The organism is Streptomyces sp. NPDC051987 (assembly GCF_040680735.1).
Classification (GTDB): Bacteria; Actinomycetota; Actinomycetes; order Streptomycetales; family Streptomycetaceae; genus Streptomyces.
Genome location: NZ_JBFAXI010000029.1, coordinates 55867 through 101769 on the forward strand (window position 1 = coordinate 55867; position 45903 = coordinate 101769).

Sequence of the window (45903 nt, forward strand, 5' to 3'; positions counted from 1 at the left end):
GCTGGCCCTGCTGTGCGGGGCCGGCTTCGGTGTCCTGCTCCTCGCGGGCATCGCCAACGCCTCCCTGAAGAACTTCCAAGGCACCGGCCAGGCCAACGCCAACGGCAACGTGCAGGGCCTCGCCGCCCTCATCTTCACCAAGTACGTCTACGCCTTCGAGATCACCGGCGCCCTGCTCATCACCGCCGCCGTCGGGGCCATGGTGCTCACCCACCGCGAGCGCACCGAACGCGCCAGGACCCAGCGCGAGCAGTCCGAACAGCGCGTCCGCGAAGGCAAGCACGTGCCGCCGCTGCCCGCCCCCGGCGTCTACGCCCGGCACAACGCCGTGGACATCGCCGGCCTGCTCCCCGACGGCACCCCGTCCGAGCTCACCGTCAGCAGGACGCTCCGCGACCGCGGCCAGATGCGCGACGTGTCCGCGGAGGCGCTGGGCGACCTGCGGGCTCTCGAACAGCGCTCCGAGGACCGGCTGGAGCGCACCCCGATCGAACCCGCCGGCTTCAAGCGCAGCGAGGAGGCGTCGAAGTGAATCCCGTCTACTACCTCTACCTCGCCGCCCTGTTGTTCACCATCGGCGCCACCGGTGTGCTGATCAGACGGAACGCGATCGTCGTCTTCATGTGCATCGAGCTGATGCTGAATGCCTGCAACCTCGCGTTCGTCGTCTTCTCCCGGATGCACGGCAATCTCGACGGCCAGATCATCGCCTTCTTCACGATGGTCGTCGCCGCCGCGGAGGTCGTGGTCGGGCTCGCGATCATCGTGTCGCTGTTCCGTACCCGCCACTCGGCCTCGGTCGACGACGCCAGCCTGATGAAGCTGTAAGGGGTCGCTGAATCGTGGAGAACCTGATTGCGCTGCTCATCGCGGCGCCCCTGCTCGGAGCGGCCGTCCTCCTGGTCGGCGGCCGCCGCCTGGACGCCGTGGGCCACTGGATCGGCACGCTCCTGTCGACGACGTCCTTCGTGTTCGGCGTCATCCTCTTCGCCGACCTGCTCGGCCGGAACGCCGACGACCGCACCCTGCTGCAGCACCTGTACACCTGGGTGCCCGTGGCCGGCTTCCAGGCGGACGTCACCTTCCGCCTCGACCAGCTGTCGATGACGTTCGTCCTCCTGATCACCGGCGTCGGCTCGCTCATCCACCTGTACTCGGTCGGGTACATGGAGCACGACGAGCGCCGCCGCTTCTTCGGCTACCTCAACCTGTTCCTCGCGGCGATGCTGCTGCTCGTCCTCGCCGACAACTACCTGCTGCTGTACGTCGGCTGGGAGGGCGTCGGCCTCGCCTCCTACCTGCTGATCGGCTTCTGGCAGCACAAGCCCAGCGCGGCGACGGCGGCCAAGAAGGCCTTCCTCGTCAACCGCGTCGGCGACATGGGCCTGTCCATCGCGATCATGCTGATGTTCACCACGTTCGGCACGTTCGCCTTCGGCCCGGTCCTCAGCCACGCCACGGACGCCTCCGAGGGCAGGCTCACCGCGATCGGTCTCATGCTGCTGCTCGCCGCCTGCGGCAAGTCCGCCCAGGTGCCGCTGCAGTCCTGGCTCGGGGACGCCATGGAAGGTCCCACCCCGGTCTCCGCCCTCATCCACGCGGCGACCATGGTGACCGCCGGCGTCTACCTGATCGTCCGCTCCGGAGCCGTCTTCAACGCGGCCCCCGACGCCCAGCTCGTCGTCACCGTCGTCGGCGCCGTCACCCTGCTCTTCGGTGCGATCGTCGGTTGCGCCAAAGACGACATCAAGAAGGCCCTCGCCGGCTCGACCATGTCGCAGATCGGCTACATGGTGCTCGCCGCCGGCCTCGGCCCGATCGGCTACGTCTTCGCGATCATGCACCTGGTGACGCACGGCTTCTTCAAGGCCGGTCTCTTCCTCGGCGCCGGTTCCGTCATGCACGGCATGAACGACGAGGTCGACATGCGCAAGTACGGCGGCCTGCGCACGTACATGCCCGTCACCTTCATCACCTTCGGCCTCGGCTACCTTGCCATCATCGGCTTCCCGTTCCTGTCCGGCTTCTACTCCAAGGACGCCATCATCGAGGCCGCCTTCGCCAAGGGCGGCACCCAGGGCTGGATCCTCGGGAGCGTGGCCCTGCTGGGCGCCGCCCTCACGGCCTTTTACATGACGCGCGTGATGCTGATGACGTTCTTCGGCGAGGAGCGCTGGCGGAACCAGCCCACCCGTTCCCCGCAGGCGCCGAGCGCCGAGCCCGCGGCGGAACGGCACGGCGAGCACGCCGAGCCGCACCCGCACGAGTCGCCCAAGATCATGACGATCCCCATGATCGTGCTGGCCGTCGGCTCGGTCTTCGCCGGCTTCTTCTTCCACTTCGGCGACCGCTTCCTGCACTGGCTGGAGCCGATCACCGGCCACAGCGAGGGCGACTCCCCGATCAGCGCGGGCGTCGTCACCGGCGCCACCATGGTCTGCCTGATCATCGGCGTCGGCATCGCCTACCTGCAGTACGGCCGCCGTCCCGTCCCGGCCGTCGCCCCGCGCGGTTCGCTGCTCACCCGCGCGGCCCGCCGCGACCTCCTCCAGGACGACTTCAACCACGTCGTCCTGGTCCGCGGCGGCGAACACCTCACCCGTTCCCTCGTCTATGTCGACCACACCCTGGTCGACGGCGTCGTCAACGGCACGGCGGCCGGCTTCGGCGGGCTCTCCGGCCGGCTGCGCAGACTGCAGAACGGCTACGCGCGCTCGTACGCGGTCTCGATGTTCGGCGGCGCTGCCCTCCTGGTCGCCGCGACCCTGCTGATGAGGGCGGTCTGATACCGATGTCCTTTCCTCTGCTGACAGCGACGGCGGTCCTCCCGGCCGTCGGGGCGGTCGCCACGGCCGCCGTACCGGCCGCCCGGCGCACCGCCGCCAAGTGGCTCGCGCTGCTGGTCTCGCTCGCCACGCTCGTCCTGGCGATCGTCGTCATGGTCCGCTTCGACCCCGGCGGCGCCCGCTACCAGCTCACCGAGTCCCACGCCTGGATCTCGGACTTCGGCGTCAGGTACGAGCTGGGCGTCGACGGCATCGCGGTCGCTCTGCTGGCCCTGACCGCCCTGCTGATCCCGTTCATCATCCTGGCCGGCTGGCACGACGCCGACCCGCTGGAGACCGGCAGCAAGCGGTGGCGGCCCACCCAGGGCTTCTTCGCCCTGATCCTGGCCGTCGAGGCGATGGTGATCATCTCCTTCGAGGCCACCGACGTCTTCCTGTTCTACATCTTCTTCGAAGCCATGCTCATCCCGATGTACTTCCTCATCGGCGGCTTCGGGGACCGCGCCCACGCGCAGGGCGAGGAAGCGGCGTCGACCCAACGCTCGTACGCCGCCGTGAAGTTCCTGCTCTACAACCTGGTGGGCGGCCTGATCATGCTGGCCGCGGTGATCGGCCTGTACACGGTCGCCGGGAACTTCTCGCTCGCCGAGATCGCGCAGGCCCGCGCGAACGGCTCCCTGCACATGGCCACCAGCACCGAACGCTGGCTGTTCCTCGGCTTCTTCTTCGCCTTCGCGGTCAAGGCGCCGCTGTGGCCGCTGCACACCTGGCTGCCCAACGCCATGCAGGAGTCCACCGCCCCCGTCGCCGTCCTCATCACCGCGGTCGTCGACAAGGTGGGCACGTTCGCGATGCTCCGCTTCTGCCTCCAGCTCTTCCCGGAGGCGTCGAAGTGGGCGACACCCACCATCCTCGTCCTCGCCCTGATCAGCATCATCTACGGCGCGCTGCTCGCCGTCGGGCAGCGTGACATCAAGCGCCTGGTCGCCTACGCGTCCATCTCCCACTTCGGGTTCATCATCCTGGGCATCTTCGCGATGACCAGCCAGGGCCAGTCCGGCGCCACCCTGTACATGGTCAACCACGGCATCTCCACCGCCGCCCTGATGCTGGTCGCCGGCTTCCTGATCTCCCGGCGCGGCTCCCGGCTCATCGCCGACTACGGCGGCGTGCAGAAGGTCGCCCCGGTCCTCGCCGGCACCTTCCTGATCGGCGGCCTGGCCACCCTGTCCCTGCCCGGCCTCGCCCCCTTCGTGAGCGAGTTCCTGGTCCTGGTGGGCACGTTCACGCGCTACCCGGCGATCGGGATCATCGCCACCTTCGGCATCGTGCTCGCCGCGCTCTACACCCTCGTCCTCTACCAGCGGACGATGACGGGCCCGGTGAAACCGGCGGTCTCCACCATGCCCGACCTGAAGGCACGCGAGCTCGTCGTGGTCGCCCCGCTGATCGTCCTGCTGATCTTCCTGGGCGTCTATCCGAAGCCCGTCACCGACATCGTCAACCCGGCGGTCAGGCAGACCATGTCGGACGTACACAAGACCGACCCCAAGCCAGCAGTGGAGGCGGCCAAGTGAGCGCAGCAGCCGTCCACAGCCTGTGGACAACCGCGGCCCAGCCGATCTCGAAGATCGACGCGCCGAAGATCGAATACGGGCAATTGTCGCCCACCCTGATCGTCATCGGCGCGGCGGTCGTCGGCGTGCTGGTCGAGGCGTTCGTCCCGCGCAGGTTCCGCTACTACGCGCAGGTGTTCGTCTCCGCCGTCGCCCTGTGCGCCGCCTTCGCGGCAGTCGTCGCCCTCGCCGCCGACGGTTACGGCACCACCAAGGCACGCGTCGCCGCCATGGGCGCCATCGCCGTCGACGGACCCTCCCTGTTCCTCCAGGGAACGATCCTGCTCGCCGGCCTCGTCGGCCTGTTCACCTTCGCCGAACGCCGCCTCGACCCCGCCGCCCACGGCAACCGGGTCGACTCCTTCGCCGCCCAGGCCGCCTCCGTGCCCGGCAGCGACAGCGAGCAGGCCGCGGTCAAGGCCGGTTTCACCACCACCGAGGTCTTCCCGCTCCTGCTCTTCGCCGTCGCCGGCATGCTCGTCTTCCCCTCGGCCAACGACCTGCTGACGCTCTTCGTGGCCCTGGAGGTCTTCTCCCTCCCGCTCTACCTGATGTGCGCCCTGGCCCGCCGCAAGCGCCTCATGTCCCAGGAAGCCGCCGTCAAGTACTTCCTGCTCGGCGCCTTCGCCTCCGCGTTCACCCTGTTCGGCATCGCCATGCTCTACGGCTACGCCGGATCGGTGTCGTACGGCACCATCGCGCAGGTCGTCGACGGCACCGTCACCAGCGTCGACCCGGCCCTCGCCAACACCATGGGCAACGACGCGCTGCTCCTGATCGGCGCCGCCATGGTCGTCATGGGGCTGCTCTTCAAGGTCGGCGCGGTCCCCTTCCACATGTGGACACCCGACGTCTACCAGGGCGCGCCCACCCCGGTCACCGGCTTCATGGCGGCCGCCACCAAGGTCGCCGCCTTCGGTGCGCTGCTGCGCCTGCTGTACGTGGTGCTGCCCGGCATGCGCTGGGACTGGCGGCCGGTCATGTGGGGCGTCGCCATCATCACCATGCTGGGCGGCGCGATCGTCGCGATCACCCAGACCGACATCAAGCGGCTCCTCGCGTACTCGTCGATCGCGCACGCCGGATTCATCCTCGCAGGTGTCATCGCGACGTCGAAGGACGGCGTGTCGTCGGTCCTCTTCTACCTGGCCGCGTACTCCTTCGTGACCATCGGCGCGTTCGCCGTGGTCACCCTGGTCCGCGACGCGGGCGGCGAGGCGACCCACCTGTCCAAGTGGGCGGGGCTCGGCCGCCGCTCGCCCCTGGTCGCGGCCGTCTTCGCCGTGTTCCTGCTGGCCTTCGCGGGCATCCCGCTGACCTCCGGTTTCGCCGGGAAGTTCGCGGTGTTCAAGGCGGCGGCCGAGGGCGGGGCGGTCCCCCTGGTCGTGATCGGTGTGATCTCGTCGGCGATCGCCGCGTTCTTCTACATCCGCGTGATCGTGCTGATGTTCTTCAGCGAGCCGAGCCCCGAGGGACCGACGGTCGCCGTGCCGTCACCGCTCACCATGGCGGCCATCGGCCTCGGCGTGGCCGTCACCCTGGTGCTCGGTGTCGCCCCGCAGTACTTCCTGAACCTCGCCAGCCAGGCGGGCGTCTTCGTGCGCTGAGACATCCCGCACGGTCCCGGGCCCCGGTTCCCGCACAGGAGGAGCCGGGGCCCACGCGCGCGTGCGGCCCGAGACCACACCGGCTGCCCGGCCCGAGACCACGGGGGCTGTGCCCGGCCGGGACCACGGAAGCCGGGCCTACGGGCACGTCACCGTCGGGTTCCACGGCGCGAACAGACCGCTCGGATTGTCCTTCCAGATCCAGGCCCGCAACGTGTACACCGGCTCCTTCACACCGGGCACCGCCGTCGGCCCCTGGAACGACTGCCCGAACAACGTCGGCGGGGTCCCGGCGCCGCCCGCCCGCACGATCCACTCCACCCCGGCCAGGGCACGCCGGCCGTCGGCATCGGTCTCGTAGAGGAGACCCGCGGGCTCGGCCGGGTCCAGACTGCCGAGGCCGGCGTCCTTGACGTAGTGGTAGCCCGCGCCTCCCTGGCCGCTCCGGTCGCAGGTGGCGGCCCGGGCGTACCCGTCCGTGACGGCGAACGGCTCGTACTGGTAGTCCGCGGTCGCCGTGTACGTCGGGGTCAGATCGGTCCACACGAGTGGGTCGGGATCGGGAACCGGAGTCGCGTCGGCGGGCACCGCAGCCAGAGCGAACGGCACGGCCAGCGCCAGAGCGGCGCCGGCTGCGCGGGACCTGAGAGACATCCTGATGCTCCTCGGGGCGGAAGAGGCACGCGAACGCGAGGCCTCCTTGCAGCGCGCGGGCCTCCCCGGTCCCGCCCGTGCAGCATGGCCCGCGCCGCTTCCGGGCCGCCACGCGAAGACCGCCAAAGGGCTGAGGACACCGCCGGACGGGGGACCCCCGCCCACACCCCGGTCCCCGGCGGCCGGCCTGTGGACAACTCAGGCGCTGTCGGTCCGGACCCCTATCGTGGAGGCAGTGGTCGAAGGACGACGTACGGGGGACACGACGATGGGCGGGACAGGCGGAACCGACGAGATGCCAGGGACGACCGCAGCGCCGGGGGCGCCACAGGCGCACGGACCGGCGGACAGCGAGGCACTGGCCACGCTGCACCGGGTCTTCGGGTACGACGCCTTCCGAGGCGAACAGGAAGCGATCATCGAGCATGTGGTGGCCGGTGGCGACGCCGTCGTCCTCATGCCGACCGGCGGTGGGAAATCGCTGTGTTACCAGATCCCCGCCCTGGTCAGACCCGGTACGGGCGTGGTGGTCTCCCCGCTCATCGCCCTCATGCAGGACCAGGTGGACGCCCTGCGCGCCCTCGGCGTCAACGCCGGGTTCATGAACTCCACCCAGGACTTCGACGAGCGGCGCGTGGTCGAGGCACAGTTCCTCGCGGGCGAACTCGACCTGCTCTACCTCGCCCCCGAGCGGCTCCGCCTCGACTCCACCCTCGACCTGCTCGGCCGCGGCAAGATCGCCGTCTTCGCCATCGACGAGGCGCACTGCGTCTCCCAGTGGGGCCACGACTTCCGCCCCGACTACCTCGCCCTCTCCCTCCTCGGCGAGCGCTGGCCCGACGTCCCGCGCATCGCGCTCACCGCCACCGCCACCCACGCCACCCACCAGGAGATCACCCAGCGGCTGCACATGCCGGCCGCCCGGCACTTCGTGGCCAGCTTCGACCGGCCCAACATCCAGTACCGGATCGTCCCCAAGGCCGACCCGAGGAAACAGCTCCTCACCTTCCTCCGCCAGGAACACGAGGGCGACGCGGGCATCGTCTACTGCCTCTCGCGCAAGTCCGTCGAGGCCACCGCCGAGTTCCTCACCCGCAACGGCGTCGACGCCGTCCCCTACCACGCCGGCCTCGACGCGAGCACCCGCGCCGCCCACCAGTCCCGGTTCCTGCGCGAGGACGGCCTGGTCGTCGTCGCCACCATCGCCTTCGGCATGGGCATCGACAAACCCGACGTCCGCTTCGTCGCCCACCTCGACCTGCCCAAATCCGTCGAGGGCTACTACCAGGAGACCGGCCGCGCGGGCCGCGACGGCCTGCCTTCCACCGCGTGGATGGCCTACGGCCTCAACGACGTCATACAGCAGCGCAAGCTCATCCAGTCCGGCGAGGGAGACGAGGCCTTCCGGCGCCGCGCCCAGGCCCACCTCGACTCCATGCTCGCCCTGTGCGAGACCGCCCAGTGCCGCCGCGGGCAACTCCTCAACTACTTCGGCCAGGAGCCCGCCCCGGCGGGCTGCGGCAACTGCGACACCTGCCTCACCCCGCCCGAGACCTGGGACGGCACCGTCGCCGCCCAGAAGGTCCTGTCCACGGTCGTACGGCTCCAGCGCGAACGCGGACAGAAGTTCGGCGCCCTGCAGATCGTCGACATCCTGCTCGGCAAGCGCACCGCAAAGGTCATCCAGTTCGACCACGACCAGCTCTCGGTCTTCGGCATCGGCACCGACCTCGACGAGGGTGAGTGGCGAGGCGTCGTCCGGCAGCTGCTCGCCCAGGGTCTGCTCGCGGTCGAGGGGGAGTACGGCACCCTCGTGCTCACCGAGGCCAGCGGGACGGTGCTGCGGCGCGAGCGGGAGGTCCCGCTGCGCAAGGAGCCGAGGAAACCGGCGGCCGCGCGCGCGTCCGGGTCCTCCGGGTCCTCCGGCAGGAGCAGGGCGAACGCGGTCGTGGCCGAGCTGCCCGAGGAACTCCTCCCCGCCTTCGAGGCGCTGCGCGCCTGGCGTGCCGAGCAGGCCCGCGAACAGGGCGTGCCCGCGTACGTGATCTTCCACGACGCCACCCTGCGGGAGATCGTCGGCCGGTGGCCCGAGTCCGTCGCCGAGCTCGCCACCGTCGGCGGCGTCGGCGAGAAGAAGCTCATGACGTACGGAGAGGGCGTGCTCGGGGTGCTGGCCGCCCTGAAGACGCCGGCCGCCCCGGCCCCCGCGGGGCCTGGGACCCCGGACGAGGAGCACTGGCCCGAGATGGACGCGGAGCCCGAGCCGGAGGACTGGGCGTAGGCGGCACAGGGCCCGCGGCGGCGGTGCGGGAGCCGGTCACAGCCCCCGCACCGCGTACAGTCCCGGTGCGAACGTGATCAGGAGCGGGAGCAGCGGGACCAGGGCGGCCACCGTCGTGGTGAGGGCCCGGTGGCGGCGCAGCAGCCGGGGCGGCGGTTCCAGCAGGCGGTCGACGCGTTCGCCCAGCAGCCGACGGCTCGACGCGCAGGACAGGACCCCGCGGTGCTGGTTCAGCTCGATCAGGGCCAGCGCGGTGGTGAGGTGGCCGCAGCGGCGGGAGGCCGTGTCGTCCGCGGCGAGTTCGACGAGCCGGTGGGTCTGGTCGCAGAAGTGGGAGAAGAGCGGCACGCGCGGGAAGCCCGTGGCCAGGGCGGCGGACAGATGGAGCAGCCAGTCGTGGTGGGCGCGGGCGTGGCCCCGCTCGTGGGTGAGCACGGCGTCGAGCTGGTGGTCGGTCAGGCGGTGCAACGCCCCGGTGGTCACGACCAGTTGCGGCGGATGGCCCGGCATCCACCACGCGTCCGGGTACTCGTCCTCCAGCACCAGCATCGGTCCGCGTGCCGCGGGCAGCCCGGCCGGCAGTTCGGGGGCCCGCTCGCGCAGGTGCGCGCGGGTCTGGTCGCGGCGGCGTCGGGCCTCGACCAGTTCGCGGGCGAGCATCGCCGTCGTCCAGGCTGCCCCGCACGCCAGCAGTACGGTGAGGGTGACCGCCCACAGGGGCGCGACGGAGAGGTCGTACGCGGCGGTGACCGCCGGTGGCGCAGGCGCGAACACCCGGTCCCGCACGGTGTGGAAGACGGCGGCCGCGCCCAGGGTCAGCGCGGCCACGCAGCACATCAGCACCGTGGCGACCAGGCACTGCCACACCCACAGCGCCACCACCGGTTCCCGCTCCGGCCACAGGGACCGCACCAGGGCCCGCGGCACGGGTACAGCGGCCGTCAGGGCGACGGCGGTCAGCAGGAGCAGGCAGACGGTCATGCCGGGGCTCCGTTTCCTGATCGGAGATGTGTGCGGCCCGTGCGGGGGGTGATACGCCGTCGCGTGGCATGGCGCGTGCGCCGGCGCGCTCGGTGGCGCGCCGACGCCTCGCAGGTGCGCGTGCGGGCGCATCGCATGGTGCGTGTCCTGTCAGTATGACGGTGCCGGGTGCCCCGGGTCAGGTGTCGACGACGATCCGGGCGCCCCGCCTCGCGGGCCCGGCGATGCGCGGGAGGGACCCCTCCCGCGGTCCCTCCCGCGAAGCCTCCCGCGCCCCATCCGGCGCCTCCTCACCCGCGGCTCCCGCCGCCCGCGCCCGTGTCAGGTCCGCGCCGTCCGGGCCGCCGTCCTCACCCCGCCACGATCCGCCCCGTGACCTCGCCGAGCCCCACCCGGCTGCCGCCCGGCCCCGGAGCCCATCCGGTCAGCGTCACCACGTCGCCGTCCTCCAGGTACGTCCGTTTGCCGTCCGGGAGTTCGAGCGGATCGCGTCCGTTCCAGGTCAGCTCCAGCAGCGACCCTCGCTGCCCGGGTTCCGCGCCGCTCACCGTGCCGGAGCCGTACAGGTCTCCGGTGCGCAGCGAGGCGCCGTTGACCGTCAGGTGGGCGAGTTGCTGGGCGGCGGTCCAGTACATGGTGGAGAACGGCGGCTCGGACACCGTGTGGCCGTTGATCGCGATCGAGATCCGCAGGTCGTAACCGGCGGGCTCCTCCGCGGTGTCGTCCAGGTAGGGCAGGAGCGGATGGGTGCGCCTCGGCGGGGCGGTCCGTGCCTCCTCCAGCGCGTCCAGCGGCGTGATCCACGCCGCGACCGAGGTGGCGAACGACTTGCCGAGGAACGGGCCCAGCGGGACGTACTCCCAGGCCTGGATGTCCCGCGCCGACCAGTCGTTGAGCAGGCACAGGCCGAACACGTGCTCCCTGAAGTCCCCCAGCGCCACGGGCCTGCCCTGCGCCGACGGCGCCCCGACGACGAAGCCGACCTCGGCCTCGATGTCCAGCCGCGCCGACGGTCCGAACACCGGTGCCGGATCCGAGGGCGCCTTCCGCTGTCCTGACGGTCGTACGACGTCCGTCCCGGACACCACGACCGTGCCCGCCCGCCCGTGGTAGCCGATCGGCAGGTGTTTCCAGTTGGGGGTGAGCGGCTCGGCGGCGTCCGGGCGGAAGATGCGGCCGGCGTTCCGGGCGTGGTTCTCGGAGGCGTAGAAGTCGACGTAGTCCGCGACCTCGAAGGGCAGGTGCAGGGTCACCTCGGACAGCGGGTGGAAGAGGGGGGTGAGCGTCTCGCGGTGCGCGGGCACGGTCACCCAGGCGGTCAGGGCGCGTCGCACGTCGGACCAGGCGGTACGGCCCGCGGCCAGCAGCGCGTTGAGGGTCGGGCGGGCGAGCAGGGAGGCGTACGGGGAGCCGAGCGCGAGGGCCGCGGCCCCGGCGTCGAGGACGTGGTCGCCGAGGCGGACGCCGACCCTCCGTTCCGTGCTCCCGGGGGTCGAGAACACGCCGTACGGAAGGTTGTGCGGGCCGAAGGGGTCACCCTCGGGGACCTCGAAGGGTGGCAAGGGGGGCATGGGGTGACTGCCTCGCTCTCATCCGTGCCGCGCGGAGGCCGGTCATGTGGCGACGTCGCTCTGGCCTCGCGGGGCGTTCCATGTGGTCGCGCCACACGTTACGGGTGAGTTGGTTGTAGGGGCAGTGTCTAAAGAGTTCGCAATGTCCCAATAGCCCTTGTCGGAGGGGGCAATTCCGGCTTAGCGTCCTTTGGGGACACGGACGGGGTGGGTCCGGTCCGAAGGGGGACACGTGGGGGGACCCGTGGCCAGGAACGCCGTCAGCGTGCCGTTCGAGGCGGACCGCGACGTACCGGGCCTGATCGTCAAGTTCGGCGACTATCCGCTGCACCACGGCGGGGTCGGCGCGATTCGCAGTCTGGGCCGCCTGGGCGTTCCCATGTACGCGATAACGGAGGACGCGTACACACCGGCGGCCTCGTCCCGCTATCTCAAGCGGGCGTTCGTGTGGCCGACGACAGGCGCCGAGGAACCGGATCATCTCGTCGAGGGACTGCTGCGCATCGGCCGCCGTATCGGCCGGCCGGCCGTGCTGATCCCCACCGACGAGGAGGCCGCCGTCCTGATCGCCGAGCACCAGGACGCACTCGGTGACCGCTTCCTCTTCCCGCGCGTGGACGCGGAACTGCCGCGCCGCCTGGCGAGCAAGCAGGGCCTGCACGAGCTGTGCGTGGAGCACGGCATCCCGAGCCCGGCGGCCGCCTTCCCGGACTCCTACGACGAGATCGTCGAGTTCGCGGAGAAGGCCCGCTTCCCGATCGTGGCCAAGAACCGCGAGGCGTTCGTCCGGCGAAAGCAGCCCGCCGTCAACGGGACGACGCGGATCGCCACCCGTGAGGGGCTGCTCACCCTGGCCCGTGACTGGGGCACTCATCCGGGTGTCATCCTCCAGGAGTACCTCCCGAGGGAGGAGGCCGAGGACTGGATCGTGCACGGCTACTTCGACGCCGACTCCCATCCGCGCGCCCTGTTCACCGGCGTCAAGGTCCGCTCCTGGCCGCCGCACGCCGGCATGACCGCGAACGCCTGCGTCGTCGACAACCCGGAACTCGCCGACCTCGCCGCGCGTTTCATCAAGCAGATCGGCTTCACCGGCATCATCGACCTCGACCTGCGCTTCGACCGGCGCGACGGGCAGTACAAGCTGCTCGACTTCAACCCGCGCATGGGCGCCCAGTTCCGGCTCTTCGAGAGCGAGTCGGGGGTGGACGTCGTCCGCGCCATGCACCTGGACCTGACCGGCCGCCGGGTTCCGGAGGGGGAACAGCGCGCCGGACACCAGTTCGTCGTGGAGAACATCGACCTGCCCGCCCTCCTCGCCTACCGCCGCAGCGGCTACACGACACCGCACGCACCGAAGCGGCCGAGCGGGACCGAGCTGGCCTGGCTGGCGGGTGACGACCCGATGCCGTTCGCCACGATGCTCGCCCGCTTCGTGCGTCCGGGCGCGAAGCACCTCTATCAGCTGTGGCGCACCAGCCGCCGCGGCTCCGGCACCTCCACGACGTAGCCACCGCGTCACCTGGAAGGGGAACCGTGCGACCACCGCGCCGGCGAGGTGACGCCCGCCACTGACCACGGCCCCATCACCCCGGTGACGGGCGCCAGTTGAGGCCGAAACGCACGGTGAGTCCCAGAGGCGTGCTGTCCGTATTCTCTGATCATGGTCGCACCCTCCCCGTACTCACTGATCGCCACCGACCTGGACGGCACGCTGCTGCGCGGCGACGACACCCTCTCGGAACGGTCTCTCGCCGCACTCGCGCGGGCCGGCCGGGCCGGTGCCCGCCACCTCGTGGTGACCGGCCGCCCCGCGCCGAGAGTGCGTCCGCTCCTCGACGACCTCGGCTGCACGGGACTCGCGGTCTGCGGCCAGGGCGCACAGGTGTACGACGCCGGCGCGGACCGGCTGCTGTGGTCGGTCACCCTGGACCGGGAGCTGGCGGAGACCGCGCTCGGCAAGATCGAGGCCGAGGTCGGTCAGGTGTACGCGGCGGTCGACCAGGACGGCGTCGACGGGCTCACGCTCATCGAGCCGGGCTATCTGATGCCGCACCCCACGCTGCCCGCGCTGCGGGTCTCCCGGCGCGAGGACCTGTGGTGCACGCCCATCAGCAAGGTGCTGCTGCGCCACCACACCCTGTCCGACGACGAACTGGCGGCCACCGCCCGCTCGGTGGTCGGGTCGCTGGCGACGGTCACCATGTCGGGGCCGGGCACCGTCGAACTCCAGCCGTGCGGGGTGACGAAGGCGACCGGGCTCGCGCTGGCCGCGGACCATCTCGGGCTGAGCTCCGGGCACGCCATCGCGTTCGGTGACATGCCCAACGACATTCCGATGTTCGAGTGGGCCGCCCACGGGGTGGCGATGGCCAACGCCCATCCGGAACTGAAAGCGCTGGCCGACGAGATCACCACGTCGAACGAGGACGACGGCATCGCCGTCGTCCTCGAAAGACTCTTCGACTGATCGGTGTGTCGGTCAGTACGCGCCGTGGACGTTGTCGATCGAGCCGTACCGTGCGGCGGCGTAGTTGCAGGCCGCGGTGATGTTCGCGACCGGGTCGTAGATGTCGAACGACGTGCCGGCCACGTGGTAGGTGCTGAACGTCGGGTCGATCACCTGGAGCAGGCCCTTGGAGGGGATGCCGGCGCGGGCGTTGGAGTCCCAGAGGTTGATGGCCCGCGGGTTGCCGGAGGACTCCCGCATCACGTTGCGGTAGATGCCGTTGTAGGTACCCGGGATGTGCTTCTCCGACATGATCGCGAGGGACTCGCGGATCCAGCCGTCGAGGTTGTTCGGGTACCCGGCCAGGGTCTTCGAAGCCGTCGGGGTGGACGAGCCGGCGGCGGCGGAGGCGGCGGTCGCCCCGATGAGGGGGAGGGCGAGGACGGCGGCGCCGGTGCAGGCGACGACGAGCGCGCGGGTGATGCGGTTGCGGCGGGGGCGGTGGTGCTGAACGGCAGCAGGCATGGCGAAGTTCCTCTCCGTCGCCTGCGAGGTGAGCTGTCGGGTTCGGGCCCGGGGAGTGCCCGGCCGCACCGTCCGAAGACGATGCGACTTCACCCCTAGCCGTTCCGGAACGACGTCCGTGATGACGTCGGTCGCCCGGTCCGGCGACTTACCTGGTTCCCCCGCTCCTGCCGTGCGAATGGACTCGTCGATGGGTCACGACGGGCGGCGGCAGGATTCGGCGTCCGCCCGGCGAGCGGGAACGTATGCGAGAGCACATCTCGGGAACAAGTAGTCGATTCGCACAAACACTGATTGACCTCATGATGTGGCGTTTGTGACGCTTGATCCTTTGCGGTCGCCAACCCTCAACTGGCTTACAGGGAAGGGAAGGAAGGGTCGCCTCACCTGCCCTTGGGTGTCCCAGGTCACGTGACCTACTTCACGAAATCGCAATAATCGCAAAACGGACAAGAGGGATTCGTTGAATCCGTCTTTTTCCCGGTTCGATGGGAAAGCTTCCGGCCCGCATTCGCGCGAATCGCCCCTTCTGGGCGACGGGGCGATCGGTCGGGTCCGCCGTGGTCCCCCTCGCTCGATCGGGTGCCTCGGGGAAGGTGATTGACGCGTTCGGGTGTCGGGAGTGATCGTGAACGGCGAGGGGGCGGGTCGCGTCGCCGAGTGCTCGCGTGACGCTCGTCACGTCGAGAGGGGGTGGAGGGGGTGCGACCGGGAAGGTGATGCCGGCCGGGAGAGGGGAGGCCGTTTCCGGGCAGTAGTCAGTCGGGAGGCTCGCCGCCGTACGGGCCGCCCTTGGACGGACCGCCCTCGGGCGGTCTCCGGTCGCGTCCCTCGGTCCGGACCCGGTGTCGGCCGTGCGGGACACGGCCTGCGTCACGGTTCGGGACAACTGCCCGCACTTGCTGTTAAGTCAGTGGATGTCGGGTCGTATCGTCCGATCAAAAACATAACGGTCGTGATCCGATAGCGCCCGGGGTGTAACCGTGGGCGCTATCGGTGATCGAAACCTGACCGGATACGCTGACTTGAGTGATGGCAGCGACCTATCGACAAACCGCGTAATCGCCAGTAGACACCAGCAGACAGGAGACCCCTCGTGACCGTCGTCGGGCCGTTCGGGCTGAGCGTGCGGGACCAGGCTCTGGAAGCCGATGTCCAGGCCGGATTGACGGCTGTCGAGGAAGGCTTGCTAGAAGCCACCAAGAGCGAGGTCCCGTTCATCACGGAGGCCGCACAGCATCTCGTGCGGGCCGGCGGGAAGCGGTTCCGCCCGCTGCTGGTGATGCTCGCCGCGCAGTTCGGCGACCCGTACGCGCCCGGTGTCGTGCCGTCGGCCGTCGTCGTCGAGCTCACCCATCTGGCCACGCTCTACCACGACGACGTCATGGACGAGGCCTCCGTGCGACGCGGCGTCGCCAGCGCCAACACCCGCTGGGGCAATTCGCTCGCCGTGCTCACCGGCGACTTCCTCTTCGCCCGCGCCTCCCAGATCCTCGCCGATCTCGGTCCCGAGGCGGTCCGGGTCCAGGCCCTCGCGTTCGAGCGGCTGGTGACCGGCCAGATCCTGGAGACGGCGGGACCGTCGGACGGCCGTGACCCGGTCGAGCACTACCTGGACGTGCTCGGCGGCAAGACCGGCTCGCTGGTCGCCGTCTCCTGCCGCTTCGGCGCGATGCTGTCCGGCGCCGACGAGACGGTCGTCGACGTCCTCACCCAGTACGGCGAACGGCTCGGTGTCGCCTTCCAGCTCGCCGACGACGTCCTGGACATCGCCTCCGACTCGCAGGAGTCCGGGAAGACCCCCGGGACCGACCTCCGCGAGGGCGTGCCCACGCTTCCGGTGCTGCGGCTGCGGGAACGCGCGGCCCGGTTGGGGCTGCCCGAGGACATCGCCCTGTGCGAACTGCTGGACTCCGACCTCACGGACGACGCACGGCACGCGGAGGCGCTGGCGGCCCTCCGCGCCCATCCCGCGCTGGAGCTGGCCCGCCGCGACGCGGTCCGGTACGCGGAGGAGGCGCGGGCCGCGCTGGCCCCGCTGCCGGAGTGCGACCCGAAGGCCGCGCTGGTGGAGCTGTGCGACGCGGTGGTGCACCGCGCCGGGTAGCTCCGCCGAGCCGGGCGCGGGCCGGTCTGCCACCGCGCGGTGGACCGCACCGACGGCGGTGCCGTCACCGCAGCCGTCCTGACCAGGACGGCCGACGGCACCGGCAACCTCTCCGGGAGGCGCCTTCGTCGCCCGACCCCTACGGGTCGGGGAAGGCGCCTCCACCCTTGTGTCATACCGCAGGTGTACGCGGAGTTGGCTCCATGGTCTGACGCTTACCCGCCCCCGATTTGGTGAGATGGAAACCACGGAAATCACCACCGCTCACCGATTCGGGTGAGAATGGCGGCTCGGGGTGGGACACCTGCGAGGACGGCCGCCGCCGACGACGGAGGTAAGGCACACATGGCACCGTACGAATCCGACGACACCACGGGCGCCGCGCAGGCCGACGACGAGCTGCGCGACGAATTGCGCGCCGAGCGGCGCCGCAAGGCCGCACGGTACGTCGTCCCGGTCGCGGTGGTGGGAGTCGCCGCGGCCACCATCGGCCTGGTTCCGGCGCTCGCCGACTCGGGTGACCCCGACCTGCCGAAGATCACCGCGCAGGAACTCATCGACAAGATCGCCAAGTCGGACGTGCAGCAGCTGTCCGGCACCGTGAAGATCAGCACCGACCTCGGCCTGCCCGACCTCGGCGGGCTGGAGAGCGGCCTGCTCTCGGGGGCGACCCAGGGCAGCGGCAGCGGCGACGGTTCGTCCGCCGACCCGACCGGCAAGCTCACCGAGCTGGCCTCCGGCACGCACACCCTGCGGGTGGCCGCCGACGGTCCCGGGAAGCAGAAGGTCTCGGTGCTGGAGAGCGGCGCCGAGTACAGCCTCATCCACAACGGCACCGACGTGTGGGGCTACGACAGCAAGTCCGACGAGGTCTACCACTCCACCGCCCCCGACTCCGGCAAGGCCGGGCAGCACGAAGCTCCGGCCACCCCCAAGGACTTCGCCGACCAGTTCCTCAAGTCGGTGGACGACACCACCTCGGTGACGGTCGACGGCACCGCCCAGGTCGCCGGCCGCGACGCCTACCGGCTCGTCATCAAGCCCAGGCAGTCCGGCACGACGGTCGGCGCGATCAGCATCGCGGTGGACGCCAAGACCGGCACCCCGCTGAAGTTCACGCTCACCCCGTCGAGCGGCGGCGCGGCCGTGGTCGACGCCGGCTACACCCAGGTCAGCTTCGCCAAGCCGGCCGCGTCCACCTTCGACTTCACCCCGCCCAAGGGGGCCAAGGTCACCGAGGGCGACAAGGCAGGCAGGACCGAGAAGGGCAGCGGGACGCAGCACCGCGGCAAGGGCCCCGCGGCTCCCGGTCACGGCTCCGCCAAGGACCTCGGCAAGTCCGGCTTCGACGTCCTCGGCAAGGGCTGGAACTCCATAGCCGTCCTCGACACCGGCAGCAAGGGCGGTCTGCCCACCGACTCCGCCTCCGGTGGCGGCGACCTGAGCGGCTTCCTCGGCTCGCTCGGCGACCCCGTCTCCGGCACGTTCGGCAAGGGCACCGTCTTCTCCACCCGGCTGATCAACGCCCTGATCACGGACGACGGCAAGGTGTACGTCGGCGCCGTGGACAAGGCGGCGCTGGTGAAGGCGGCGAACGCGGGGTAGTCCGGGCGCGGGCGCGGCTGCGGTCGGTACCCTGTGCCGCACGACGAATCGAGGGAGCCGATGGACCGATCGTCCGCCGCGGAACGGCAGCCGGAGGACCCGGAGCACGCCGGGGCCTCGCGGGCCGCCGGAGCCTCGGGGGCCGCCGGAGCCTCGGGGGCCGCTGCGGCCTCTCAAGCCCCCGTGGACGCCGGGTTCCCGGAGGCCGGCGCCTCGGTGGGAGCGGGTGTCATCGACACCCGGGGCCTCACCAAGCGCTACCGCGGCGGACAGCTCGCCGTCGACGGGCTCGACCTGTCGGTTCCGGCGGGCAGCGTCTTCGGCTTCCTCGGCCCGAACGGCTCCGGCAAGACCACCACCATCCGCATGCTGATGGGCCTGATCGAGCCGACCTCGGGCACCGCCCGCGTCCTCGGCCACCCGATGCCGCGCGCCTCCCGCGTCGTCCTGCCCCAGGTCGGCGCCCTCATCGAGGGCCCGGCGCTGTACGGCTTCCTCTCCGGCCGGGACAACCTGCTGCGGTACGACGCCGCCGACCCGACGGCCGACCCCCGCACCCGGCGCGCACGGGTCGGGGCCGCGCTGGACCGGGTGGGCCTCGCGGCCGCCGCGGCGAAGAAGGCGAAGGCCTACTCCCTCGGCATGAAGCAGCGTCTGGGTCTCGCCGCCGCGCTGCTCCAGCCCCGCAGGCTGCTGGTCCTGGACGAGCCGACCAACGGCCTCGACCCCCAGGGCATGCGGGAGATCCGCACCCTGGTGCGGGAACTGGCGGGGGAGGGCACGACCGTGTTCCTCTCCTCCCACCTCCTCGACGAGATCGAGCAGGTCTGCACCCACGCGGCTGTGATGGCCCAGGGCCGGCTGATCGCCCAGGGCGCGGTGGCCGACCTGGTGGCCGGGGCCCGTGGCCGGCTCGTGGTGCTCACTCCCGACCCCGGGGAGGCGGCCCGAGTGCTCAAGGAACAGGGCGTCGCGGACGTCGCCGCCGCCGAGGACCGGGTGACCGGTGAGCCCCCCGAGCGCGACCTCGCCGAGGTCAACGCGGCGCTCGTCACGGCGGGCGTCCGGGTCCGCGGCTTCACCGTGGAACGGGCCTCGCTGGAGGACGCCTTCGTGGCACTGACCGGGGAGGGCTTCGATGTCGCGGGCTGACCTGGCCGTCGTGGACACGGCAGCCGTACGGCCGAGTCCCCTGTGGAGCCTCGGGCTGCTGCGCAGCGAACTCGGCACCACCCTGCGGCGCTGGCGCACCCTCGCCCTGCTGGGCGTACTGGCGGCGGTGCCGGTCCTCGTCGGTGTGTCGGTCCGGATCGAGACGCGGGGCGGCGGGCAGGTCGGCCGCGGCGGCGAGGGCGGACCGGCCTTCATCGCCCAGGTCACCAACAACGGACTGTTCCTGGTGTTCACGGCACTGGCCGCGACCCTCCCGTTCTTTCTGCCGATGGCCGTCGGGGTGGTGGCCGGGGACGCGATCGCGGGCGAGGCCGACGCGGGCACCCTGCGCTACCTGCTGGTCGCCCCGGCGGGCCGCACCCGCCTGCTGCTCACCAAGTACGCGACGGTGATGGCGTTCTGCCTGATTGCCACCCTGGTGGTGGCCGCCTCCGCACTCGCCGTCGGCGCGCTCCTCTTCCCGCTCGGCGACCTGACGACGATCTCCGGCACCCGGATCTCCTTCGCCGACGGCCTCGGCCGGGCCCTGCTGATCGCCCTGGTGGTCGCCGCGTCCCTGGCCGGTGTCGCCGCCCTCGGCCTGTTCGTGTCCACCCTGACCAACAGCGGCATCGCGGCGATGGCGACGACCGTGGGCCTGCTCATCACCGTCCAGATCCTCGACCAGATCCCCCAGCTGCACGCGTTCCAGCCGTACTTCTTCTCCCACTACTGGCTGTCCTTCGCCGACCTGATACGCGACCCCGTGTACTGGGACGACCTGGTCAAGAACCTGGAGCTGCAGGCCCTGTACACGGCGGTGTTCGGATCGGCGGCCTGGGCACGGTTCACGACCAGGGACATCACCGCCTAGCGGGATCCGTGCGGTCCGGGCCCGCTCGCTCCCCGCCGGGCGCGCCTTCCTGGTGCGAGGCTGTGACGTCGCGGTGACGTGGGAGCCGTGCCGAGCGGCGAGACTGGACCTTACGCACGAGTACGACCGGAGCGCGACCCGATGGTGACGCCGGAGGAAATGAGGGCCGATGTCCCGACTCAGCCGTGAGGAGAAGCGGGAAGTCCAGCAGGAGGGGCGCCTGGCACCGGTCGACGTCCGGGTGGCGGGCGCGGCCGCGTCCGTGGACGGCGTGCCGCTGTTCCCGGCTCCCGGTGAGGAACCCCAGCAGGCGGTCCTCAACCATCTCCAGCGCCTCGCCCGCGTCACCGGCCGCCCGGTCCTCGCCACCGTCCACGACACCCGCATCGGCTACGTGGTCCCCCTTCAGGTGGACGTGGACGGCTCCAGCAGCTTCACCGGCGACCCGGTGAGGCTGGCCGCACCCGCCGCCGAGCCGAGGGAACAGGCCGCGGCTCGGGAACCCGTCCCGGTGGTCCCCGCGCAGGTGGGGCCGCGGCCGCCCGCCGTTCCGCCGGCACCGCCCGCACGACCGGCCGCGACTGTGCCGCTGCCGCCCGCACCGGGCACCGTCCAGCCGCCCACCGGTGTCTTCGGGCCGCCGCCCGTGATGACCTCTGTCCCCGCCCCCGAGACGGCCCCCGTCCCCGCCCCCGAAGAGCCGTCGGCCGAGCGGGACCCGGATCTCGCCCCCCGGTCCACGCCCACCCCCGCCCGCGGCTTCGACGCGGTCGCCGAGGAGGTGCTGGGGGACGAGCCCGTGACGCTGACGGCGGAGGGGGCCGCGCTGCTCTCCGAGCCGGTGGCCCGGATCAACGAGGCGGTCCGCACGGGCCGTATCGAAGCGGCGGCCGAACTCGCGGAGCGCACCGCCGCCGAGGCCGCCGCGGTCCTCGGGGACGGTCACACCGAAGTGCTGCACCTGGGCGAGCTGACCGCGTACATCTCCTACCTGGCGGGCGACCCGGTGCGGGCCTTCCACCTCTCCCTGGACCTGGCCAGGCAGCGCCGGCAGGCCCGGGACGGCGAGGCGGCGTACGGGAACGTGCGCAGCGCGGCCACCGCCTGGCGCGCGGTACGCGACCCCGAGCACGGGCTGCGCCTGGGCCACGAGCTGATCGACCTGTGGACGCGGCTCACCGTCGAGGAGGGCCCGGCGGCCGACGACGTCGAGGAGCTGGAGTCGGCCCGCGCCCGGATGACCCGCCTGACGGAACGCGCCCGCCGCGCCGCCGGGAAGGCCTGAGCGCCGCCGGCACGGTCACTGCACGCAGAACTCGTTGCCCTCCGGATCGGCCATCACGGTCCACGCTCCGGAGGGCTCCGAGACATGCCGCACCACGGTGGCGCCCAGCGCCTCCAGGCGGGCCACCTCGTCCGCCCGCCTCCCCTCGCCGGCGTGCAGGTCGATGTGGAGCCGGTTCTTGCCGGACTTGGCCTCCGGCACCCGCTGGAACAGCAGCCGACGGCCCAGTCCGGTGCCGCGCTCCTCGTCGTACGGATCGTCCGGGTGCCGCACGGCGATCAGGTCACGGAAGGCGGCACGGCCGTGGTACTCCAGGGCGGCGGCGCCGGGCAGCGCGCCCACTTCCAGCAGATGTTCGACGAGCGCGCTGTTGTCCTCGGCCACGTAGTGCAGCGCGGCCGCCCAGAAGTCGGCCTGCCCGTGCGGGTCGCGGGCGTCGACGACGAGCTTCCAGTGCAGGGGTGCGGGCGTCTGCGTCATGGGCCCACTTATAGCCGACGGCCGTGACCATCACACCTGACTTGCGGGAGTCTCCGCCACCGGGGTCACCGGCCGTGGTACAGGCGCCGCGGCGAGCGCCTGGGCGGCCCGGCGGGCGGTGCGCAGGGCGTCCCAGGTGAGCAGGGCGAGGGCGAGCCAGACCAGGGCGAAGCCGGCCCAGCGCTCGGCGGGCATGGCCTCGTGGAAGTAGAGGATGCCGCAGAGGAACTGGAAGACCGGGGCCAGGTACTGGAGCAGGCCGAGCGTGGAGAGCGGGACGCGGATCGCGGCGGCGCCGAAGCAGACCAGCGGGACGGCGGTGACGATGCCGGTGGAGGCCAGCAGGGCCGCGTGCCCGGCGCCGTGGCCGGTGAAGCTGGACTCGCCGTGGCCGGACAGCCACAGCAGATAGCCGAGCGCGGGCAGGAACTGGATCGCGGTCTCCGCCGCGAGTGACTCGATGCCGCCGAGGTTGACCTTCTTCTTGACGAGCCCGTAGGTGGCGAAGGAGAAGGCGAGGACGAGGGAGATCCACGGCGGCTGCCCGTAGCCGACGGTGAGCACGGCGACGGCGGCGAAGCCGACGCCCACCGCCGCCCACTGCGCGGGCCGCAGCCGTTCCTTCAGCAGGAGGACGCCCATGGCGATGGTGACTAGGGGGTTGATGAAGTAGCCGAGGGAGGCCTCGACCACGTGCCCCGCGTTCACGGACCAGATGTAGACGCCCCAGTTGACGGTGATCACGGCGGCGGCCACCGCCACCAGGGCCAGCCGGCGCGGCTGCCGCAACAGCTCACCGGCCCAGGCCCAGCGTCGTACGAAGACGAGTGCGAGGGCGACGAAGGCGAGGGACCACACCATCCGGTGGGCCAGGATCTCCACCGAACCGGCGGGCTTCAGCAGCGGCCAGAACAGCGGGACCAGCCCCCACATGCCGTAGGCCGCGAAGCCGTTCACCAGTCCTGTCCGCCGCTCACCCTTGGATATGTCGGCCACCGGCCCTCCTCACGCCCTTCGGCACACCGCCGGGACGAAGGTAGCGCCGAGCACCCCGGTCTGTCATGGCCGTTTCGGTATACGGTCATGACAGACCGGGGTGCGGTCTCCCGGGAGGGGCGGCCTACTTGAGCGCTGCGGTGATCGCCTCCGAGATCGGGGAGGTCGGGCGGCCGATCAGACGGGCCAGGTCGCCGGAGTCGACGACCAGCTCGCCCTTGGCGATCGCCGCGTCCACGCCGACCATGATCGCGGCGAACGGCTCCGGCAGGCCGGCGCCGGTCAGGATGGACTGGAGCACCTCACCGGGCACGGAGTTGTAGGCGATCTCCCTGCCGGTCTGCGCGCTCAGCTCGGCCGCGTACTCGGCGAAGCTCCAGGCGACGTCGCCGCCGAGCTCGTACGTCCGGTTCTCGTGGCCCTCGCCGGTCAGCACGGCGACGGCGGCGGCCGCGTAGTCGGCGCGCGAGGCGGAGGAGACGCGGCCCTCGCCGGCCGCCGCGACCACGGCGTCGTGCTCCAGGACCGGGGCGAGGTTCTCGGTGTAGTTCTCGTGGTACCAGCCGTTGCGCAGCAGGGTGTAGGGCAGACCCGAGCCGAGCAGGATCTCCTCGGTGGCGCGGTGGTCGTCCATCAGCGAGGCCGTCAGGCTGCCCGGACCGCTGGTGTACGCCAGCAGGGCCACACCGGCCGCCTTGGCGGCGTCGATGACGACCTTGTGCTGGGCGGGGCGGCCCTTGTCGAACTCGTTGCCGGAGATCAGCAGCACCTTGTCGCCGGCGGCGAAGAGACCGTCGAAGGTCTCGGGGGCGTTGTAGTCCGCGACGGCGATCTTCACGCCCCGGGCGGCGAAGTCGGCGCCCTTCGCCTCGTCGCGCACGACGGCGGTGATCTGCTCGGCCGGGACCTTCTCCAGCAGCTGCGTCACGACGTGACGGCCGAGGTGTCCGGTGGCTCCGGTGACAACGATGCTCATGGTGTGCGATCTCCTTGTGGGGTGCGGTTGTCACTAACCCTACGAGGTGCGCTAACCAGAAGAAAGTACCCACTTTGAAGTAAGGTACTTGCATGACGGTAAGTAGCCCGGAAGCCGGCGTCCCCGCCGCGAAGTACGTCGACGGCACGCAGATGTGCCCGCACCGCCGGGTCCTGGAGCATGTCACCAGCCGCTGGGGCGTCCTGGTCCTGATCGAGCTCCTGGACCGCCCCTACCGCTTCAGCGAACTGCGCCGGGCGATCGGCCGGGTCAGCGAGAAGATGCTCACCCAGACCCTGCAGACCCTGGAACGCGACGGCCTCGTCCACCGGGACGCCAAGCCGGTGATCCCGCCCCGCGTCGACTACTCCCTCACCGACCTCGGCCGCGAGGCGGCCGAACAGGTGCGGGACCTGGCGCTGTGGACCGAGCGGCGGATGGCGGACGTGGAGCGCGCCCGCGCCGCGTACGACGAGGCCAAGCGCACCTGAGCCGCCGAGGGCCCCTGAGAGCCCCTCAGGCTCCCGCAGTGCGGACACGGGCGGGGCCCGGACGCGCCGTCCGGGCCCCGCACGCTCGCGACCTGCGACCTCCCGGGCTCAGCCCACGACCGTCCAGGTGTCCCCGCCGGCGAGCAGTGCCGCCAGGTCACCCTTGCCGTGCTGATCGACCGCGGTGTCGAGCTGCTCGGACATCTGCACGTCGTAGACGGGCCGTTCGACCGAGCGGAAGACGCCGAGGGGCGTGTGGTGCAGGGTGTCGGGGTCGGCCAGTCGCGACAGCGCGAAGGCCGTGGTCGGGGAGGAGGAGTGGGCGTCGTGGACGAGGATCTCGGACTCGTTGTCCGCGGTCACGTCGACCACCGACAGGTCGCCGGTGCGCCGGTCGCGTACGACACCGCGCGCGCCGTCCGTGCCGAAGCGGATGGGCTTGCCGTGCTCCAGCCGGATCACCGCCTCCTCGGCGGACTGCTTGTCCTTGAGGGTGTCGAAGGCGCCGTCGTTGAAGATGTTGCAGTTCTGGTAGATCTCGATCAGGGCCGTGCCCGGGTGGGCGGCGGCCGCGCGCAGGACCTCGGTGAGGTGCTTGCGGTCGGAGTCGATGGTGCGGGCGACGAAGGACGCCTCCGCGCCGAGCGCCAGCGACACCGGGTTGAACGGGGCGTCCAGCGACCCCATCGGCGTCGACTTGGTGATCTTCCCGACCTCGGACGTCGGTGAGTACTGCCCCTTCGTCAACCCGTAGATGCGGTTGTTGAAGAGGAGGATCTTCAGGTTGACGTTGCGGCGCAGGGCGTGGATGAGGTGGTTGCCGCCGATGGACAGCGCGTCACCGTCACCGGTCACCACCCACACGGACAGGTCGCGCCGGCTGGTGGCCAGCCCGGTCGCGATCGCGGGGGCGCGGCCGTGGATGGAGTGCATGCCGTAGGTGTTCATGTAGTACGGGAACCGGGACGAACAGCCGATCCCGGAGACGAAGACGATGTTCTCCTTCGCCAGCCCCAGCTCCGGCATGAACCCCTGCACCGCCGCCAGGATCGCGTAGTCGCCGCAGCCCGGGCACCAGCGCACCTCCTGGTCGGACTTGAAGTCCTTCATCGACTGCCTGGCCGCGGCCTTGGGGACGAGCTGCAGCAGTCCGTCGCCGGCGTCGGACACGGCGTCGGTCATGGCGTCAGTCATGGATGGCCTCCTTGAGCGCCGTGGCGAGCTGCTCGGCCTTGAACGGCATGCCGTTGACCTGGTTGTACGAATGCGCGTCCACCAGGTACTTCGCCCGGATGAGGGTGGCGAGCTGACCGAGGTTCATCTCGGGGATCACCACCTTGTCGTACCCCTTCAGCACGGCACCGAGATTCCTCGGGAACGGGTTGAGGTGCCGAAGATGCGCCTGCGCGATCGGCTCACCGGCCGCGCGCAGCCGCCGTACCGCCGCCGTGATCGGCCCGTACGTCGACCCCCAGCCCAGCACCAGGGTCCTGGCGCCGTCCGGGTCGTCGACCTCGATGTCGGGGACGTCGATCCCGTCGATCTTGGCCTGCCGGGTGCGGACCATGAAGTCGTGGTTGGCGGGGTCGTAGGAGATGTTGCCCGTGCCGTCCTGCTTCTCGATGCCGCCGATGCGGTGTTCGAGGCCGGGCGTGCCGGGGACCGCCCACGGGCGGGCGAGGGTCTGCGGGTCGCGTTTGTACGGCCAGAAGACCTCGGTGCCGTCCTCCAGGGTGTGGTTGGGTCCGCTCGCGAACCGCACCCGCAGATCGGGCAGCTCCTCCAGCTCCGGGATCCGCCAGGGCTCGCTGCCGTTGGCCAGGTAGCCGTCGGACAGCAGCATCACCGGGGTCCGGTAGGTCAGCGCGATCCGGGCCGCCTCCAGCGCCGCGTCGAAACAGTCGGCCGGCGTCCGCGGGGCGATGACCGGGACCGGCGCCTCGCCGTTACGGCCGTACATCGCCTGGAGCAGGTCGGCCTGCTCGGTCTTGGTCGGCAGCCCGGTGGACGGCCCGCCCCGCTGGATGTCGACGACCAGCAGCGGCAGCTCCAGCGAGACCGCGAGCCCGACCGTCTCCGACTTCAGCGCCACGCCCGGACCGGAGGTCGTCGTCACCGCCAGCGAGCCGCCGAAGGCGGCCCCCAGGGCCGCGCCGATGCCGGCGATCTCGTCCTCCGCCTGGAAGGTGCGCACACCGAAGTTCTTGTGCTTGCTGAGCTCGTGCAGGATGTCGGAGGCCGGGGTGATCGGGTACGACCCGAGGAACAGTGGCAGGTCCGCCTGCCGGCTCGCGGTGACCAGGCCGTACGCCAGGGCCAGGTTCCCGGAGATGTTGCGGTAGGTGCCCACCGGGAACGCGGTGGTCGCGGGGGCGATCTCGTACGAGACCGCGAAGTCCTCGGTCGTCTCACCGAAGTTCCAGCCGGCGCGGAAGGCCGCCAGGTTGGCGTTCATGACCTCCGGCTTGCGGGCGAACTTCTGCTTCAGGAATCTCTCCGTGCCCTCGGTCGGCCGGTGGTACATCCACGACAACAGGCCGAGCGCGAACATGTTCTTGCTGCGTTCGGCCTCCTTGCGGCTGAGGTCGAACTCCTTCAGCGCCTCCACGGTCAGCGTGGTCAGCGGCACCGGATGAAGGCTGTAGCCGTCGAGCGACCCGTCCTCCAGCGGCGAGGTGGCGTAGCCGACCTTCTGCATCGCCCGTTTGGTGAACTCGTCCGTGTTGACGATGATCTCCGCGCCGCGCGGCAGATCCCCGATGTTCGCCTTCAACGCGGCCGGGTTCATGGCGACCAGCACGTTCGGCGCATCACCCGGAGTGAGGATGTCGTGGTCGGCGAAGTGCAGCTGAAACGACGAAACCCCCGGCAGAGTGCCTGCGGGGGCCCGGATCTCGGCCGGAAAATTAGGCAGGGTCGACAGATCGTTGCCGAAGGACGCGGTCTCCGACGTGAACCGGTCACCGGTGAGCTGCATGCCGTCACCCGAGTCCCCCGCGAACCGGATGATCACCCGGTCCAGACGCCGGACGGCCTTCACACCGTCCGGCTTGCGCTGCTCTCCTACGACGGTTCCGTCGGCCTGTTCCGTTGTCCTGCTGACCTGGCTGGTCACTGAACTGGACCTCCTTCGAGGCGGCTGCCCGGGCGTGGTCGTCCCACGAACCATCCCGTAATCAACCCTACGTCGGTTAGGGTCGCCTTCCCGAGCCAGCTCGCATGCTGGACGGACCGATGAGACGACCTGTCGCCCTGACTTGTCACGATTTTCCCTCCCCCTGGCCGCCTTCCTGTGCCGACACGGTGCCCGTCGGCCCCTCAGGAGTTCAGATACGTCAGAACGGCCAGAACGCGCCGGTGGTCACCGTCGCTCTGGGAGAGTCCGAGTTTGAGGAAGATGTTGCTGACGTGCTTCTCGACGGCTCCGTCGCTCACGACCAGCTGCCGCGCGATCGCCGAGTTCGTCCGCCCCTCGGCCATCAGGCCCAGCACCTCACGCTCTCGCGGGGTGAGGCCCGCCAGCACGTCCTGCTTCCTGCTCCGCCCGAGCAGCTGTGCGACGACCTCCGGATCGAGCGCCGTACCGCCCTCCGCGACCCGCACCACGGCGTCCACGAACTCCCGCACGTCGGCGACCCGGTCCTTCAGCAGATAGCCCACACCTCGGCTGGAACCGGCCAGCAGTTCGGTGGCGTACCGCTCCTCCACGTACTGCGACAGCACCAGTACCCCGAGTCCCGGATGCGCCTTCCGCAGCCGTACGGCGGCCCGCACCCCCTCGTCGGTGTGCGTCGGCGGCATCCGCACATCCGCGACCACGACGTCCGGCAGCGCGTCCTGCGCATCCAGCTCGGCGATGGTCTTGACCAGCGCCTCCGCATCCCCGACGCCCGCGACGACGTCATGCCCCCGGTCGGTCAACAGCCGGGTCAGCCCCTCCCGGAGCAGCACGGAATCCTCGGCGATGACCACCCGCACCCTGTCCTCCACGGTCTCCCGGCCCCCCACACCCCGTCCGGCGTACATGCCTGCCCTGTCCGAAAGTCCAGCATTCCAGCATTCGGATCAGAGTGTGGGCGGGTAAGGAGAGGCGAACCAAAACAGGCCGCTCGGCCGCACCTCTCGAAAACAGCCCGCCCTGCCGTACCTCCCCGGCGTCCGGAGACACCCTCCAGCCCGTCCGGCAGACGCTTTCAGCCCGTCCGGCGTTTGAGGACGAGGCCGGCAGGCCGATTGCGGGGGTCCGGGGGCGGCAGCCCCCGAACCGGGCGGTCGAAGGGGGCCCACCCCCTGGAAGGACGGGACGGGTAGGGGCGGTGGGGGCGAGACCCCCTCAGCCACGCCAGGGCAGCTCCGCCGTCACCCGCGTCGGCCCCCCCACCGGCGAGTCCACCACCAGAATCCCGTCGACCGCGTCCAGCCGCTCCGCCAGCCCCGCCAGCCCCGACCCCCGCGCCGTGTCCGCACCCCCCACCCCGTCGTCCACGACCTGCAGCATCAACCGGTCCGCACTCCGCCACACGTCCACCGCCGCCGCACTCGCCCGCGCATGCTTGCTGATGTTCTGCAGCAACTCGGACACCGTGAAGTACGCCATCCCCTCGATCGCCGCCGCCGGCCGCTCCGCCAGGTCGACCTCCACCCGCACCGGCACCGTGCACCGCGAGGCCACCGCGGACAGCGCCGCGTCCAGCCCCCGGTCGGTCAGCACCGCCGGATGGATCCCACGGGCCAGGTCCCGCAACTCCTGCAGCGCCGTCTTCACCTCGCCGTGCGCCTCGTCCACCATCCGCGCCGCGGCCTGCGGATCCTCCAGCAGCTTCTCCTTCGCCAGCCCCAGATCCATGGCCAGCGCAACCAGCCGCGCCTGCGCCCCGTCGTGCAGATCCCGCTCGATCCGCCGCAGATCCGCGGCGGCGGTGTCCACCACGACCCCCCGGTCCGACTCCAGCTCCACCACCCGCGACGCCAGCTTCGACGGCCCCAGCAGCCCGAGCAGCATCAGCCGGTCCACCAGCGTCAGCGCCCGGACGATCCACGGCGTGGCCAGGGTGAACAGCAGTCCCACCAACGCGGTCACGGTGATCTCGAACGGGTTGTCGAGGTAGACGCTGTGGTGCGCGTCGCCGTACAACTGCAGCCCGCCCTGCCCGGCCCACATCGGGAACACCCAGAACCACAGCGGATACGTCAGCAGGGCCCAGCCGTACGCCCAGCAGCTGAGGGCGACGACGAAGGACAACACCGACCAGGGAAACTGCAGGACCGCGTAGAGCAGATGACGCCAGGACGTGCCGCTCTTCAGCACCGCGCCCATCCAGGCGAAGAGCCCCGGCTTGCGCATCCGCAAGGGCTCCGGGTCGGCCACCTCCAGCTTCAGCAGCGCACGCGCGCGTGCCCGCTCCAGCGACCCGAAGCCTCGGCAGCCGGCGAGGGCCACCGCCAGCAGCGGGATCCCGATGAAGGTCACCACCAGACCGATGCCGAGGGACAGCATCGTCACGGTCCACACGAACAGCGTGACGCCGACCGGAAAGCCCAGCAGGACGTAGCAGAACTCTCGCCGGCTGCGTGCCTCGAACGGCGCCCGCAACACCGCCGGCACCCGATGCCGACGCTCGCCGTACGGCTCGTAGCCGTATCCGTGGTCCTGCCCGTAACCGGACCCGTACCCGTGCCCGTACTCCGTGGCCATCGGCGCCGTCCCCTCCTGTCCCGTCCAGCCCCGCCTCACCGGCTGTCCTGCCGTACCTCAACCCTGCTGCAGCGCAGGTCCGCGGACCATGGAGTCCGTCGGCGTCTCGGACGGGGGGTTTTCCCCACCCCTCGCTACCGGCCGGTCCCCCCCCGACAGCCCCGAGACCCGCCCGGTCCAGCGCTTTCCGGCTACGTCCGGTCGCGCCAGGGCAGCTCCGCGGTGACCGTCGTGGGACCCCCGGCCGGGGAGTCCACGACGAACAGGCCGTCGACCGCGCCCAGCCGGTCCGCGAGCCCCCGCATCCCGGAGCCGCCGTCCAGACTCGCCCCGCCGCGCCCGTCGTCCCGCACCTGGATCAGCAGCCGGTCGTCGGCCCGCCACACGTCCACCGACGCGGTACGCGCCCCGCTGTGCTTGCTGATGTTCTGCAGCAGCTCGGAGACGGTGAAATAGGCGATGCCCTCGATCGCGGGCGCCGGTCTGGACGACAGGTCGGCGGTCACCTGGACCGGCACCGTGCAGCGCGAGGCCACCGACGACAGCGCCGCGTCCAGCCCCCGGTCGGTCAGCACCGCCGGATGGATGCCCCGGGCGAGATCCCTGAGCTCCTGGAGCGCCAGCTTCACCTCACCGTGCGCCTCCTCGACCATCGCCGCGGCCGCATCGGGATCCTCCAGCAGCTTCTCCTTCGCCAGGCCCAGGCCCATCGCCAGGTTGACGAGCCGGGCCTGCGCCCCGTCGTGCAGATCCCGCTCGATGCGCCGCAGGTCGGCGGCGGCCGTGTCGACGACCACCCCCCGGTCCGACTCCAGTTCGGCGATACGGCGCTCCAGCTCGTCGGAGGGCGACAGCAGCCCGCGCACCATCGCCCGGTCCACGTTCGCCAGCCCGCGCGCGACGAACGGCAGCACGGGCCACAGCACGAACAGCGACATGAGCGTGGTGCAGAAGGTGAGGACGCCCCACGGCAGCCGGATGAAGTCGTACAGCAGCGTCCGCCAGCCCACCGGGTCCTTCAACGTCATCCACAGTCGCTGGGCGCCCGCACCGCGCCTGACCCTCGGCAGCGGGGTCGGCTCCTCCACGCGCACCCCGAGCAGCGCACGCGCGCGTGCCCGTTCCAGCTTCCCCAGCTGACGGGCGCCCACCAGGGTGGCGGCGAGCAGGGGTATGCCGATCACCGTCAGCGTCAGGACACCGCTCACCCACACCGTCGTGACGACATAGACGAAGCCGAACAGCGACATCGGCAGGTTCAGCAGGAGGTGCGCGATCTCCTTCCACGTGTGGCTGTCGAGGGCGAAGCGCACGGGCGGCAGACGCTCACGGTCCTCCGTGCCGTCCGCGAGGCTGAGGGACAGGGGTGCTGGTGCGGTCATGTGCGCCAGCGTGCCGTGTGCCGTGCCGCGACGCCATGGAGTTGCCGCCCGGCCCTCCCTGGGGAAAACCCCACCACCCGTGTCCCATCGTGTGACGGGCTGCTTACCGTGTCTTTATCAGGGCCTAGACTCCCGTGCGTACAGATCGTCGAATCAAGAGTTGACTGAGGTCACGGCACCGGGCCAGGTCCTGGCCGGGGCGGGCCTGTGGTCTGTCGAGGGAGTGAGGGACGGGCGATGCGGGAGACGGCGGGTGGTGAGCCGACCGTGGCCGTCGCGGCGGGATACTTCGCGTCCTACTCGGTCGTGGGACTGCTGGCGCTGGGCGGCGTGGTGTTCGTCGCCGTCGCCTTCGGCGCCGGACGGCTGCTGCGCCCGGTGGTCCCCACGCCCGAGAAACTCCTCACCTACGAGTGCGGTGTCGACCCCGTCGGCGAGGGCTGGGCCCACACCCAGGTCCGCTACTACGTGTACGCCTTCCTCTACGTCATCTTCGCCGTCGACTCGATCTTCCTGTTCCCCTGGGCGACGGTCTTCGCCGCCCCCGGCTACGGCGCGGCCACGCTCGTGGAGATGTTCGTCTTCCTCGGCTTCCTCGCCGTCGGCCTGTTGTACGCATACAAGAAGGGCGTCCTGACATGGACGTGACGCCGGACGTGACCGGTTCGGAGCCCGTGCTGCTCCCGGAGCCGAAGCGGCTGGGCGCGCTCGCCCGCCTTGCCCCCGAGCCGATGAAGGTCGTCCTCAACTGGGGCCGCCGCTACTCGCTCTGGGTCTTCAACTTCGGCCTCGCCTGCTGCGCGATCGAGTTCATCGCCGCGTCGATGGCCCGCCACGACTTCATCCGCCTCGGCGTGATCCCGTTCGCGCCCGGCCCGCGCCAGGCCGACCTGATGGTGGTCTCCGGCACGGTCACGGACAAGATGGCCCCGGCCGTCAAGCGCCTGTACGAGCAGATGCCCGAACCGAAGTACGTCATCTCCTTCGGCGCCTGCTCGAACTGCGGCGGCCCCTACTGGGACTCCTACTCCGTCACCAAGGGCGTCGACCAGATCATCCCCGTCGACGTCTACGTCCCCGGCTGCCCGCCGCGCCCCGAGGCGCTCCTCCAGGGCATCCTCAAACTCCAGGAGAAGATCGCGGCGGAGTCCCTGGGCGAGCGCTACGGCACCTCCCGACCGTCCGCCGCGGCCCTCCAGAGCGGCCTCGTCCGGCCCCCGGCCCCGGCCTCCGCATCCGCCCCCGCGGGGAACGAGGCCGAAAGGGACGGGCGATGACGGCCCCGGCCGGCTGGCTGCCGGCCCCCGTCGAGGAACTCTTCGGCACCGACGCCACCGCCGACGAGTCCTACGGCGTCCTGACCGTCGACGTCCCTCCCTCCTCCTGGCTCGCCGCCCTGGAGATCGCCCGTACGACGCTCTCCTGCACCTACTTCGACTGGCTGAGCGCGGTCGACGAACCGGGCACCGGCTTCCGTGTCTGCGCACACGTCGTCGCCCTCGCCCCGGTCCGCCGCCTGCTCCTGCGGACGACCGTCCCGCACGCCGCCCCCGAACTCCCCTCCGCCGTCGCTGTCTACGCGGGCGCCCGCTGGCACGAACGCGAGACACACGAGATGTTCGGCGTCCGCTTCACCGGCCACCCCGGCCTCGACCACCTCCTCCTCCCGGAGACCTTCGAAGGCCACCCCCTCCGCAAGGACTTCGTCCTCGCCGCCCGCGTCGCCAAGGCCTGGCCCGGAGCCAAGGAACCAGGCGAGTCCGACCACGGCGGCCCCAAGCGCCGCCAGATGCTTCCCCCCGGCGTCCCCGACCCCAACGAGTGGGGCCCCCTCAAGGGCCAACTCCCGCCCGCACCCACCCGCCCGGCCCGCGCCGCGGCCGGCCGCGCGGCCGGTGACCGCCCGGTCCGCCGCACCCGCACGACCGCGGAGGGCTCGGCCAGCCAGGCGGCCGGAGCGGCGGGGGCGGCCGCGGCAACCGAGCCGTCCGCGACGACCTCGGCGGCCGCTCCCGGCGCGGCAGGGCCGTCGGCCACTCCCCGCCGGGCCCGGAGCGCGAGCGCGGGATCCGCCTCGCAGCGGACACCCTCCGGCGCGGAAGACGTGCTCGCCGGGGAATCGGCCGCGGAGGGCGCCGGTGCCGAGGCGACCACGCCCGCGGCGGGGCCGTCGGCTGCTCCGCGAGGGCCGCGCCGGTCACGCACGGCCTCGGGCGGCTCCGCTTCGCAGCGGGCACCGGAGACGGAAACCCCCGCGGGCCCGGCCACCCCGGCCCGCCCCGCCACCTCCCGCGGCTCGGACGCGCCGTGGCACCACGCCCGTCCGGCCTTCGACGAACCGGAGGCCGCGCAGCCGGGCGGCGGCGGCACGCCGACCGACAAAACGGACCCCGCAGCCGGGACCGAGACCGAGACCGAGACGAAAGCAGAGACCGGCACCAAAGCAGAGACCGGGACCAAAGCGGGGACCGGGACCAAAGCGGGGACCGGGACCTGGAGCAAAGCAGGGACCGGGAGCACGGCCGAGGAGCCGGGGGCGGGAGAGCCGAGCCCCACTGCTTCCGGCGAGTCCGAGCCGGGCCCTGTCGATCCGGAGACGCCCGAGGCCTCCGGCCCCGAACCGTCAACCACGGGGAAGCGGACCGCCGAGGCGCCGCCCCGCCCCGAAGCCCCGGTCCGCGAAGCCCCGGCCCCAGACGCCCCCGCCCCCGACGCCGCCGCCCCCGACGATGCTCCCCAGGACGACTCCCCAGGAGGCCCGCAGTGAACGACGCTCTGGACGTCGCCCTGCGACTCCTCGTCGTGTTCGTCGTCTTCCTCACCTTCCCGCTGATCGTCGGGCAGACCGAGCACAAGGTGATGGCCCACATGCAGGGCCGCCTCGGCCCGATGTACGCCGGTGGTTTCCACGGCTGGGCCCAGCTGATCGCCGACGGCGTGAAGTTCGCGCAGAAGGAGGACGTGGTCCCGGCGGGCGCCGACCGGCGTGTCTTCCAGCTGGCCCCCGCCGTGTCCCTCCTCCCCTATCTGCTCGTGCTGCTCGCCATCCCGATCGGCCCCGGCGAGGGCGCGGTCGGCCAGGTCCTGGACGCGGGTGTGTTCTTCGTGCTGGCCGTGATGGGCGTCGGCGTCCTGGGCTCGCTCATGGCCGGCTGGGCCAGTGCCAACAAGTTCTCCCTCCTCGGCGGCCTGCGCACCGCCGCCCAGCTCCTCGCCTACGAACTCCCGATGCTGCTCGCCGCCGCCTCCGTGGCGATGGCGGCCGGAACCGTCTCTCTGCCGGGCATCGTCGGCGCCTTCCACTGGTGGTGGCTGCCCTGGCAGATCACCGGCGGCCTGGTCTTCTTCACCGCCGGCCTCGCGGAACTCCAACGTCCCCCCTTCGACATGCCGGTCGCCGACTCGGAGATCATCTTCGGCGCGTACACCGAGTACACCGGCCTCCGCTTCGCCCTGTTCCTGCTGGCCGAGTACGCCGGGATCGTCGTCCTGTGCGGGCTGACGACCGTCCTCTTCCTGGGCGGCTGGCACGGCCCGTGGGGTGCCGACGGCCTCGGCTGGCTGTGGACCCTCCTGAAGACGGCGCTCCTCGCCTTCGTCGTGATCTGGCTCCGCGTGACCTATCCCCGGCTGCGCGAGGATCAGTTGCAGAAGTTCTCCTGGACTCTCCTCGTCCCCCTTTCTCTTGCCCAGATCGCCCTCACCGGCATCGTCAAGGTGGTGATCTCCTAGTGGCCCCCATCCCCGGCTCCGGCCTCGCCAAGGGCCTGGCCGTCACCCTGCGCACGATGACCCGGAAGTCGGTCACCGAGCAGTACCCGGACGCCCTTCCCCACCTTCCGCCCCGGACCCGGGGTGTGATCGGCCTGTTCGAGGAGAACTGCACGGTCTGCATGCTCTGCGCCCGTGAGTGCCCCGACTGGTGCATCTACATCGACTCCCACAAGGAGACCGTCCCGCCGGCGGCCCCGGGCGGCCGTGAACGCAGCCGCAACGTCCTGGACCGCTTCGCCATCGACTTCTCCCTGTGCATGTACTGCGGTATCTGCATCGAGGTCTGTCCTTTCGACGCCCTGTTCTGGTCCCCGGAGTTCGAGTACGCCGAGACCGACATCCGTGAGCTCACCCATGAGCGCGACAAGCTCCGTGAGTGGATGTGGACCGTCCCTGCGCCGCCCGCCCTCGACGCCGGCGCGGAGGAACCGAAGGAGATCGCGGCTGCCCGCAAGGCCGCCGAGAAGCTCGCCGCGGCCCAGCCGGAGCCGCCCGCCGACCGCGCCGAGCCGGGGGAGGGGCAGTCGTGACCGCCATGGCTCAAGCGCCGCACGGCTTCCTGTCCCCGACCGGCGTGGAGGTCGCCTTCCTCCTCGTCGGCCTGGCCACCTTCGGCGCCGCGCTGGTCACGGTCACCACCCGCCAGCTGGTGCACGCCGCCCTGTGGCTGGTGGTCGCCCTCGGCGGACTCGCCGTCGAATACCTGCTGCTCACCGCCGAGTTCATCGCCTGGGTGCAGGTCCTCATCTATGTGGGTTCCGTCGTCGTCCTCCTTCTCTTCGGTCTGATGCTCACCAAGGCCCCGATCGGCCGCTCCCCGGACGCCGACTCCGGGAACCGCTGGTTCGCGCTGGCCGTCGCCGTGTCCGCGGCGGCCGCCCTGGTCTGGGTGGTCGTGGACGCCTTCCGCACCACCTGGATCGACCTGGACGGCGCCGCCGCCGGTTCGACGAAGGTCACCGGTGCGAGCCTCTTCCGGAACTGGGTCCTGCCCTTCGAGGCCCTCTCCGTCCTCCTCCTCGCGGCCCTGGTCGGAGCGATCGTCCTGTCCCGGAAGGCGAAGGCGGAGTCGGCCCCGCCCCCTGTGAACGGCCGAGCCGTCACGCAGAGTTCCCCTTCGGTCACGGATTCCGGGATTCACCCGATCGAGGGAGACGCCCGGCAGGAACCCGAGCAGGAAGGCGCCCGCTGATGCACCTCGCCTATCCCGCCGTTCTCTCCGCCCTGCTCTTCTGCACCGGTCTGTACGGCGTCCTCGCCCGCCGCAACGCGATCCTGGTGCTGATGTCGGTCGAGCTGATGCTCAACGCGGTGAACCTGAACCTCGTCGCCTTCGACGTCTGGCTGAGCAAGGCCGCCCGGGACACCCTGCACTCCGGCCAGGCCCTGACCCTGTTCACCATCGCCATCGCCGCCGCCGAGATCGGCATCGGCCTGGCGATCGTCCTCGCCGTCCACCGCAACCGCGGCACCTCCGACATCGACCGGCTCCGCGACACCGCCGAGGGCCACGAGCACGGCACGCCCACGGACGGCGCGGCCGACGAGAAGGCTGAGGCCACCGCGTGACCACGACCACCCTCGCCGTCCTCGTCCCCCTCCTGCCGTTCCTCGGCGCTGTCGCCGGTCTGCTCCTGGGGCGCACCGCCCCCGGGTTCGTGCGCCCGCTCGCCATCCTGCCGACGCTCGCCGCGCTGGCCCTCGCCTGCGCGGTCGCCGTCGACCAGGGCGGCGGCCGGACCCTGAACGCCCACACCGAGCTCACCCCGACCGGCTCGGTCCCCATCGAACTCGCCCTGTACATCGACGGCTTCGCCGCACTCGTCGCCATCCTGGTCGCCTTCGTCGCCGCCTGCGTGCAGATCTACTCGACCGGCTACCTGCGCGACGACCCGCGCTACCCCTCGTACGCCGCCCTCGTCTCCCTGTTCACCTCCGCGATGCTGCTGGTCGTCTACTCCGGCGACCTGATCGTGCTGCTGGTCGGCTGGGAGGTCATGGGCATCTGCTCCTACTTCCTGGTCGGCCACTACTGGGAGACCCCTGAGGCGCGCGCCGCCTCCATCAAGGCCTTCCTGGTCACCAAGCTCGGCGACGTGCCGTTCCTGATCGGTCTGTTCGCGCTGGCCACCGACGCCGGGTCGTTCCGCGTCACCACCGTCCTCGGCACCGTCGCCGACGGCGGACTGCACCACCCGACCCTGGTCGGCCTGCTGCTCCTGTGCGGTGTGGCCGGCAAGTCCGCGCAGTTCCCGCTGCACACCTGGCTCCCCGACGCCATGGCCGGCCCGACCCCCGTATCCGCGCTGATCCACGCCGCGACGATGGTGGCCGCCGGAGCCTACTTCGTCGCCCGGCTCCTCCCGGTCTTCGAGGCCAGCGCTGCCGTGATGGTCGTCCTCGCCGTCATGGCCGCCGTCACGATGGTCGGCTCGGCCCTCGCCGCGCTCGCCCAGGACGACATCAAGCGCGTCCTCGCCTACTCGACGATCGGTCAGCTCGGCTACATGACCGGCGCCCTCGCCGTCGGCGACCGAGGTGCCGCCGTCTTCCACCTCCTGTCCCACGGCGCGTTCAAGGCGCTGCTGTTCCTCGCGGCGGGCGTGGTCATCCACGCCGCCGGCACCAACTCGCTGGCCGTCATGTCCCGCACCTCCGGCCTGCGCGACCGCGTCCCGGACGCCTACTGGACGATGACCGTGGCCCTGCTGGCGCTCGCCGCGATCCCTCCCTTCAGCGGCTTCTTCTCCAAGGAGTCCGTCCTGGGCGCCGCCGAACACGCCGCCTCCGGCCACACCGGGCACGCTCCCGGCAGCGCCGGCTGGATCGTCCTCGTCGCCGGCCTGGCCACCGCCCTGCTCACCGCCGCTTACGCGACCCGGCTGTGGCTGCTGGCCTTCCGGGGCCACGGAGCCGAGGCAGCCGACCACGGCAGGCAGCCGCTCTCCATGACCGTGGTCCTGTGGGTCCTGGCCGTGCCGTCCCTCGCGTTCGGCGGATTCGCCTACCGCTCGCTGCCCGGCTGGTTCGACGGCCGCGCCCTCGCACCGACCCTCACCACGTCCGTCCTCGGCACCGGTCTCGCGCTCGCCGGCGGACTCGCCGCCTACGGCGCCTGGCAGCGCACCAGGACGGCGGCCGCCCGCGCCCCGCTGGGTGCCGTCGCCGCCCACCCGGAGGGCGACGCGGGACTGGTCGAGGCCGAGGCCATCGCCGCCCACAAGCCGGCGTTCGGCGACGTGGCCTACGCACCCGACCCGGCGGACCCCGGCCGGCTGCTGCTCGGCCCGCTGCACCGGCACGCGGCCGAAGGCTTCCACCTGGACGCCGTCTACGACACCCTCTTCGTCCGCCCGGTGCTGGCCGCGGCAAGCCTCGTCCAGTTCCTCGACCGCGAGGTCGTCGACACCTACGTGCGAGGGGCGGGCGCTCTGCCCCGCCTGCTCGGCGCCGCCGTACGCCGGGCCCAGACCGGCAACGTCCAGACCTATGTGAGCGCGCTGCTCGCCGGCACCGTCGTCCTGGCGGTCGCCGTCCTCCTCGTCGCCACGGGAGCGTGAGCAGGCGTGATCGATATCAGCGAGTCCGTGATGCAGTTCCTTCTTGCGTTGATCGTCGTCGGGCCGCTGCTCGGCGCCGTCGCCGCCTTGCTGCCCGCCCCGCCCGGACTGAAGGGGAAGTCGCCCGAGCAGGCGGTCCTCCGCCACGGCGTGACCGTGACCGGCCTGATCCTCATCGCCGCGATCGTCCTCGCGCTGGGCTTCGACCGCGGCCATCCGTCGAGGATGCAGGCCACGACCGACATCAGCTGGATCCCCGCACTCCACGTGCGCATCCACCTCGGCATCGACGGCATCTCCCTCCCGCTTGTGGTCCTGACCGCCCTGCTGACCTTCCTCTGCGCGCTCTACTCGTACTTCAACCCGCCCGCGGGCGGGTCACCGAAGGCCTTCGTCGCACTGCTGCTCGTCCTCGAGTCCGGCACCCTCGCGAGCTTCGCCGTACTCGACCTGCTGTTGTTCTTCCTCGCGTTCGAGACGGTGCTCATCCCGATGTACTTCCTCATCGCCCGCTGGGGCGGCGAGGGGCGCACCCGGGCCGCCTGGAGGTTCATCCTCTTCACGCTGCTCGGGTCCGTCGTCATGCTGCTCGGCCTGCTCCTGATCGGAATCAAGGCGGGCACGTTCGACATGGTGGCACTCGCCACTGACAACGGCCGGTCACTGACCGCGTCGGTGCAGGTCATCGCCGTTCTGACGATCGGGCTCGGGCTCGCGGTCAAGACTCCGATGTGGCCTCTGCACAGCTGGCTGCCGGACGCCCACACCTCCGCGCCGACCGTCGGCTCGGTCCTGCTCGCCGGCGTCCTGCTCAAGATGGGCACGTACGGGTTCGTCCGGATCCTGCTGCCGGTCGCGCCGCACGGATTCCGCACCTTCGCGCCGTACCTCGCCGCCTTCGCGGTCGTCGGGATCATCTACGGATCCCTGGCCTGCCTGAACCTGGCCAAACGGGGCGCTCAGGGCGACCTCAAGCGCCTGATCGCCTACTCCTCCGTCGGCCACATGGGCTTCGTCCTGCTCGGCATCGCGACCATGACCCCGACCGGCGTCAACGGCGCGCTCTTCGCGAACATCGCCCACGGCCTCATCACCGGCCTGCTGTTCTTCCTGGTCGGCGGTCTGAAGGACCGCACCGGCACAACCGACCTGGACAGCCTGGCGGAGGAGACGGGGGCCGCGTTGTACGGCAGGGCACCGCGCCTCGGCGGGCTGCTCGCCTTCGGCGCCGTCGCCTCGCTCGGGCTGCCCGGACTCGCCGGGTTCTGGGGCGAGATGCTCGCCCTGTTCGGCGCGTTCACGCCCGCCGCCGGCCTCAGCCGCCCGGCCTTCCTGACCTTCATGGCGATCGCCGCCCTCGGCACGCTGCTGACGGCCGCCTACATGCTGGCCGTGGTCCGCCGCGTCTGCATGGGCGCCGCAGCCCAGGAGACACCGAGGCTCCCCGACGTCCGCACCTACGAGTTCGCAGCCTGGACCCCGCTCGTCGTCCTCACCGTCGTCGCCGGACTGTGGCCGAAGGCCCTGCTCGGCCTGACCGACCCGGCCGTGCAGCAGCTCCTCGCAGGAGGCATCCGATGAGCGCCCTGGCCCAGCCCCTGGCCGCGAGCCTCGTCCAGTCCGTCGACTGGCTCGCCATCGCAGCGCCCACCCTCACCGCGGTCGTCGGCCTGGCCGTCCTGGTCGCAGACCTGTTCGTACCCGAGGCCAGGAAGCCGATCCTGGGCTGGGTCTCGGTCGCCGGACTCGCCGCGGCCGCTCTCCTGCTGCTCCCGCTCCTCGGCCACGACCGCAGCACCTTCTGCCTGACCGGCTCCACGCGCGCGTGCAGCTACACGGCCGACCGGTTCACCCTGGTCGTGCAGTTCCTCGTCCTCGGCGGCGCCCTGCTCACGGCCCTGCTCTCCGTCACCACCCTCAAGGACGGCAACCGCCGCTACCCCCAGGGCGAGTTCTGGTTCCTGCTGCTCTCCTCGGCCGCCGGCGCCGCCCTGCTGCCCGCCTCCCGCGACCTGGCCACCCTGATCGTCGCCCTGGAGGTCGCCTCCCTGCCCGCCTTCGCCCTCGTCGGCATCCGGCACGGCGACCCGAGGTCCTCCGAAGCGGCCCTGAAGTTCTTCCTGTCCTCGGTGACCGCGACCGCCGTCAGCCTCCTGGGCATCAGCTTCGTGTACGCCGCCACCGGCACCCTCTACCTCACCCAGGTCGCCGAACGCGTCCAGCACGTCGACGGACAACTGCACACACTCGCCCGGACGGGCGTCGTCCTTACTCTGGTGGGGTTCGCCTTCAAGACGGCCGCCGTCCCCTTCCACTTCTGGGTGCCCGACACCTACGTCGGCGCGCCGCTCCCGATCGCCGCCTACCTGTCGGTCGTCGGCAAGGCCGTCGGCTTCTCCGGCCTGATCCTGGTCACCGTCGTCGCCTTCCCGTCCTACGCCGACGTCTGGGGACCCGCGCTCGCCGCCCTGGCCGCCCTCACCATGACCGTCGGCAACGTGGCCGCCCTGCGCCAGCAGGCCACGCGCGCGTACAGCGCGGTACGGCTGCTCGCCTGGTCGTCGGTGGGCCAGGCCGGCTACCTGCTGGTGCCGATCGCCGCCGCCGGATACACCGGGGACGCCCAGAAGGCCGTCGGCTCCACCCTCGCCTACGCCCTCATGTACGCGGCCGTGAACCTCGGCGCGTTCGCCGTGGCCGCCGCCGTCGCCCGTACCGAGCGGCTCAACCGCATCTCCGACTACCGGGGCCTGTACACCAGGAACCCGCTCAGCGCACTGCTCCTGGCCTTCTTCCTGCTGTGCCTCGCCGGCCTCCCGCCGGGCGTCATCGGCCTGTTCGCCAAGGTCACCGTCTTCTCGGCGGCCGTCGACGCGGGCTTGGGCTGGCTCGCCGTCGTCATGGCCGTCAACGTCGTGATCGCCCTCTACTACTACCTCCAATGGACGGCACTGCTGTTCCGCACCCCCGAGGGCGAGCCCGCGCGGCACCGTCTCCCGGCCCCCCTCACGGCCGCGCTCGCCCTCACCGGAACCCTCGGGGTCGTCCTCTCCGGCGCACCGCAGCTGGTGCTCCGCTTCGCCACCACCGGCCTGTTCTGACGTCCCGCACGCGCGCGTGCGGAACCATCACGCGCGCCGAGCGCGGCTCTCACCCGGACGGCTCACGCCGCGCACAGCGGGCACAAGGGAACCAGCGGCCGCCGCCTGGCGTTGACCAGTGCGGGAGGGTCCACTGGACGTGACACCACGACACCGGTGGCATCGCAGATCGGAAGGCAGCACCGCAGGCAAAGGGTTCCCCTGCCGCAGGACTTGGAGGGCGTACCGTGCACCGCCGGCACAACGGGCTCAGGACAGCAGTTCTCCTCGGGGGACTGTCGGCACTCATCATCGTCATCGGCAGCTTCTTCGGCCGAACGGGTCTGGTGGTCGCAGTCCTCGTCGCCCTTGGCACGAACGCCTACGCGTACTGGAACAGCGACAAACTGGCGCTACGCGCGATGCGTGCGCGCCCGGTGAGCGAGTTCGAGGCCCCGGCCCTGTACCGGATGGTCCGAGAGCTCTCCACCCAGGCCCGCCAGCCCATGCCCCGCCTGTACATCTCACCGACGGAGGCACCCAACGCCTTCGCCACGGGCCGCAACCCGCGCAACGCGGCGGTGTGCTGCACCGAGGGGATCCTGGGCATCCTGGACGAGCGCGAACTGCGCGGTGTCCTCGGACACGAGCTCAGCCACGTCTACAACCGTGACATCCTCATCTCGTCGGTCGCCGGCGCCCTCGCCTCGGTGATCATGTTCCTGGTCAACTTCGCGTGGCTGATCCCGGTCGGCCGTTCGGACGACGACGACGGCCCCGGCTTCCTCGGCCTGCTGCTGGTCATGATCCTGGGCCCGCTCGCCGCCAGCCTCATCCAGCTCGCCATCAGCCGCTCCCGGGAGTACGAGGCGGATACCTCCGGCGCCCAGCTCACCGGTGACCCGCTCGCCCTCGCCGGTGCCCTGCGCAAGCTGGACGCCGGCACCAAGCAGCTCCCGCTGCCCCCCGAGCCCCGGATCGAGACCGCGAGCCACATGATGATCGCGAACCCCTTCCGTCCTGGCCAGGGACTGTCCAAGATGTTCTCGACGCATCCGCCCATGGCGGAGCGGATTGCCCGGCTGGAGAAGATGGCAGGTCGCCCGCAGTGAAGACCATCCTGAACATCATTTGGCTCGTCCTCAGCGGCTTCTGGCTGTTCCTCGGCTACCTGCTGGCGGGCGTGATCCTCTGCGTCACGATCATCGGAATTCCGTTCGGCATCGCTTCCTTCCGTATCGGCCTGTACGCCCTGTGGCCCTTCGGGTACACGACCGTGGAGCGGCGCGACGCGGGTGCCCCCTCGTGCGTGGGCAACGTGCTGTGGCTGGTCCTGGCGGGCTGGTGGCTGGCCCTGGCCCACATCGTCACCGGCATCGCGATGTGTCTGACGATCATCGGCATCCCGTTCGGTGTCGCCAACTTCAAGCTGATCCCCGTCTCACTGCTTCCGCTCGGCCGCGAGATCGTCCCCACGGACCAGCCCTTCGCGGCTCGCTGACCGCCCGTCAGACACCTCGGCCGGGCTCTCCGGCCCGAGAGTTGTCCACAGGCCTGAGCGCCGACGGCAGGTTGTCCACAGGCTGCTCCGACTGTCAGTGGCGGCCTGCATCATGAAGCCATGACCGAGATCGAGCAGTTGCTGGCACGGGTGAGGGCACAGGCGCGCGACTCCCGCCCCTGGGGCTGGCCTTCGCTCCCCGCGCCCGTCGACGCCGGCACACTCGACCGCGCCGGCCGGGCCCTCGGCTTCCCCCTGCCCCCGCTCCTCGCCTCGCTCTACGAGCAGGTCGGCGACGGCGGCTTCGGCCCGTCCTACGGCCTGCTGCCGCTGCTGGACGCGGCACCCTCGGGGGAACCGGCCGCCGTCGTCCAGTACCTCACGAACCGCGAGTACGGCCGCAAGAACCCCGACCGGCCCTGGCCCGAGGGCGTCCTGCCGATATCCCACTGGGGCTGCGGCATGTACGCGTGCGTGGACTGCCGGACACCGCAGGCCACGGTCCTGCTCTACGAGCCGAACGCCGACGGCGCCGTGGGCGCTTGGTTCGTGGACGCGCCGAGCCTCGGCGACTGGCTGCGCGTCTGGCTGGCGGGCAAGGGCTGGTACGAGGAGACCGACGAGGGCACGGTTCTGGCGCCCTGGGACGGCCTGCGGACCCGCACGGCCGGGGAGCGGGTCCGCTGAGAGCCGGGGCCCGCCGAGCGCAGGCGCCACCGCCACCGTCCCGCGCCGCGGGGCACCGTGGCGGTCGCCCTCACCGCGTCCGCCGGACCGCCGCCCACCGCCGTACGGCGTACGCCGCCGCACCCACCGCCAGCACGGCCGCCCCCGCGGCCACCGACGCCACCGGCAGCGCGAACGCGAGGATCACACACCCCAGCAGTCCCACCACCGGAACCAGCCGGGCCCGCGGCGCCGGATCCAGCGTCCAGGCCGAGGCGTTGGCCACCGCGTAGTACGCCAGCACCCCGAAGGAGGAGAAACCGATGGCACCCCGGACGTCCGCCGTCGCCGCCGCCACGGCGACGACCGCGCCCACGGCCAGTTCCGCGTGGTGCGGGACCTGGAAGCGCGGGTGCACGGCGGCCAGCGCCCGAGGCAGGTGACCGTCGCGGGCCATGGCCAGCGTCGTCCGCGACACGCCCAGGATCAGAGCCAGCAGCGAGCCGAGCGCGGCCACCGCGGCCCCCACCCGCACCACGGGCACCAGCCCCGGCGCCCCGGCCGCCCGGACCGCGTCGGCCAGCGGCGCGGCGGCCCGCCCGAGCCCGTCCGTGCCCAGCACCGTGAGCGCGGCGACCGCCACGCACGCGTACACCACCAGGGTGATCCCGAGGGCCAGCGGGATCGCACGCGGGATGGTGCGCGCCGGGTCCCGCACCTCCTCACCGAGGGTCGCGATCCGCGCGTAGCCGGCGAACGCGAAGAACAGCAGGCCGGCCGCCTGGAGCACCCCGCCCACCCCCGACGACAGCCCGACCTCCAGCCGCCCCGCGTCCGCCGCCCCGGACGCCAGGCACACGACCACCACGGAAGCGAGGACCGCCAGCACCACGGCCACGACGGCCCGGGTCAGCCAGGCCGACTTCTGGATGCCGCCGTAGTTCACGGCGGTCAGCGCCACCACGGCCGCGACCGCCACCGCGTGCGCCTGCCCCGGCCAGACGTACACGCCCACGGTGAGCGCCATCGCGGCGCAGGACGCCGTCTTGCCGACGACGAACGCCCAGCCCGCGAGGTATCCCCAGAAGGCGCCGAGCCGCTCCCGCCCGTACACGTAGGTGCCGCCCGACTGCGGGTAGCGGGCCGCCAGACGCGCCGAGGACATGGCGTTGCAGTAGGCGACCAGGGCGGCGACGGCCAGGCCGGGAAGCAGCCCCGACCCGGCCGCGCGGGCCGCGGGGCCCAGCGCGGAGAACACGCCCGCCCCGACCATCGAGCCGAGGCCGACGATCACGGCGTCGTGCACACCCAGGGTGCGTCGCAGAGCGGGCTGAGAGGCTGAGGAGGTCACGCGCCGCACCCTACTGATCGCCGCAACCGCGCGGTGTCGCCCAGGCGTCCTCGTCATCGACAGAGCACGAAGAGGGTGTCCGCACCAGTCGTCCCGCACCGCCGCCCCGACCGAGATCAGAGGGTTCGAACGGTGCGAAGTCCGCACGGAAGGGCAGGTTCAGGTCATGGGCATCATCAGCTGGATCATCCTGGGACTCCTGGCCGGCGCCATCGCCAAGTTCCTGCTGCCGGGACGCGACCCGGGCGGCTTCGTCGGCACGACCCTCATCGGCATCGTGGGCGCGTTCCTCGGCGGCTGGATATCGGCGCGCTGGCTGGACCACCCGGTCACCAAGAACTTCTACGACGGCGCGACCTGGGTGGCGGCGATCGGCGGCTCGCTGGTCCTGCTGATCGCCTACCGCATCCTGTTCGGCAACTCGCGCGACTGAACGCCCCCGAGGCCAGGGCCGGCGT

The 45903-nt window shown here is 71.4% G+C and carries 41 protein-coding genes and 1 riboswitch (1 of these 42 only partly in view); of the genes, 28 read left to right on the forward strand and 13 right to left on the reverse strand.

Annotated features, from left to right (window positions below):
• The 5 genes in view from AB0M11_RS18040 to nuoN are tightly spaced (at most 14 nt apart) and all read left to right on the forward strand, a layout consistent with a single transcriptional unit that may run on beyond the window.
• Positions 1 to 532: the 3' portion of an NADH-quinone oxidoreductase subunit J gene (locus AB0M11_RS18040; protein WP_365706442.1), read on the forward strand. It extends 314 nt beyond the left edge of the window; 532 of the gene's 846 nt are visible here — the last part of the coding sequence; its start codon lies beyond the left edge, outside the window; its stop codon occupies positions 530 to 532.
• Entirely contained in the window at positions 529 to 828 is a 300-nt protein-coding gene (gene nuoK / locus AB0M11_RS18045; protein WP_046726439.1) for an NADH-quinone oxidoreductase subunit NuoK, read from the forward strand. The genes AB0M11_RS18040 and nuoK (AB0M11_RS18045) overlap by 4 nt, the downstream gene beginning before the upstream one ends.
• Positions 829 to 842: 14 nt before the next feature.
• Positions 843 to 2786 carry an NADH-quinone oxidoreductase subunit L gene (gene nuoL / locus AB0M11_RS18050; RefSeq protein ID WP_365706444.1) on the forward strand — a complete coding sequence of 648 codons (1944 nt, stop codon included), beginning with the start codon at positions 843 to 845 and terminating at the stop codon, positions 2784 to 2786.
• A 5-nt stretch (positions 2787 to 2791) separates the two neighbouring features.
• Complete coding sequence (locus AB0M11_RS18055) at positions 2792 to 4363, forward strand: NADH-quinone oxidoreductase subunit M (RefSeq protein WP_365706446.1); 1572 nt, start codon at positions 2792 to 2794, stop codon at positions 4361 to 4363.
• A complete protein-coding gene (gene nuoN / locus AB0M11_RS18060; RefSeq protein ID WP_365706448.1) occupies positions 4360 to 6009 on the forward strand; it encodes an NADH-quinone oxidoreductase subunit NuoN in 1650 nt (549 codons plus the stop codon). The genes AB0M11_RS18055 and nuoN overlap by 4 nt, the downstream gene beginning before the upstream one ends.
• A gap of 138 nt (positions 6010 to 6147) precedes the next feature.
• On the opposite strand, the gene AB0M11_RS18065 is transcribed toward nuoN, so the two are convergent.
• Positions 6148 to 6663 (reverse strand): hypothetical protein, encoded by a 516-nt coding sequence (locus AB0M11_RS18065; RefSeq protein ID WP_365706449.1) that lies wholly within the window; start codon positions 6661 to 6663, stop codon positions 6148 to 6150.
• 295 nt (positions 6664 to 6958) lie between these two features.
• On the opposite strand from AB0M11_RS18065, the gene recQ reads away from it, so the two are divergent.
• Positions 6959 to 8944 (forward strand): DNA helicase RecQ, encoded by a 1986-nt coding sequence (gene recQ / locus AB0M11_RS18070; RefSeq protein WP_365706451.1) that lies wholly within the window; start codon positions 6959 to 6961, stop codon positions 8942 to 8944.
• Between the two features lie 36 nt (positions 8945 to 8980).
• Here the strand turns inward: recQ and AB0M11_RS18075 are convergent, their stop codons facing one another.
• Both AB0M11_RS18075 and fahA read right to left on the reverse strand, forming a co-directional pair.
• Complete coding sequence (locus AB0M11_RS18075) at positions 8981 to 9925, reverse strand: M56 family metallopeptidase (protein WP_365706453.1); 945 nt, start codon at positions 9923 to 9925, stop codon at positions 8981 to 8983.
• Positions 9926 to 10275: 350 nt separating this feature from the next.
• The gene (gene fahA / locus AB0M11_RS18080) at positions 10276 to 11487 is read right to left on the reverse strand and encodes a fumarylacetoacetase (protein WP_365706514.1); all 1212 of its coding nucleotides are present in this window, start codon (positions 11485 to 11487) and stop codon (positions 10276 to 10278) included.
• A gap of 274 nt (positions 11488 to 11761) precedes the next feature.
• Between fahA and AB0M11_RS18085 the strand changes: the two genes are divergently transcribed.
• Entirely contained in the window at positions 11762 to 13006 is a 1245-nt protein-coding gene (locus tag AB0M11_RS18085) for an ATP-grasp domain-containing protein (RefSeq protein ID WP_365706516.1), read from the forward strand.
• A gap of 153 nt (positions 13007 to 13159) precedes the next feature.
• Positions 13160 to 13966 (forward strand): HAD family hydrolase, encoded by an 807-nt coding sequence (locus AB0M11_RS18090; protein WP_365706455.1) that lies wholly within the window; start codon positions 13160 to 13162, stop codon positions 13964 to 13966.
• A 12-nt stretch (positions 13967 to 13978) separates the two neighbouring features.
• Here the strand turns inward: AB0M11_RS18090 and AB0M11_RS18095 are convergent, their stop codons facing one another.
• Positions 13979 to 14470, reverse strand: coding sequence for a transglycosylase SLT domain-containing protein (locus AB0M11_RS18095; RefSeq protein ID WP_365706457.1), 492 nt, complete (start codon positions 14468 to 14470; stop codon positions 13979 to 13981).
• Positions 14471 to 14475: 5 nt separating this feature from the next.
• Positions 14476 to 14670, reverse strand: a riboswitch (cyclic di-AMP (ydaO/yuaA leader).
• 896 nt (positions 14671 to 15566) lie between these two features.
• Between AB0M11_RS18095 and AB0M11_RS18100 the strand changes: the two genes are divergently transcribed.
• The 5 genes from AB0M11_RS18100 to AB0M11_RS18120 all read left to right on the forward strand — a co-directional run bounded on the left by AB0M11_RS18100 (position 15567) and on the right by AB0M11_RS18120 (position 21493).
• Positions 15567 to 16577 (forward strand): polyprenyl synthetase family protein, encoded by a 1011-nt coding sequence (locus tag AB0M11_RS18100; RefSeq protein ID WP_365706459.1) that lies wholly within the window; start codon positions 15567 to 15569, stop codon positions 16575 to 16577.
• A gap of 345 nt (positions 16578 to 16922) precedes the next feature.
• The gene (locus AB0M11_RS18105) at positions 16923 to 18182 is read left to right on the forward strand and encodes a DUF2092 domain-containing protein (RefSeq protein ID WP_365706461.1); all 1260 of its coding nucleotides are present in this window, start codon (positions 16923 to 16925) and stop codon (positions 18180 to 18182) included.
• 60 nt (positions 18183 to 18242) lie between these two features.
• Entirely contained in the window at positions 18243 to 19334 is a 1092-nt protein-coding gene (locus AB0M11_RS18110) for an ABC transporter ATP-binding protein (RefSeq protein WP_365706463.1), read from the forward strand.
• Positions 19321 to 20208, forward strand: a complete 888-nt coding sequence (locus AB0M11_RS18115; RefSeq protein ID WP_365706465.1) for an ABC transporter permease — start codon at positions 19321 to 19323, stop codon at positions 20206 to 20208. The genes AB0M11_RS18110 and AB0M11_RS18115 overlap by 14 nt, the downstream gene beginning before the upstream one ends.
• Before the next feature lie 169 nt (positions 20209 to 20377).
• Positions 20378 to 21493: a hypothetical protein gene (locus tag AB0M11_RS18120; protein WP_365706467.1), complete on the forward strand. Its 1116-nt coding sequence runs from the start codon at positions 20378 to 20380 to the stop codon at positions 21491 to 21493.
• A gap of 15 nt (positions 21494 to 21508) precedes the next feature.
• On the opposite strand, the gene AB0M11_RS18125 is transcribed toward AB0M11_RS18120, so the two are convergent.
• The 3 genes from AB0M11_RS18125 to AB0M11_RS18135 form a co-directional block, all read right to left on the reverse strand.
• Positions 21509 to 21973: a VOC family protein gene (locus tag AB0M11_RS18125; RefSeq protein ID WP_365706469.1), complete on the reverse strand. Its 465-nt coding sequence runs from the start codon at positions 21971 to 21973 to the stop codon at positions 21509 to 21511.
• A 30-nt stretch (positions 21974 to 22003) separates the two neighbouring features.
• Positions 22004 to 22969, reverse strand: a complete 966-nt coding sequence (gene rarD / locus AB0M11_RS18130) for an EamA family transporter RarD (RefSeq protein WP_365706471.1) — start codon at positions 22967 to 22969, stop codon at positions 22004 to 22006.
• 124 nt (positions 22970 to 23093) lie between these two features.
• Complete coding sequence (locus AB0M11_RS18135; protein ID WP_365706473.1) at positions 23094 to 23945, reverse strand: SDR family oxidoreductase; 852 nt, start codon at positions 23943 to 23945, stop codon at positions 23094 to 23096.
• 92 nt (positions 23946 to 24037) lie between these two features.
• Between AB0M11_RS18135 and AB0M11_RS18140 the strand changes: the two genes are divergently transcribed.
• On the forward strand, positions 24038 to 24436 hold the full coding sequence (locus tag AB0M11_RS18140; protein ID WP_365706475.1) for a helix-turn-helix domain-containing protein: 399 nt from the start codon (positions 24038 to 24040) through the stop codon (positions 24434 to 24436).
• A gap of 108 nt (positions 24437 to 24544) precedes the next feature.
• On the opposite strand, the gene AB0M11_RS18145 is transcribed toward AB0M11_RS18140, so the two are convergent.
• The 5 genes from AB0M11_RS18145 to AB0M11_RS18165 all read right to left on the reverse strand — a co-directional run bounded on the left by AB0M11_RS18145 (position 24545) and on the right by AB0M11_RS18165 (position 31513).
• Positions 24545 to 25618, reverse strand: a complete 1074-nt coding sequence (locus AB0M11_RS18145) for a 2-oxoacid:ferredoxin oxidoreductase subunit beta (protein WP_365706518.1) — start codon at positions 25616 to 25618, stop codon at positions 24545 to 24547.
• A gap of 4 nt (positions 25619 to 25622) precedes the next feature.
• Entirely contained in the window at positions 25623 to 27551 is a 1929-nt protein-coding gene (locus AB0M11_RS18150) for a 2-oxoacid:acceptor oxidoreductase subunit alpha (protein ID WP_365706477.1), read from the reverse strand.
• A 203-nt stretch (positions 27552 to 27754) separates the two neighbouring features.
• Positions 27755 to 28462, reverse strand: coding sequence for a response regulator transcription factor (locus AB0M11_RS18155; RefSeq protein WP_365706478.1), 708 nt, complete (start codon positions 28460 to 28462; stop codon positions 27755 to 27757).
• Between the two features lie 307 nt (positions 28463 to 28769).
• Complete coding sequence (locus AB0M11_RS18160) at positions 28770 to 30131, reverse strand: sensor domain-containing protein (RefSeq protein ID WP_365706480.1); 1362 nt, start codon at positions 30129 to 30131, stop codon at positions 28770 to 28772.
• A gap of 191 nt (positions 30132 to 30322) precedes the next feature.
• Complete coding sequence (locus AB0M11_RS18165) at positions 30323 to 31513, reverse strand: sensor domain-containing protein (protein WP_365706482.1); 1191 nt, start codon at positions 31511 to 31513, stop codon at positions 30323 to 30325.
• A gap of 237 nt (positions 31514 to 31750) precedes the next feature.
• On the opposite strand from AB0M11_RS18165, the gene AB0M11_RS18170 reads away from it, so the two are divergent.
• The 13 genes from AB0M11_RS18170 to AB0M11_RS18230 all read left to right on the forward strand — a co-directional run bounded on the left by AB0M11_RS18170 (position 31751) and on the right by AB0M11_RS18230 (position 44115).
• Complete coding sequence (locus AB0M11_RS18170) at positions 31751 to 32161, forward strand: NADH-quinone oxidoreductase subunit A (protein ID WP_365706484.1); 411 nt, start codon at positions 31751 to 31753, stop codon at positions 32159 to 32161.
• The gene (locus tag AB0M11_RS18175) at positions 32152 to 32790 is read left to right on the forward strand and encodes an NADH-quinone oxidoreductase subunit B family protein (protein WP_365706486.1); all 639 of its coding nucleotides are present in this window, start codon (positions 32152 to 32154) and stop codon (positions 32788 to 32790) included. Before AB0M11_RS18170 ends, AB0M11_RS18175 begins: the two co-directional genes overlap by 10 nt.
• Positions 32787 to 34280, forward strand: coding sequence for an NADH-quinone oxidoreductase subunit C (locus tag AB0M11_RS18180; protein ID WP_365706488.1), 1494 nt, complete (start codon positions 32787 to 32789; stop codon positions 34278 to 34280). The genes AB0M11_RS18175 and AB0M11_RS18180 overlap by 4 nt, the downstream gene beginning before the upstream one ends.
• Positions 34277 to 35245 (forward strand): complex I subunit 1 family protein, encoded by a 969-nt coding sequence (locus AB0M11_RS18185; RefSeq protein WP_365706490.1) that lies wholly within the window; start codon positions 34277 to 34279, stop codon positions 35243 to 35245. Before AB0M11_RS18180 ends, AB0M11_RS18185 begins: the two co-directional genes overlap by 4 nt.
• Positions 35245 to 35817 carry an NADH-quinone oxidoreductase subunit I gene (locus AB0M11_RS18190; RefSeq protein WP_365706492.1) on the forward strand — a complete coding sequence of 191 codons (573 nt, stop codon included), beginning with the start codon at positions 35245 to 35247 and terminating at the stop codon, positions 35815 to 35817. The genes AB0M11_RS18185 and AB0M11_RS18190 overlap by 1 nt, the downstream gene beginning before the upstream one ends.
• A 5-nt stretch (positions 35818 to 35822) precedes the next feature.
• Complete coding sequence (locus AB0M11_RS18195) at positions 35823 to 36479, forward strand: NADH-quinone oxidoreductase subunit J (protein ID WP_365706520.1); 657 nt, start codon at positions 35823 to 35825, stop codon at positions 36477 to 36479.
• Positions 36479 to 36856 carry an NADH-quinone oxidoreductase subunit NuoK gene (gene nuoK / locus AB0M11_RS18200; protein ID WP_365706494.1) on the forward strand — a complete coding sequence of 126 codons (378 nt, stop codon included), beginning with the start codon at positions 36479 to 36481 and terminating at the stop codon, positions 36854 to 36856. The genes AB0M11_RS18195 and nuoK (AB0M11_RS18200) overlap by 1 nt, the downstream gene beginning before the upstream one ends.
• The gene (locus tag AB0M11_RS18205) at positions 36853 to 38847 is read left to right on the forward strand and encodes an NADH-quinone oxidoreductase subunit L (RefSeq protein ID WP_365706496.1); all 1995 of its coding nucleotides are present in this window, start codon (positions 36853 to 36855) and stop codon (positions 38845 to 38847) included. The genes nuoK (AB0M11_RS18200) and AB0M11_RS18205 overlap by 4 nt, the downstream gene beginning before the upstream one ends.
• A 6-nt stretch (positions 38848 to 38853) precedes the next feature.
• Positions 38854 to 40428, forward strand: coding sequence for an NADH-quinone oxidoreductase subunit M (locus AB0M11_RS18210; RefSeq protein ID WP_365706498.1), 1575 nt, complete (start codon positions 38854 to 38856; stop codon positions 40426 to 40428).
• Positions 40425 to 41948, forward strand: a complete 1524-nt coding sequence (locus AB0M11_RS18215; protein ID WP_365706500.1) for an NADH-quinone oxidoreductase subunit N — start codon at positions 40425 to 40427, stop codon at positions 41946 to 41948. Before AB0M11_RS18210 ends, AB0M11_RS18215 begins: the two co-directional genes overlap by 4 nt.
• 227 nt (positions 41949 to 42175) lie before the next feature.
• On the forward strand, positions 42176 to 43039 hold the full coding sequence (htpX, locus tag AB0M11_RS18220) for a zinc metalloprotease HtpX (RefSeq protein ID WP_365706502.1): 864 nt from the start codon (positions 42176 to 42178) through the stop codon (positions 43037 to 43039).
• On the forward strand, positions 43036 to 43428 hold the full coding sequence (locus AB0M11_RS18225; protein ID WP_365706504.1) for a YccF domain-containing protein: 393 nt from the start codon (positions 43036 to 43038) through the stop codon (positions 43426 to 43428). Before htpX ends, AB0M11_RS18225 begins: the two co-directional genes overlap by 4 nt.
• 120 nt (positions 43429 to 43548) lie before the next feature.
• The gene (locus tag AB0M11_RS18230) at positions 43549 to 44115 is read left to right on the forward strand and encodes an SMI1/KNR4 family protein (RefSeq protein ID WP_365706506.1); all 567 of its coding nucleotides are present in this window, start codon (positions 43549 to 43551) and stop codon (positions 44113 to 44115) included.
• 70 nt (positions 44116 to 44185) lie between these two features.
• Here AB0M11_RS18230 and AB0M11_RS18235 read toward each other — a convergent pair whose 3' ends face one another.
• Entirely contained in the window at positions 44186 to 45454 is a 1269-nt protein-coding gene (locus AB0M11_RS18235; RefSeq protein ID WP_365706508.1) for an amino acid permease, read from the reverse strand.
• A gap of 157 nt (positions 45455 to 45611) precedes the next feature.
• Here AB0M11_RS18235 and AB0M11_RS18240 point away from each other — a divergent pair, with 157 nt between their 5' ends.
• Complete coding sequence (locus tag AB0M11_RS18240) at positions 45612 to 45878, forward strand: GlsB/YeaQ/YmgE family stress response membrane protein (RefSeq protein ID WP_365706510.1); 267 nt, start codon at positions 45612 to 45614, stop codon at positions 45876 to 45878.
• Positions 45879 to 45903: the final 25 nt, after the last annotated feature.

Excerpts from the sequence above, each read along its gene's own strand:
- nuoK (WP_365706494.1), top strand. The coding sequence starts at position 36,479 with ATGCACCTCGCCTATCCCGCCGTTCTCTCCGCCCTGCTCTTCTGCACC.
- AB0M11_RS18115 (WP_365706465.1), top strand. The coding sequence starts at position 19,321 with ATGTCGCGGGCTGACCTGGCCGTCGTGGACACGGCAGCCGTACGGCCG.
- AB0M11_RS18230 (WP_365706506.1), top strand. The coding sequence starts at position 43,549 with ATGACCGAGATCGAGCAGTTGCTGGCACGGGTGAGGGCACAGGCGCGC.
- AB0M11_RS18240 (WP_365706510.1), top strand. The coding sequence starts at position 45,612 with ATGGGCATCATCAGCTGGATCATCCTGGGACTCCTGGCCGGCGCCATC.
- recQ (WP_365706451.1), top strand. The coding sequence starts at position 6,959 with ATGCCAGGGACGACCGCAGCGCCGGGGGCGCCACAGGCGCACGGACCG.
- AB0M11_RS18065 (WP_365706449.1), bottom strand. The coding sequence starts at position 6,663 with ATGTCTCTCAGGTCCCGCGCAGCCGGCGCCGCTCTGGCGCTGGCCGTG.
- AB0M11_RS18140 (WP_365706475.1), top strand. The coding sequence starts at position 24,038 with ATGACGGTAAGTAGCCCGGAAGCCGGCGTCCCCGCCGCGAAGTACGTC.
- AB0M11_RS18160 (WP_365706480.1), bottom strand. The coding sequence starts at position 30,131 with ATGGCCACGGAGTACGGGCACGGGTACGGGTCCGGTTACGGGCAGGAC.
- AB0M11_RS18110 (WP_365706463.1), top strand. The coding sequence starts at position 18,243 with ATGGACCGATCGTCCGCCGCGGAACGGCAGCCGGAGGACCCGGAGCAC.
- AB0M11_RS18180 (WP_365706488.1), top strand. The coding sequence starts at position 32,787 with ATGACGGCCCCGGCCGGCTGGCTGCCGGCCCCCGTCGAGGAACTCTTC.
- AB0M11_RS18165 (WP_365706482.1), bottom strand. The coding sequence starts at position 31,513 with ATGACCGCACCAGCACCCCTGTCCCTCAGCCTCGCGGACGGCACGGAG.
- AB0M11_RS18215 (WP_365706500.1), top strand. The coding sequence starts at position 40,425 with ATGAGCGCCCTGGCCCAGCCCCTGGCCGCGAGCCTCGTCCAGTCCGTC.
- AB0M11_RS18175 (WP_365706486.1), top strand. The coding sequence starts at position 32,152 with ATGGACGTGACGCCGGACGTGACCGGTTCGGAGCCCGTGCTGCTCCCG.
- AB0M11_RS18155 (WP_365706478.1), bottom strand. The coding sequence starts at position 28,462 with ATGTACGCCGGACGGGGTGTGGGGGGCCGGGAGACCGTGGAGGACAGG.
- AB0M11_RS18125 (WP_365706469.1), bottom strand. The coding sequence starts at position 21,973 with ATGACGCAGACGCCCGCACCCCTGCACTGGAAGCTCGTCGTCGACGCC.
- AB0M11_RS18145 (WP_365706518.1), bottom strand. The coding sequence starts at position 25,618 with ATGACCGACGCCGTGTCCGACGCCGGCGACGGACTGCTGCAGCTCGTC.
- AB0M11_RS18055 (WP_365706446.1), top strand. The coding sequence starts at position 2,792 with ATGTCCTTTCCTCTGCTGACAGCGACGGCGGTCCTCCCGGCCGTCGGG.
- AB0M11_RS18170 (WP_365706484.1), top strand. The coding sequence starts at position 31,751 with ATGCGGGAGACGGCGGGTGGTGAGCCGACCGTGGCCGTCGCGGCGGGA.
- AB0M11_RS18120 (WP_365706467.1), top strand. The coding sequence starts at position 20,378 with ATGTCCCGACTCAGCCGTGAGGAGAAGCGGGAAGTCCAGCAGGAGGGG.
- AB0M11_RS18135 (WP_365706473.1), bottom strand. The coding sequence starts at position 23,945 with ATGAGCATCGTTGTCACCGGAGCCACCGGACACCTCGGCCGTCACGTC.
- AB0M11_RS18090 (WP_365706455.1), top strand. The coding sequence starts at position 13,160 with ATGGTCGCACCCTCCCCGTACTCACTGATCGCCACCGACCTGGACGGC.
- AB0M11_RS18075 (WP_365706453.1), bottom strand. The coding sequence starts at position 9,925 with ATGACCGTCTGCCTGCTCCTGCTGACCGCCGTCGCCCTGACGGCCGCT.
- AB0M11_RS18105 (WP_365706461.1), top strand. The coding sequence starts at position 16,923 with ATGGCACCGTACGAATCCGACGACACCACGGGCGCCGCGCAGGCCGAC.
- AB0M11_RS18195 (WP_365706520.1), top strand. The coding sequence starts at position 35,823 with ATGGCTCAAGCGCCGCACGGCTTCCTGTCCCCGACCGGCGTGGAGGTC.
- AB0M11_RS18095 (WP_365706457.1), bottom strand. The coding sequence starts at position 14,470 with ATGCCTGCTGCCGTTCAGCACCACCGCCCCCGCCGCAACCGCATCACC.